Genomic DNA, 57671 nt, shown 5'->3' on the forward strand with positions numbered 1-57671 from the left:
ACGACAGCGTGGGCGGCTCGCCCGCCCCGCGCAGCCCGTACGGCGCGTGCGGGTCGGGGTTCTCCAGGATCGACAGCCGCATCGGCGGCATGTCGAGGATGGTGGGGATCAGGTAGTCGGTGAACGAGGGGTTGAGCACCCTGCCCTCCCTGACCTGGATCTCCTCCATCAGCGCGAGCCCCAGCCCCTGCGCCGAGCCGCCGTGGATCTGCCCTTCGAGGGCGAGCGGGTTGAGGATCTTCCCCACGTCCTGCACGGCGGCCAGTTCGACGACCCTGACCAGGCCGAGATCCACGTCGACGTCGACCACCGCGCGATGCACGCACAGCGCGAGCTGGGTGTGGGAGTTCCCCTGGCCGGTGACCGGGTCCATCGGAAAGGTCGGCCGGTGGCGGAACTCCCGGGTCTCCTCCACCGGCCCGGACCGCTCCAGCACCTCAGGGAGCGACAGCCCGGGATACTCCGCGCGCAGCGCGCCGAGGCGTTCCCGCACCGCCACGCAGGCGGCCCGGACGGCCCCGCCCGTGACGTACGACTGGCGGGAGGCCGAGGACGACCCGGCCGAGCCGACCGCGGTGTCCGCCGGGGCGACGGTGACCCGCTCGATGCCCAGCTCCGTACGGGCGATCTGGGCCTGCACGGTGACGAGGCCCTGCCCCACCTCGGCGGCGGCGGTGTGCACGAGCACGTGCGGCTCGTCACCGGCGAGCTCGACCCGCACCCGCGCCGTCGAGTAGTCGTCGAAGCCCTCGGAGAAGCAGATGTTCTTGATGCCGACGCCGTAGCCCACGCCCCGCCGCACGCCCTCGCCGCGCGTCGCCTGGGCCACGCCGCCCGGCAGCAGGCGCAGGTCGGGCCCGGCGCCGTCGGACCCCGCGCCGTCCGGACCGGCGGGCGGCGGCTCGGCGGGTAGCGGCATCGCGGCCAGTTCGGCGAGCATCTCCGCGAGCGGCGCGGGGCTGTCGATCAGCTGCCCGGTGGCCAGCCGCGATCCCTGCGACACCGAGTTGCGGACCCGGATCTCCACCGGGGACAGCCCGCAGGCCGCCGCGAGCCGGTCCATCTGCGACTCGTACGCGTAACAGGCCTGCACCGCCCCGAACCCGCGCATCGCGCCGCAGGGCGGGTTGTTCGTGTAGACGCCGTACGCGTCGATCCAGACGTTGTCCACCTCGTACGGCCCGACGCCGAGGGAGGCGGCGTTGCCGACCACGGCGGGCGTGGACGAGCAGTAGGCCCCGCCGTCGAGCAGGATCTCGGCCCGCACGTAGACGAGCCGCCCGTCGGCGGTCGCGCCGTGCTCGTACCGCATCCGGGCGGGATGCCGGTGGACGTGGCCGAAGAACGACTCCTCGCGGCCGTACACCATCTTGACGGGGCGGCCGGTCCGCAGCGCCAGCATCGAGGCGTGGACCTGCATCGACAGGTCCTCTCTCGCGCCGAACGCGCCGCCGACCCCGGCGAGCGTCAGGCGCACCCTCTCCGCCGGCAGGCCCAGGCACGGAGCCACCTGACCCTGGTCGACGTGCAGCCACTGCGTGGCGACGAACAGGTCCACCCCGCCGTCCTCGGCGGGCACGGCCAGTCCCGACTCCGGGCCGAGGAAGGCCTGGTCCTGCATGCCGACCTCGTACTCGCCGGTGACGACCACCTCGGCCTCGAAGGTGCTCCCCACCCTGACCGGCTGGTGCCGTACGACGTTGCCCCCGGGGTGGACGGCCGGGCAGGACGGGTCGAAGGCGGCGCGGCGGGGGTCGACGACGGACGGCCGCACCTCGTAGTCCACGACGATCGCGGCGGCGGCCCGGCGCGCGGTCTCCGGATGGTCGGCGGCCACGATCGCCACGGGCTCGCCCTGGTAGCGGACCTGGTCGATCGCCAGCACCGGCTGGTCCCGGTGCTCCAGCCCGTAGAACCTCTCGCCGGGGACGTCCTCGTGGGTCAGCACGGCGAACACGCCGGGCATCGCGAGGGCGGGGCCGACGTCGACCGAGCGGATCCACGCCGACGGGTGCGGGCTGCGCAGGGTGGCGCCCCAGAGCATGCCCTCCAGCCACAGATCCGAGGAGTATGCGAACTCCCCGCTCACCTTCAGCCTGCCGTCCGGGCGCGGCACGCTCTCGCCGAGCCCCGAACCCGGCCCCGAGGGGCGCTGGGTGTCCGTCGTCATCGGCCGCGTCATGCTCGTAGTACAGCAACCGGACCGGGCCCCGGCCTATCGGCGTGGTCATGGGAATCGGGACGGCGGACGGGGTCGATGCTTGTACATACCTCCAAATAGGCTGTCGGTCGTGCTGCTTCGTGATCTGCTCTCCGCTCCGGAGCTGCGGCTCGTCCTGCTGACGGGCGACGAGACGCCCGAGCGCGAGATCAGCGGGGTGCTCATCACCGACCTGCCCGACCCCCGGCGCTACCTGTCGGGAGGCGAGCTGGTGCTGACCGGGCTCATGTGGCGGCGGTCTCCCGGCGACTCCGCGCGGTTCGTGGCCGCCCTCGCGGAGGCGGGGGTGGCCGCCATCGGCGCGGGCGACGCGCGGCTCGGCATGGTGCCCGACGACCTGGTGGCGGCCTGCCGCGAACACAACCTGCCGCTGCTGGAGGTGCCCGTCGAGGTGTCGTTCGGCGCCGTCACCGACTTCGTGGGCCGGCGCGTCGCCGCCGTGCAGGCGGGTGACCTGCGCGGCGCTCTCGGGCGGCACCGCAGGGTCGTGGCGGCGGTGGCCGAGGGAGCGGGGCTGGGGGAGCTGTTCGCGCTCGTGGAGACCGAGCTCGGCGTCACGGCCGCCGTGGTGTCCGCCTGCGGCTCCGTCGTCGCGGGCGCCCTGCCCGAGGACCAGGCCGTACGGCTGGCCCGCGACTACCTCGCCGCCGTCCGCCTGCCCGTGGTGGTGGACCGCGGCGGGCGGTTCACGCTGTTCGCCGTGGACCGCGCGCACCGGGCCGCCGGCTGGGCCCTCGTGTGCCGGGGGGAGGTCGACGCGGAGATCGGCTTCGAACTGGCGGCCTGCGTCGCGCTGGAGCGCACCCGGGCCGAGGCGGGCCGGCGGGTGGAACGGCGGCTGGCCGAACAGCTGATCGCCCTGGCCTGTTCGGGAGGGGAGCCGACGGAGCTGTCGGCGCGGCTGCGGACCTGCGGCGTCGACCCGGCGGAGCCGTACGCGCTGGTCGCCGCGGCGGCGAGCCGGCGCGGGGCGACCGACGGTCCCGATCCCGCCCTGCTGGGCGGCCAGGTCGTGGAGGAGCTGCTGGACCGGCGGGTGGTGGCGGTGGCCGGGGCGGACGCGTCGGTGACGCTGGTCCCGCTGCGCGGCGACGCGTACGGCGACGACCGCGACGCCCTCGCGGAGCGGCTGCGCGACCGGGCGGCGGTGATCGCGGCCGGGCTGCCGGCGCTCACCGTGTCGGTGGGGGTGAGCGGGGCGCTGACCGGCCCGCAGGCCATCCGGGGCGGGGTGGAGGAGGCGGGCCACGCCCGGCGGCTGGCCGCGGCGCGCGGCGGGGGAGTCGTCACCGGCGACGAGATCTACACGCACGCGCTGCTGCTGGCGACCACGCCGGGCGAGGTGCGGTCGTCCTTCGCCGAGCGGCTGCTCGGGCCGCTGTTCGACTACGACCGGCGGCACGGCGCCGAGCTGGTGCGCACGCTCGGCGCCTTCCTCGACTGCACCGGTTCGTGGAACGCCTGCGCCGAGCGCCTGCACGTCCACGTCAACACGGTGCGTTACCGGATCAGGCGGGTCGAGGAGCTGACCGGCAGGGACCTGTCGTCGATGGCCGACCGCGTCGACCTCTTCCTCGCCCTGCGCGCCGGGTAGCCCCGCCGCGGTCAGCGGCTCAGCGCCTCCTCCGCGGAGCGCGGCGGCGTGACCTCCACCCCGGGGAACGCCTCCCCGATCTCGCGAAGCTCGTCCTCCGCCTGACGGCGTAGCTGCTCGTCCCCGGACCGCTGCCCGATGGCCAGCGACCTCAGGGCACAGTGCAGTGCGAGCTCGGGCTCGCCGAGCAGGCGATGCGCTCGTGCCAGCATGATGAGCGCTTCGCACTCCTTCGTCACATGGCGCAGCTCGCGGGCGTGGGACAGGCCGCGATCGAGGCGCGGCTGCGCGGTGAGCGGGTCACCGTGGTCCAGGTAGATCCTGGCCAGCGTCAGGAGGCCGTCGCACTCGTGGTAGCGATCTCCCGCCGCCTCCGCGAGCGCGACGGCCTCACCGAGAAGCGCGATGGCCGCGGGCATCTCGCCCAGGCCCAGACAGGCGCTTCCGCCTGTGAGCAGTGAATGACGCTCCCCGACCTGGGACCCGATCTCCCTGGCGATCACGCGCTGGGCCTCGGTGCACTCACGTGCCTCGGCGTACCGTTCCAGATGGAGGTGGACGAGGCCCAGATTGCCCAGCGCGCGCATCTCGCCGAACCGGTCTCCCTGTGCACGTCTCAGCCCGAGCTCGGCCTCCTGGTGGGGGAGCGCTTCGACCGGCCGGCCCACTGCGAGTAGGGCGTACATCACCTGTAAATGGGCCGGGGGCAGGATCTCCTGGTCGCCGGTCCGCTCGCCTACCTTCAGTGCCTGCCGGCTCAAGCTGAGGTGCTCGCGAAGGTGCGTGCCCCTCGTCAGCTCCCAGATGAGCGCGAACCCGACATAGGCCCCCCGGCGTGCGATCTCGTCGTCCTCGCTGGCCATCCCCTGTGCTGCGGAGGAGATCACATGTGTCAGCTCCTGGTCGAGCCACGCTCTGGCCTCGGCCGGGGTACTCAGGGACAGCGGGCGCTGCGGCACATCGGGCCAGGGAAGGTGCACACGGTGCGGATCGAGCAGGGTACTGGCGTGACGTGAGGTCGCGCCGTAGAAGCCGAGCGCCCGCATGAGCGCGTCCTTCCGTGACTGCGGCGTGAGGTGGGCGTCCGCGAGTTCGATCGTGAACAGCCTCACGAGGTCGTGCGGCTGGTAGCGGCCGGCTTCACCGGTCTCCAGCAGATGCGCCCGCACGAGGCGGTCAAGGGCGCGCTCGGCGGCGTCGGCGGGCTCGCCGACGAGGGCGGCCACCACGTCGGCGGTCACGCTCGCCACGTGCAGGACGCCGAGATGACACAGCGTCCGCGCGGCCAGCCGATCGAGCGCGCCGCCGCGGGCGAGCCCTTCGTAGCTGAGCTCCAGACTGGACCGCACGGCGATCTGGCCCGACTCCAGCTCGTGCAGCGTGCGCCGCCGGTCCTCCAGCCTCCCCCCGAGGTCCCGCACGCTCCAGTCCGGTCGCTCGCCCAACCGGGCGGCGGCCAGGCGCAGGGCGAGCGGCAGCCCGCCGCACAGTTCGACCAGATGGGCCGCGGCGGCCGGATCCCCCGAGATCCGCTCCGCCCCGACGAGCTTCGACAGGACGGTGACCCCCTCGGACCGCCGCATTCTGCGGAGGATGATTCGCACGCAGTCGTCGGCCACGGCGAAGGACTCCCGGCTCGTGATGAGCACGGCGTTGCCCGACGGCAGGCCCAGCAGGGAGCGGACCTGCTCCGGCCCGGCCGCGTCGTCGAGCAGGATGAGGGTCCTGCGGCCCTCCAGCCGATCGCGCAGCACCGCCGCGGCCTCTTCCTCCTCGGACGGCACGGCCTTGCCCTCCAGGCCGAGCGCACGCAGGAGCCTGCCGAGCACGCCGATCGGCTCCAGACGCTCTACACCTGGCGTCGCTCCCAGGAGGTTCACGTAGAGCTGGCCGTCGGGGAACGCGTGGGCCGCGGTGTGCGCGGCATGGACGGCCAAGGCGGATTTGCCTGTTCCGGGGGCGCCGGTGATCGCGACCACGGCCTGTGGGACGCCGCCGTCCCAGGGGGTGAGCAGCGATCGCAGGCGGACCAGCTCCTCGACCCGGCCCACGAAGCCGGTGACCGCGCGCGGAAGCTGACGTGGCGGCCGAGCCCCGGGACCGGCGTCGGTCGTCACGCTCCGCTCCGGGTCCAGGGAGGGATCGGCCCGCAGGATCAGTTCGTACCGCTCGCGCAGGGCCTCGCCGGGGTCCAGACCGAGCCGCTCGGCGAGTAACCGCTTGACGTCCAGGTAGGTGTCGAGCGCGTCGGCCTGCCTGCCCGATCGATAGAGCGCCAGCATGAGCAGGTCACGGGTCCGCTCCCGCAGGGGAGCCTCCGTGACCAGTTCGGTGAGGGCCGTCACGGCCTCCTGGTGCAGTTCCAGATCGAGCATCGCGCCGGCCCGGTCCTCCAGAGCCGTCAGTCGCAACTCCTCCAGCCGGACCCGCTCGGCCGCGGCGAAGGGGCCGGGCACGCCGCAGAGGGCGGGACCCGACCAGCAGTCCGAGGCGGCGTCCAGTATGCGCAGGACGCCACGCGGGTCTTCCGCCGCCTGGAGCCGGCGGGCCTCGGCCAGATGGCGTTCGAAGTCACCGACGTCGGCCTCCACCGCCCCGCTTTCAAGCACATAGCCCCGCGACCGGGAGATCAGGGTGCTGTAGGGGCCGCGCCGGCCCGGCGCCCTCTCCAGCACCCGCCGCAGACCGGCGATGTAGGTGTAGACGCTCTGTTCGGCGGTGTTCGGCGGACGATCCCCCCAGAGCCCGCCGATCAGCGTGTCCTTGGTGACGACCCGTCCCGCGCGGGCGGCGAGGACACACAGGGCCGCACGCTGCAGGGGTGGCCCGAGGTCGACGGTCCGGCCTTCGCGCCACGCCGCCACGGGCCCAAGCAGTTGCAGGCGATACGGTGAGCCTTGCGACGTTCCGTGCTCTTCCGCGTTATCCATACGTCGTCGGACTCCATAGGGTAACGACACAGACGCGTTCTGTGGAAGTCTGTCAGGGGCGGTTGAAGGCACCGGCTTGGCAGTTCGTGGCCGCACCCCACCGCATCCCCGACGTTCTTCACTACTACCGCATTACGAGGTCATCGGACTTCGCTTCCCCACTCTGACAGAACCTCAAATATGCCACTACATATCTAGATTCCGTCTAGATATGAGGATGACGTGGGCCCCCTCCGAGGACGGCGCGGAACAGGGTGGTTCTCGTGTGCACGAGGCAACGCCCGGCGGAAGCGTGGGGTCTGCCGAGGCGGCGGTTGGTGGGCTTCCGTGCCCCTGTGGGGGCTAAGGTCCGAGTAGGGCGCTTCGCGGGGCCATGACGCGACGGGTCGAGTCGCGGAGGAGGCGGCCGGGAGGCGCGTGCGACAGTCGTCGCGACAGCCGAACGGAAAGGGCTTTCATTCGGATCTGCCGAATAGGTGAAAGCCGGCCTTGTGAATATATCGCCGAATATGATGTCGGAGATGGGGAGAGCCGGTGGTCGATGATTCTCGTTGAGAATATTTCCGATGAGGGGGGTTGGTGAAGCGATTCTCCCTGCCGGCTTATTCGGCCAAATTGGTTGTGAAGATAGTTACGAAGCGACGGTGCCGATGCGGCCGTAATTTTCGATTGGGGCGCCGGGGCGTCGGAGAGGGTGGTGGTGCCGGGCAATATCTGATCTTGGTCTCCGGCACCCCGGCACGCCACCGGACGTCTGTTGTGATCAGCAGCACGCGTTCGAGGCGGGCAAATTCATCTGGTCAGAAGACGCGGGGGCACTTACTAGCGTAACATCGCCTCCAACGGCCAGTGTGGCCGAAATGATGAGGGTAAGAACGGGTAGGGCAAGGCGGCGCACGGTGGATCTCCCATCAGCTCAGACTGCCGGGCCTACAATATTGCAGGAGTTGCCAATGGCCGCGCAAGATCTGGTCGGACAGCGCATCAAGGCGATTCGCCGTCAGCGGGGTCTCTCACAAGCACAGCTGGCGCATCCCGAACTTTCTGACAGTTATGTATCACTGATCGAAAGCGGCAAGCGTACTCCCACCCCCGCGGTCCTGGAACTGCTCGCGCAGAAGCTGGACTGCTCGCTCACCTACCTCGTCAACGGCGTCACCGCCGAGCAGATGGAGGACCTCGAAGTCGGCCTCAGCTTCGCCCGCATGGCGCTGGAGAACGGCGAAGTCGCCGAGGCCCGCCGCCGGTACGCCGAACTGCTCGCCGACGGCAACCTCCTGGGTCTCCCCGCCCTTCGAGTGGAGGCCCGCTACGGCTACGCGCTGGCCTCCGAGGCGTGCGGCGAGGTTGCCGAGGCCATCTCCGTGCTGGAAGAGCTCGGCGGGTCCGAGGCGGAGGCGATGACGCAGGAGCGCAAGGTCGCCGTGGCTCTGGCGCTGTGCCGGTGTCATCGGGAGCGCGGTGACTACTCCGCCGCCGTTCAGGTGGGCGAGCATGCGCTGGAGACGATGGCCAGATCCGGATGGAACGACGGTCTGGTCGAACTCGGCGCCACACTGCTGAGCGTCTATCTGTGGCGCGGCGATCTGCTCCGGGCGGGGCACTTCGCGACCGAACTGCTGGCGGCCGCCGAAGCCCTGGGCACCCCCCGATCCGCTGTCGCCTCGTCCTGGAACGCCGCCCTCGTCGCCGAGCAGGTGGGACGCGGGGAGGAGGCGATCAACCTGATCGAGCGTGCGCTGGCGATCCAGTCCGAGACCGGTGAGCCGCGCAACCTGGCGCGCCTTCGGCAGGCGTACGCGAACATGCTCCTCAGATTGCACCCCGAGGAGTCGGAGAAGGCACGCGACCTCCTGCTCAGGGCGCAGCGGGAGATGGAGGCAGCGGCCACAAGCACCTTCGACAGGGCTCATGGCGCACTCGCCCTCGCGTGGGCGGAGATCGTTCTCCAGTATCCCGAACAGGCCGTGGAGTACGCGCAGACCGCCATCGATCTGGTACGAGGCACCTCAGGGTGGCTGGAGACACGAGCCGCCCTCCTCCTCAGCCAGGCGCGTTTCCTGCTGCATCAGGATGACAAGGCGGCGGGCGAACTGGACATTGTGAGCGACTGGCTGGAGGACGCGCTGCCCACACGGAAGACGGCCGAGGACTGGATGACCATCGGCGAGATGCGCCGGCGGATCGGTGACGATCGGCAGAGCGTGGCCGCCTACCAGCGGGCCCTCGCCTGCGCCGGGCTGTGACAGGCGTCCCCGCACACCGCTCGTCCACGGGGCCTCATATATAGGCCCCATACAGACCTGACCCACCGGGCCGGAGCGTCGCGCTCCGGCCCGGATCCGTCTGTGCGGCCGGGCCCCTGAGCAGGGGACATGACAGGTCGTCCCCGTCTTCCGGTGCGGGGGTGTGGACCGGGCACACGCGTCGGTAGCCTGGGACTGTCATGAAGAGACCCATCCTCGCCGCCTTCGCCGGCCTCGCCGCGTTCCTGGTGTCGCTCCTGCTGTGCGCGGCCCAGGTCCTGCCGGCCCAGGCGCACACCTCGCTCAAGAGCAGCGACCCGCAGAAGAACGCCCAGGTCAAGACCTTGACCAAGGTCACCCTGGAGTTCGCGGACTCCGTGCGCTTCCCGGTCGTGGTCGTCCGCGGCGAGGACGGCAAGCGCTACGAGAAGGGCGCTCCGGCCGTCAACGGCCCCAAGGTCACCGAGGCGGTGGCCGACGCGGTTCCGCCGGGCCGGTACACGATCGCCTGGCGGGTGGTCTCTCCCGACGGTCACCCCCTGGAGGGGGAGATCCCCTTCACCGTGGTGGGTGACCAGGCGCTGGGCAGCGCGACCTCCGTGGCCGAGCCGGAGGACACGGCCTCCGCGCCCCCCGTCGCGTCGTCCGGTACGTCGGCCGATGCCGCGTCCGGCATGGGAGAGGCGTCCCACACCGCCGAGGGCGAGGGCGGCGGCGTGCCCGGCTGGTTCTGGGCCGTGGTCTTCGGCATCGCCGGGATCGGCATCGGCATGTTCCTGAGCCTGCGGAAGAAGCCGTGAGCAGGGTCGTGCGCCTGACCGTCGCGGCGCTGTGCGCGACGGCGGGCGCTCTCGTGGTCGCGATGGTGCTCGGCGGCGCCGCGACCCCCCGGATCATCCCCGGCCTGCCCGACGAGGGCACGCTGACGCGCTGGATGCTTCCGTTGTCGAAGCTCGCGATGGACGTCTCCGGCGTCCTGACCGTGGGACTGCTGGCCGTGGCCGCGGCCTTCCTGCCCAGCGACAAGGGGTTGCTCGGCAGGCCGGCCCAGAGCTACGTGAAGGGCGCCTCGTGGTCCGCCCTGGCCTGGGCGGTCGCCGCGGCGGTGGCGCTGGTCTTCAGCCTGTCGGAGACCCTCGGCGCGCCGGTGGGGGAGATCCTCGCCGGCAACGAGCTCACCAGCTACGCCAGCCAGGTGCCGCAGGGCATCGCGCTGACCCTGGTCGTGCTGTTCGCCGTCGCCATCGCGTTGTTCGCCCGGGGTGCGATCACGGCGGGCGCCGCCGCGGGACTGCTGGTCTTCGCGCTGGTGACGCTCCTGCCGCCCGCCCTGACCGGGCACTCCTCCTCCGCGCCCAACCACGGGCTGGCCACCACCTCCGTCGGCATGCACCTGCTCTTCCTGGCGCTGTGGGTCGGGGGGCTCGCCGCGATCTGCGTCCACGCGCTCCGCGGGCAGGCGCAGATCGACGTCGCCGCCGCGCGCTTCTCGCGGATGGCGCTGTGGTGCTTCATCGGGGTCGGCCTCTCCGGCGTCGCCGCCGGCGCCTCGCGCCTGGCCACGATCGGCGACCTGTTCACCTCCGCCTACGGCCTGCTCCTGATCGCCAAGGTCGCGGCGTTCGCCGTGCTGGGGTACCTGGGATGGCGCCACCGGGGCCGTACGCTGCCGAGGCTGTCGGCGGGAGAGCCGCACGCGTTCCTGCGCCTGGCCCTCGGCGAGGTCATGCTCATGGGCGCGACGATGGGGGTCGGCGTGGCGCTCTCCCGGACCGCCCCGCCGCCCGTCAACACGCCGGTCGACCGCGCGTTCGAGCTCCTCGGCTACCTGCTCCCGCCTCCGCTGTCCCTGGGGAACCTGTTCACGCTGTGGTGGTTCGACCTGTTCTTCGCCGTGCTCGCCGCGGCCCTGGCCGGGTTGTACGGCGCGGGGGTCGTGCGGCTGGCCCGGCGGGGTGACAAGTGGCCGGTGGGCCGCACGGTGAGCTGGGGTCTCGGCGTCGTCATCCTGGTGCTCAGCACCCAGAGCGGCATCGCGCGTTACGCGCCCGTGCTGTTCAGCGTGCACATGACCGAACACATGATCCTGTCGATGCTGGTCCCGATCTTCTTCGTGCTGGGCGCGCCGGTGACGCTGGCGCTGCGCGCGCTCAGGCCCGCCGTACGGCGCGGCGACCGCGGACCCCGCGAGTGGATCACGGTGATCCTGCACAGCAGGGTGATGAGGTTCGTCAGCCACCCCGCGATCGCGACGGCGATCTTCGTGGTGTCGACGTTCGCGCTGTACTTCACCCCGCTGTTCGCCGCCGCGATGGAGGAGCACCTCGGGCACATCGCGATGACGACGCACTTCCTGCTGAGCGGCACCCTGTTCTTCTGGGTGATCATCGGCGTGGACCCGGCGCCGCACAAGCTGCCCCACGCCGGGCGGCTGCTGCTCCTCATGGTGACCATGCCGTTCCACGCGTTCTTCGGCATCGCCCTGATGAGCATGGGCACGGTGCTGGCCGGCGCGTACTACGACCAGCTCGGGCGCACCTGGGGCGCCTCGTCCCTGTCCGACCAGCAGACCGGGGGCGGCATCGCCTGGGGTTTCGGCGAGATCCCCACCCTGATCGTGCTGCTCGCGCTGGGCTTCCAGTGGTGGCGCGACGACGAGCGGGTCGCCCGCCGGGCCGACCGCCGGGCCGACGCCGCCGCGGCGAAGCCGGGCGGCGGCACCGGAGACGCCGAGCTGGACGCCTACAACGACTACCTGGCCAAGCTGAACCGGCGCGACCGGTCCCGCTGACCGGGCGGGACCCACGCGCCCGCACGCGGGGCGGGCCTCAGGGCAGGGTCAGGATCTCGTGGCCGGTCTCCGTCACCACGATCGTGTGCTCGAACTGCGCGGTGCGCTTGCGGTCCTTGGTGACGGCGGTCCAGCGGTCGGGCCAGATCTCGTAGTCGATCGTGCCCAGTGTGAGCATCGGCTCGATCGTGAACGTCATTCCGGGCACCAGCGTCACCGACAGCGACGTGTCCTCGTAGTGGGGGACGATGAGCCCCGAGTGGAACGACGCCGCGATGCCGTGGCCGGTGAAGTCGCGGACGACCCCGTAGCCGAAGCGCTTGGCGTACGCCTCGATGACCCGGCCGACGATGTTGAGCTGCCGGCCCGGCGCGACCGCCTTGATCGCGCGCATCGTCGCCTCGCGGGTCCGCTCGACCAGCAGGCGCGACTCCTCGTCGACCTCCCCGACGAGGAAGGTGGCGTCGGTGTCGCCGTGCACCCCGCCGATGAAGGCCGTGATGTCCACGTTGACGATGTCGCCGTCGCGCAGGACGGTGTCGTCGGGGATCCCGTGGCAGATCACCTCGTTGATCGACGTGCACAGCGACTTCGGGTAGCCGCGGTAGCCGAGCGTCGAGGGGTACGCGTCGTGGTCGCAGAGGAACTCGTGGCCGATGCGGTCGAGCTCGTCGGTCGTCACGCCGGGAGCGACGTGCCTGCCGACCTCCTCCAGGGCCTGCGCGGCGATCCGGCCCGCGATCCGCATCTTCTCGATGGTCTCGGGGGTCTGGACGTCGCTGTCGCCCTTCCTCGGCTCGGCCCTGCCCACGTACTCGGGGCGGGGGATGTGGGCGGGGACCTTGCGGGTGGGCGAGATACGCCCGGGGCGCAGCAGCGTGGACATGCCGCCAAGTCTAGTTGCGCTTCCGCTGGGCACGATTAGTGCCGTGAGCGATCAATGGTGGTTCTGCCTGAAGCACATGACCGTCGAGCCCGAGAAGGGCTGCCCCAACAAGGACCGGCTCGGGCCCTACGACTCCCAGGACGCCGCCTCCCACGCCCTGCAGACGGCGGCCGAGCGCAACAAGAAGTGGAAGGAACAGGACAAGGAGTGGGACGAGTGACCCCCTGACGTACGCGGGTTCAGCCGGCCGGGGTGTCGGCGGCCTGGACGTGGACCGCACCTGCCTGCACCCCGCCTGCCTGGACCTCACCTGTCTGAACCGCGGCGGCCGGGGGCGCGGCGCCCGCGGACCCGGCCGCCCGGCGCCGCGCCGCGCGGCGGGCCACGAGCCGGCCGAGCGTCCACACGCCGATCCCACTCCACACCAGGTTGAGGATCGCCGAGGGCCAGGCCGAGTGGTAGGCGCTGTTGACCATCAGCGCCGCCGCCCCGCCCAGGTTGAGGAGCTGGTAGGGCAGCCCGTCCCCGGACATCCGGCCCGACGACACCATGGCGTACGCGGCCAGCAGGACGACGGCCCCCACCGTGCCGATGATCGTGATGAAGGTGGACATCAGGACTGCCCTCCGTCCGGAGAAGTGCTCATGCCCAATGATCCCGCCGCTCGCGTCAGTCGCTCACGCGCGGGCCGGTGATGCGGTCGGCCAGCAGGGCCAGGCGTTCCCGCAGGCCGGCCCTCCGGCGTACCTCACCGGCCGCGCTGCTCACGAGATGCTGGGCGGCGTCGAAGCTGAGCACGCCCCCCTCGGGCGGCACGGCGATCGCGTCGTGGGCGAGCGACTCCAGCTCCGGGTCTCCTCCGTCGACGGCGAGGATCGTGGCGCCGGTGCGGCGGGCGTCGTCCACGCGCTCCAGCAGCGGCACGGGCGCCCGCTCCTCGGCGACCACGAAGAGCGTCTCGCCCCGCCCCGCGCTCCGCAGCCGGTCCATCCCGACGCGCAGATGAGGGGGAGCGCCGGGCGGCGGCGCCCAGCGGACGAGCGTGGGGGAGAGCTGGGCGAGGCCCGACAGCCGGGCCTCGTCGGCGAGATGGGCGGTGACGTGCCACGGCTCGTCATCGGGGGTGCCGACGACCAGGAGCCCTCCGGGCGACCTGGTGGCCCGGAGGGCGAGGCCGAGCTCACGAGTGCGTTCCAGCCAGCCGGTGGAGGCGAGCACCTCCCGCAGCAGATTCACCGATGCGGCGTCCATGACCGTCATGGTGCCTGACAGACACGAGTGAAGTCCCGCCGATCCGGTTCTTGACACACCGTTACCGGAGGATGACGATCAGCCCACGGCGCTGAGATCGTCCTGTGCACACCCCACCGGAAGGCGGCTCGATGAACCTGCGCGTGCGCGCCCTCGTGTCGATGATCGGGGTCTTCCTCCTGCTGCCCGCGCTGGGCGGCACCGCTCGCGCGACCTCCGCCGGGGACGTCGTCGAGGCCCGCGCGACCACCGTCTACCTCGCCCCGGGCAGGCTGCTGGAGGTGCCGGTGAAGGCGTGGCACCTCCGGTACCGATCCACCTCCGCGACGGGTGAGCCGAACGTCGTCTCGGGCACCCTCCTCGTGCCGGCCGCCCCCTATCCGCTGGGCCGGCGGCCCGTCGTGGGCTACGCCGTCGGGACGCACGGCCTGGGCGACCGGTGCGCCCCGTCCGCCGCGATGGCGGGCGGCACCGAGGCCGAGCTCGCGATCATGAGCCTGATGCTGCTCAAGGGCTGGGCCGTCGCGGTGACCGACTACGAGGGCCTCGGCACGCCGGGCGACCACACGTTCATGGCGGGCCTCTCCCAGGGGCACGCCGTGCTCGACGTGATCAGGGCCGCGGTCCGGGTGCCGGACGCGAACCTGTCCGCCGCCGCGCCGGTCGTGGTGATGGGCTACTCGCAGGGCGGCTCGTCGGCGGCGTGGGCGGCCCAGCTCCAGCCGTCGTACGCGCCCGAACTGCGGCTCAGGGGAGTCGCCGCGGGCGGGGTCCCGGCCGACCTGCGGGCGGTGGCCGATCACCTGGACGGCACGGGAGACTTCGGGCTGGCCGCCGCGGCGGGCCTCGGGCTGGACGCCGCCTACCCGGAGCTGCGCCTGGAGAGTCGTCTCACCCCCGAGGGCGCCGCGCTGTTCGGCGACGCGCGGGACGACTGCGTGGGCGACCTGCGGGCGAAGCTCGGCGGACGGCGCCTGTCGGAGCTGACCACGACCGACGTGCTGGACCTGCCCGAGTGGCGGGCCCGCCTCGCCGAGAACCGCCTCGGCGCGTCCGCGCCGAAGGCGCCGCTGTTCCTGTACCACGCGAAGGGCGACGAGATCATCCCGTACGAGCTGGGCCGGACGCTGCGGCGGGAGTACTGCGCGCGTGGGGCGAACGTCCTGTGGACCGGCCTGCCGGCCGGCAGTCACGTGCTCGGCGCGGTGGAGGGCGCCCCGCTGGCGGTGGCCTGGCTGGCGACCCGGGTGGCCGGGCTGCCCGCCATCGGCGACTGCTGAGCAGGTCCACGTCCCCGGACGCGCTCCGCCCGGGCGGTTCCCGGCACCGGCATGCTGGCATGATCTGACTCATGGCAGAGCAGACCACAGATGTTCCCGACGTGTCCGGGCTGACCATCGGCATCCTGGGCGGCACCGGAGACCAGGGCAAGGGGCTGGCCCGCCGGTTCTCCCTCGCCGGTCACACCGTGCTGATCGGCTCGCGCAGCGCCGAGCGCGCGGGGGAGGCGGCCCGGGAGATCGGCGTGCGGGGGGCCGCGAACGCCGACGTGGCGGCCGAGGCCGACGTCGTGATCGTCGCGGTGCCCTGGGAGGGGCACCGGGCCCTGCTGGAGTCGCTGCGCGAGCCGCTCACCGGCAAGATCGTGGTCGACTGCGTGAACCCGCTCGGCTTCGACAAGCAGGGGGCGTACGCGCTGCCCGTGGAGGAGGGGAGCGCGGCCCAGCAGGCGGCGGCCGTGCTGACCGGCAGCCGCGTGGTCGCGGCGTTCCACCACGTGTCGGCGGTGCTGCTGCTCGACCCCTCGGTGGAGGAGATCGACCTCGACGTCCTCGTGCTCGGCGACGACCGGGAGGCCACCGACGTCGTGCGGGCGCTCGCCGCCCGCATCCCCGGCGCACGCGGGGTCTACGCGGGACGGCTGCGGAACGCCCACCAGATCGAGGCGCTGACCGCGAATCTCATCTCGGTCAACCGCAGGTACAAGGCCCACGCCGGCATCCGGGTCACCGACGTATAGCCATCCGGGCGTCATCTGATCTTCACGGCGGAGACGTCGTCGTTCACTACCTTCGGGCGCTGTCATCGCTGTCTGAAAGGTCTCCAGTGCCACGTCACCTCTTCGCCGGTCTGGCCGTCGCCGCCGCGCTCACCCTCACCGCCACCGGTACGGTCGCCGCCACCCCGGCCAGGGGCCCCGTGGTCGTCACCGACGTCACGCTGCCCGCTCCCGCGCTGAAGCGGGTGCAGCCGTCCATCGCGGACGACCACGGCGTGCGGTTCGGCGGGGCCGGCAGCGGCCTGTTCCCGGCCGGCCGGGCCGGTGAGTTCTGGCTCGTCACGGACCGCGGGCCGAACGGCCAGCCGACCGTGGACGGAGAGAAGCGCCGCACCTTCCCGGTGCCCGAGTTCACGCCGGCGATCGTCCGGGTCGCCCTCGCGCGCGGCACGGCCACGATCAAGCAGTACATCCCGATCGTCGGCGCCTCGGGCAGGCCCGTGACCGGCCTGTCGAACCAGGCGGGGCACGACGAGACGCCGTACACCTGGGACGGCCGCACGGCCCTGCCGTACAACCCGAGCGGCCTGGACGTCGAGGACCTGGTGCGCACCCGGGACGGCGACTTCTGGCTGGTCGACGAGTACGGCCCGTCGCTGGTGCGGGTGTCGCGCGACGGCCGGGTGCTGGAGCGCCACGTTCCGGCGGGGCTCGGACTGACCGGCGCGGACTATCCGGTGAAGGAGACGCTGCCCGCGATCCTGGCGAGCCGGCAGCAGAACCGCGGCTTCGAGGGTCTCGCGATCTCGTCCGACGAGCGCACGCTCTACCTGGCCGTGCAGAGCCCGCTGGCCAACCCCGACAAGAAGGCCGCCAAGAAGTCGCGGATCGGGCGCATCCTCACCTTCGACCTGCGCCACCGAAAGGTGACCGGGGAGTATCCGTACCGGTTCGAGGACGTCACGACCTTCGACCCGAAGGTGAACGGCGACCAGAGCGAGATGAAGATCTCCGGCCTGGCGTACGCCGGCCGGGGCCGCCTGCTCGTGGACGAGCGCACCGACAACGTGGCGCGGGTGTACTCGATCGACCTGGCCAGGGCCGCGAACCTGCTCGGCGGGCCCTACGACGACCCGAAGACCAGCCCGTCGCTGGAGGAGGGGGCGGGCGCGCCCGATCTCAGGCTGCCCGCCAAGTCGCTCGTGCTGGAGCCGAACGCGCTGGTGCCGTCGCTGCCCGGCAAGATCGAGGGGCTGGCCGTGCTCGACCCCCACACGATCGCCCTGGCCAACGACAACGACTTCGGCCTCGGCGACTTCGGCCCCGACGGCAGGCTGGTGGACAGCGGCGTGCCGAACCGCCTCGTCGTCATCCGGCTCCCTCGCGCGCTCGGCGCCCGCTGAGGGCGCCCGCTGGAGGCGCCCGCCCGTCAAACGGCGGTGGCGACGAGCCAGTCGGCCACCGCCTCGGGGGCGACGAGCTGGTGCAGGTGCTCGCCGGGGATGCGCGCGACCGGCCAGCCGCGCTCGCCGGCCTCCCCGGCCAGGGCGGCGTATGCGTCCCCGAACCACAGGTAACCACTCCTGACGTGGTCCCAGCGGGCGGGCACGGGGATCTCCTCCTGGTAGTACGCGAGCGGCAGGCGCGGCTGCTCGGCCACGACCACCTGGCGCGTCACGGGGTCGGGCAGGAGGGCGGCGACGTCCTCCTCGGGCCACCAGTCGGTCCACTGCGGCAGGACGCCCGCGTCGTCGGCGAGGGAGCGCAGGAAGCCGAGGTGCTCCGGCTCCGCCGCACGGCACGTGCCGTCGCGCGGCGGCAGGGCGGCGTCCACGAACAGGCACGCGGCGACCTGCCCGGCGAGCGCCTGGGCGATCAGCGGCACGAACAGCCCGGCGTTGCTGTGCGCCACGACCGCCAGCGGCCCGCGCGGCGCGCTCGCCGTCACCTGCCGCACCAGGCCCGGCCAGTACGGCGGCGGGCCGGCCGTCACGTCCGTCAGCGGCGGCACGACCGCGAGGTGGCCCCGCGCCCGGAGGGCCTCGGCGACCGGTGCCCAGGTCGAGGGACCGACGGAGGGGCTGTGCACCAGGAGGAAGCTGATGTCCATTCCCTCATCCTCGCCGAGGGCGGCGGCGACGGGATCGGACTCCGCTCGCCGCTTAACCGGTCGTCAGCGGGCCAAACTGACAAGAGTGGCTTTTGTGGGTCATTCTGGACGACATGAGCTCCCTGCATCCGGAAACGCGTGTCGTCCACCTGCCCCGGCCCGTGCCCGAGGGCAGCACTCCGATCTCCATGCCGATCTACCAGACCTCGGGGTTCGTCTTCGACGACCCGGCCGTCTTCGCCGACGGCATGGGGCGGCCCGACGGGGCGTACGTCTACGGCAGGCTCTCCAACCCCACCGTGCGGGCCCTGGAGGAGGCGGTGGCCGGTCTGGAGGGCGGCGTCGCCGCCGTGGCCACCGGCTCCGGCATGGGCGCCATCAACGCCGTGCTGCTCGGCCTGCTGAAGTCGGGCGACCACGTGATCGCCCAGTCGGCGCTCTACGGGGCCACCGCCCAGGCGCTGGCCGACCTCGCGCGGCGCTTCGGCGTGGAGGTGACCCACGTGCCGCAGGACGACCCCGCCGCCGTGCGCGCCGCCGTACGGCCGACGACGCGGCTGCTGTACCTGGAGACCATCGCCAACCCGATGACGCAGGTGGCCGACCTGCCGGGCATGTGCGCGGCGGCGCGCGAGGCCGGGATCCTGACCGTCGTCGACAACACCTTCGCCTCGCCGATCCTGTGCCGGCCCATCGAGCACGGCGCGGACGTCGTCGTGCACTCCGTTACGAAGTACCTGTCCGGGCACACCGACGTCCTCGGCGGGATCGCCGTCTTCGCCGACCACGACCTGCACCGCGGGGTGTGGTCGTACGCCGTGGAACTCGGCGCGACGGCCGACCCGTTCGCCGCGTGGCTCACCCTACGGGGGATCCAGACGTTGCCGCTGCGCATGGAGCGGCACTGCGCCAACGCCCGCGTGCTCGCGACGCGGCTCGCCGGCCACCCGGCCGTGGCCGCGGTCCACTGGCCGGGCCTGCCGTCGCATCCGTCGTACGACCTCGCGGCCAAGCTCCTGCCCGACTTCGGCGGGGTGTTCTCCTTCGACCTCGCCGGAGGACGCGCCGCCGGCGAGGCGTTCATGCGGAACGTACGGCTCGCGCTGCTCGCGCCGTCGCTCGGCGGCGTCGAGACGCTGATCCTCCACCCGGCCACCACCTCGCACCGCACCGTGGACGCCGCGGGACTGGCCGCGGCCGGCATCGGCGAGGGTACGGTGCGGGTGGCCGTCGGCATCGAGCACCCGGAGGACCTGTGGGCCGACTTCGCCCAGGCGCTCGACGCCGTCTGACCGGCTCGTGAAACGGCTCGCGAGGCGCCCCGTGAGGCGGCTCGCGGGGGATTACCGGTAGCTGTGCTCCGGCGTGGGGAACACGCCGGAGACGACCTCGTCGGCGTAGGCGCGTACGGCGCGGTCCATCTCGCCCGCGAGGTCGAAGTACTTCTTCACGAACTTGGCCGGCTGGGGGGTGAGGCCCATCAGGTCCTGCCAGACGAGCACCTGCGCGTCCGTGCAGGGCCCGGCGCCGATGCCGACCGTGGGAATGCTCAGCGAGGTGGTGACCCGCGCGGCGAGGTCGCTCGGCACGCACTCCAGCACGACGGCGAAGGCGCCCGCGTGCTCCAGCGCCTTGGCGTCGGCCATCAGCTCGTCACCCGCCTGGCCGCGGCCCTGCACGCGATAGCCGCCGAAGGCGTTGACCGACTGCGGGGTCAGGCCGAGGTGGGCCATGACCGGGATGCCGGCCGACACGAGCATCTCCACCTGCGGGAGCACGCGGTGGCCGCCCTCCAGCTTGACGGCGTGGGCGCCGGCCTCCTTCATGAAGCGGGCGGCGGTCTCCAGCGCCTGCTGCGGCGAGGCCTGGTAGGAGCCGAACGGAAGGTCGGCCACGACCATCGCGCGTGAGGAGCCGCGCACCACGGCCGCAGTGAGGGGGATCAGGTCGTCGACGGTGACCGGCAGCGTCGAGTCGTAGCCGTACACGACCATCGCGGCGGAGTCGCCGACGAGCAGCACCGGGATCCCGGCCTCGTCGAACACCCTCGCCGTCATGGCGTCGTACGCCGTGACCATCGGCCACTTCTCGTGCCGCTCCTTGGCGGCCGCGATGTCGCGGACGGTGACCCTGCGACCCGCGGCGCCGCCGTACAAGGCGGAAGTGGACACAGCGGAAACAGAGGACATGGCTACCTCCTGGCCTCGTGGCGCCCCTGTGGCGTCCCCGGACAGTCCGATCATTGCATGTCGACATGGCATGGAACACCCCGGATCGGCGGCGTAATCCAGGGGTGCGACCAGTGGGGCGCCTGGGGCCCCGGCGGCGAATTTGTCGGACCCACCAGGCACAATGCCTGCGGAGGTAAGCAACCACAATGGCTTTTGATCGTTACCGGCGGGTGCTCGCCCTGCCGGGCGTGCGGGCACTGCTGCTGGTCGGCATGATCGCGAGAATCCCCCTGACCGGCACCGGAATGACCCTCACCCTGCACGTGGTGAACCACCAGAAGCTGGGTTTCCTCCAGGCCGGCCTCATCGGCGCGGCGTCCATGGCGGGCGCCGCGATCGGCTCGCCGCTCGTCGGAAGGTTCGTCGACCGGCGCGGGCTGCGCCCCGTGATGGCGGTCACGACGGTGGTGCAGCTGTGCCTGTGGTGCGCCGCGCCGGCGATGCCGTACGCCGTGCTGCTGCCGGGCGCGCTCGTCGGCGGGCTGTTCAGCCAGCCCGTCTTCGGGGCGGTGCGGCAGTGCATCGCCGCGATGGTGCCCAAGGAGAACCACCAGACCGGCTTCGCCCTCGACTCTATGGGCGTGGAGCTGTCGTACATGGTCGGGCCGGCTCTCGCGGTCACGTGCGTGACGGCGTTCGGCAGCACCGCGACGATGTACGGCGTGGCGGCCGGCCTCGTCGGCGCGGGAGTGGCGTTCTACCTGCTCGACCCGCCCACACGATCCGCAGAGGAGGCCGCGGGGCACGAGGAGGCCGTCCCCCGGCGGCAGTGGCTGCGGCCCGCGTTGTTCGCCCTGTTCGGGATGGTGACGGGGCTCACCTTCGTGCTCACGACGACCGAGCTGGCCGTCGTCGCGATGCTGAAGGCCGGTGACGCGACCGCCTGGACCGGGCTGGTCGTCGCGCTGTGGTGCGCCTACTCGCTGGTCGGCGGCTTCGTGTACGGCGGGCTGCCGCGAGGGCTGTCGCCCGTGCTGCTCGCGGGCGGCCTGTGCGCGCTGACCGTGCCCGTCGGCCTGGTCGGCGGCGGCTGGTGGTGGCTGTGCCTGGCGCTGCTGCCGTCCGGGCTGCTGTGCGCCCCGGCGCTGTCGTCCACGGTGGACGCGGTCAACCGGCGCGTCCCGGCGGCGGCCAGGGGAGAGGCGATGGGCCTGCACGGCACCTCGCTGACGATCGGCGGGGCCCTGGCCGGGCCGATCGCCGGCGGGATCCTCGACGCCTACGGCCCCGCCTGGGCGTTCGCCGCGTCCGGAGTGGCCGGTCTCGTGCCGGCCGTGATCGCCGTGCTGGTCTGGCGCAGGGCGCCGGTCTCCGCCACCGGCGCGACGGTTCCGGGCGCGACGGTTCCGGGCGCGGCCGTTCCGGAGGCGGCGGTTCCGGAAGCGGGAGCCGCCCTGGAGGTCCCCGGCGCCGGCGGCGCCGTCGCGGGGGCGGAGGCCGCCGCCTCCCTGCGCGCGTCCGACGGGGAATAGAACCCGCCCCCGGGTGCTTGGTACGGAGGCATCGGGCGATTACGAAACGGTGCCGTTGCGTATCGGAACCGCCTAGCGCTACGCTAGCGTTGCGAAACTCAATCGTATCGAAATCATGCGTACCGCAGTCATGGGGGATTCCTTGGAAGCGCATACCGGTCATCCACGCCGATGGCAGATCCTCGGCGTGATGGTGTTCAGCCTGCTGGCCGTCGTCCTCGACAACACCATCCTCAACGTGGCGATCAAGACGATCGCCGATCCCGTCCACGGCCTGGGCGCGACCCAGAGCGAGCTCGAATGGGCGATGAACTCCTACACGCTGGTGTTCGCCGGCCTGTTGTTCACCTTCGGGGTCCTGGGCGACCGCTACGGGCGTAAGCGCATGCTCCTCGTCGGCATGGTCCTGTTCGGCCTGGCCTCCCTGGCCAGCGCGTACGCCCAGGACCCGATGCAGCTCATCGCGGCGAGGGCGCTGATGGGCCTCGGGGGCGCGGCCATCATGCCGGCCACGCTGGCGGTCATCTCGAACGTCTTCCCGATCCACGAGCGGGGCAAGGCGATCGGGATCTGGGCGGGCGGCGTCGGCATCGCCGTCGCGATCGGCCCGATCACCGGGGGCGTGCTGCTGGAGCACTTCTGGTGGGGCTCGGTCTTCCTCGTCAACGTGCCGATCGTCATCCTCGGCCTCGTGCTGATCGCCGCGCTCGTCCCCGACTCCAGGGACCCGAGCAAGAACAGCCTCGACCCGGTCGGCGTGCTGCTGTCCATCGCCGGTCTGATCAGCCTCGTCTACGGCATCGTCCGGATCAGCGACCTCGGCACCGTCGCGGACGTCTCGGTCATCGCGCCGTCGCTGCTGGGGCTCGCGATCCTCGCCGCGTTCGTGTGGTACGAGAGCCGCATCGAGCACCCGGCGTTCGATGTGCGGAACTTCCGCAACGCGGGGTTCTCCACCGCGATCGCGAGCGTCGGCCTCGTGTTCTTCTCGGCCATGGGCGTCATGTTCTTCCTGGCCTTCTACTGGCAGATCGTGCGCGGATACTCCCCGCTGCAGTCCGGCGCGCTCGTGCTCCCGTTCGCCGCGGCCCAGCTGATCTTCGCGCCGCAGAGCGCGCGCATGGTCCAGAGGTACGGCGCGCGGGCCGTCGGGACGGTCGCGATGCTGGTCATCACGCTCGCCCTCGCCGCCTACGCCTTCGTGCAGGTGGACACCCCGGTCTGGCTGCTGCTCGTCATCATGTTCGTCCAGGGCGTGGCGATGGCCAACATCATGCCCCCGGCGACCACGGCCATCATGAACGCGCTGCCGCGGGAGAAGGCCGGTGTGGGCTCCTCGATGAGCAACGTCGTCCGGCAGGTCGGCGGCACGCTCGGCATCGCCATCCTGGGCGCGGTCCTGTCCGCGAGCTACCGCAACGACATGCAGGACAAGGTCACCGCGCTGCCGGAAGAGCTCCGGCACGTCGTCACCGAGTCCATCTCGGGCGCGGCGGGGGTCGCCGGACACCTGGGCGTGCGGGGCGCGGGCCTGCTCGACACGGCCAACGCCGCGTTCGTCACCGGCATCCACTGGGCGGCTCTCGGCTCGGCCCTCGTCGCCCTCCTCGGCACCCTCGTGGTGGCCCGCTGGATGCCGGGTAAGACCCGGGTCGACGTCGCGGCCGACAAGGCCGGGACCGAAAAGGAAGCGGCGGTAGTCTGAACAGGCCATGAATACGCAGCAGACGGCTGAGGGGGCGGCCCGCCCGGCGGGCCGCCCGCGCAGCGAGAAGGCGGAACGGTCGATCATCGAGGCCACCCTCGACCTGCTCGGCGAGGGCATCGGCGTGTCGGAGCTGTCCATCGAGTCGATCGCGAGCCGCGCCGGTGTCGGGAAGACCACGATCTACCGCAGGTGGTCCAACAAGGAAGACCTCGTGGTGGACGCCCTGGCGACGCTCAAGCCGCCGATCCCGCTGCCCCAGGGCGGGACGGTCCGGGACGACCTGGTGACCTACCTCCGGGTGATCCAGGAGGAGACCCGCCACCTCCGCACCCGCTGCATCATGAACATCGCCATGAGCGACTCCGAGCGGCATCCCCGGCTGGCGGAGCGGTTCCGCGAGCTGGCCGTGGAGCCGCGCAGAGCGGTGGTGGCGGCCGTCCTGCGCCGTGGCATGGACACCGGTGAGCTGCGGGCCGACCTCGACGTCGACATGGCGCTGGCGCTCCTCAGCGGCGCCATGGTGTGGCTCACGAAGTGGTCCGACGGGCACTCCCCGGCCGACCTGCCCGAGCGGATCGTCGACGAGGCGCTGAAGGGCTTCCGCCCCCGCCCCGCCGAGTGATCCGCCGGACGACCCGCTGAGTGAACCCCCGCGCGGCCGGCCGCGCGGAACGGCGGCCGGGCACCATTCGGCCGCCTCCGTCCGACATCGGCGGCGACGACACCCTGTCCGGCATCGCCGGGAGGACCATCGCCCCCGGAGGCCGCCGCGGCTCGTACGCCTTCGGCAGCCGCATGCCGCGGTCGGCCATGATCTGCCGCACGCGGTTCGGGTAGTTCGTGATGACGCCGTCGATGCCCATATCCATCAGGGCCTCGATGGTGGCCGGGTCGTCGCAGGTCCAGGGGACGACCTTCAGGCCGAGGGCATGCGCCTCCGACACCATGTCCTCGGTCACGTAGAAGCGGAACGCCGGGTCGCTGATCTTTCCGTCCTGGGGGAAGCCGTAGACGGGCGACAGTGCGGCGACACCGGGGATGGTGGCGGCGGCCCTGACGAAGTCGCCACCGAAGTCGTCGGCGTCGAGGCCGCCGAGCCAGGGGGAGGCCCCGGGCTTGCCGACCTGGAGGAAGTCGTAGTTCGTCAGCGCCACAAGCGGCCAGGCGGGCGCGAGCCGGTGCATCTCCTTCAGCGCGCGCCCGGCGTGATCGGCCCGGTGTCGCGGCACTTCTGGGCGCTGATCTGCCGGTCGTGGTTGACGACGACCTTCTCGTCCCTGGTGACGTGGGTGTCCAGCTCCAGCGTGCTGACTCCAAGGCGCATCGCCTTGGCGAAGCCCTCCAGTGACTCCTCGGTCGTCATGCCGATGCCACCCCGGTGGGCCTGCAGGTCGAAATGGGTCTTCTGCGGCAGCGCGACACCGGGATCGCCGGTCGTTGACGCGGAAGCGGCATCGGGCGCGAACGCGATGAGCGCGGGCAGCACGGTCAGGGTCGCCAGGACATGACGTACGAACATGAAGAGACCTCGGCTCCGGACGGTTCACGGTGACGGCGCGACGCTATTCCGGGAGCCGGCCTGGTGCGTGATCCTGGCGTGATGGACGGCTGAACGTTCACGGAACGCGTGCATGCCGGCCTGCCGCCGCGGACCCGCGAGGCGCGCGGCGGGTGACTAGAGGCGCTCGCGCCAGCGGTTGGTGATGGGCAGGCGGCGGTCGCGGCCGAAGTTCTTGGGCGTGATCTTCGGCCCCGGCGGGTACTGGCGGCGCTTGTACTCGGCCAGGTCCACCATGCGGATCACCTTGGTCACCAGCTCGGGATCGTGCCCGGCCGCGATCAGTTCGTCCCGCCCCATGTCCCGCTCCACGTAGTCGCGCAGCAGGCTGTCGAGCACCTCGTACTGCGGCAGCGAGTCGGTGTCGCGCTGGTCGGGCCGCAGCTCCGCGCTCGGCTCCTTGGTGATGGAGTTCTCCGGGATCGGCGGCACCCCCGGCTGGGCGTTGCGCCACTCCGCGAGCTTCCAGACGACGCTCTTCAGCACGTCCTTGATCGGCGCGTAGCCGCCCGCCGAGTCGCCGTACAGGGTGGAGTAGCCGGTGGCGAGCTCGCTCTTGTTGCCGGTGGTCAGCACGAGGTGGCCGTGCTCGTTCGACAGGCTCATCAGCAGCATGCCGCGCACCCGGGCCTGCAGGTTCTCCGCGGCAAGGCCGGTCAGAGCGATCTCCTTCTCGAACGCCGAGACGATGTCGGCGATCGGCACGACCTGCGCGTTCACCCCCTGGCGGCGCACCAGCTCCTCGGCGTCGGTGATCGAGTGGTCCGAGGAGTACCGCGACGGCATCAGCACCGTGTGGACCCGCTCGGGCCCGATGGCGTCGGCCGCGATCGTGGCGGTCAGGGCCGAGTCGATGCCGCCGGAGAGGCCGAGGATGACGGACTTGAAGCCGTTCTTCCGCACGTAGTCGCGCACTCCGGTCACCAGCGCGTGGTAGATCTCCGCGAGGTCGTCCAGCCGCTCGGCGACGACCGGGGGCTCGGGCTCGTACGGCTCTACCGGGTCGGCCGACAGCAGCACCCGCTCGACCGTGATGACCGTCCCGTCGTGGGCGTCGTAGGAGTCATGGCTCGGCTCGCCGAGCTCGACCGCGGCCTCCGGGAGCTCCAGGTCGGTGACGAACAGCTCCTCGCGGAACTGGGACGCGCGGGCGACGAGCGCGCCGGAGGCGTCCACGACGAGGGAGTCGCCGTCGAAGACCAGCTCGTCCTGGCCGCCGACCATGTTCACGTACGCGAGGGCGCAGCCCGCCTCGCGGGCCCGCCGCGCGCACAGTTCCAGCCGCACGTCGTCCTTGTTGGTCTCGTACGGCGAGCCGTTGGGCACGACGAGCAGCCCGGCGCCCGCCTCGGCGACCACCGAGACCGGCCCGCCCTCCTGCCACAGGTCCTCGCACAGGGCCACCGCGACGTCCACGCCGTGCAGCCGGAAGATCGGCAGCCGGTCGCCGCGGACGAAGTAGCGGTACTCGTCGAACACCCCGTAGTTGGGCAGGTGGTGCTTGGCCGACTTCGCCACGACCCGGCCCCGGTGCAGCACGGCGGCGGCGTCGAGCGGGGCGCCCTTCGGCTGCCCGACGCGGGGAGCGAGGTCGGCGCGGTCGAGGTATCCCACTACGACGGGGAGGTCTCCGAGCCCTTCGTCGGCGAGCCGCGCCGCCACCTCGGACAGCGTCGCGATCGACGCCTCGGCGAACGAGGAGCGGAGCACCAGGTCCTCGGCCGGGTAGCCGGTCAGGAACATCTCGGGGAAGACGACGAGGTGCGCGCCGCGCCCGGCGGCCCGGCGGGTCCACTCGACGAGGGTCTCCGCGTTGCCGGCGATGTTTCCGACGACGGGATTGGTCTGGGCGAGAGCGATACGCAGTTGAGCCACGCCCCCACCCTAAGGTGTCCGGTTTTTTGTCGTCAAACTGACGATAAGTAGTTCAGGCGCCGGGCGTTCCCGGGCTGACCAGACCCCTCTCGTACGCGAGGACCACCAGCTGGGCGCGGTCGACCAGCCCCAGCGCGCGCAGCAGTGCCGTCACGTCGCCGGCGACCTCGCCTTCCGGCACGTCGAGGGTCATCGCGATCTGCCGGTTGGTGAATCCCCGGGCGACGAGTTTGATGAGGTCGACGTCGGCGTCGGACAGGCCCTCCGGCGCCGACGGGTCGCGCCGCCCGGCGAAGGCGGAGATGAGATGGGTCGTGACCGCCGGGTCCAGCAGGGCGTCCCCCGCGACGGCCGCCCGGACCGCCGCGATGAGCTGCTCGGGCGCCGAGGTCTTCAGCACGAAACCGCTCACCCCGGCCCGCAGCGCCGCGTACAGGTTCTCGTCGGTGCCGAAGGTGGTCATCATGATCACCTTCGGCGGGGCCTCCGCCGCGAGGATCCGCCGGGCCGCCGCCAGGCCGTCCAGGCGCGGCATCTGGATGTCCATGAGCACCACGTCGGGCCGCGCGTCGCGGACGAGTGCGATGGCCTGCTCGCCGTTCTCCGCCTCCCCGACGAGGTCGAGCCCCGGCTCGCTGTCGAGGATCACCTTGAGGCCGGTGCGCACCAGCGCCTGGTCGTCGGCGATCAGCACGCGCAGGGCACGCGCGCCGGCCCGCGCCGGCTCGGTTCCGCGCGGCGTGTCGGGCGCGGGAGGAGCGACCCGCGCTCCGGGCGACGCGCCGGAGGCCGGGCCCGCCTCGGGGGCGTCGAGGTGCCCCGCCTGCGCGAGGATGTCCTGCTCCAGACGCTGCAGGGTGGGGCCGAGGTCGAGGCCGAGCTCGTCGCGCAGCGCCTCCCTGGCCCGCCGCAGCGCGCCGAGCGCGTCGCCCTGCCGCCCGGCGCGGTAGAGCGCGAGCGCGAGCAGCCGCCAGGCCTCCTCCCGCAGCGGGTGCGCGGAGGCGTGCGCCTCCAGGTCCGGGATCAGGGCGCCGGTGCGACCGAGCCGCAGGGCGGCGTCCGCGCGGCGCTCCACGGCGAGAAGACGCAGCTCGTCCAGCCGCATCGCCTCGGCCTGCGCCCACATCAGCTCCTGGAACCCGGCGAGCGCGGGCCCCCGCCAGAGGCCGAGGGCCGTCTCCATCCGCTCCAGTGTCGCGGCCGGTCCGTCGTGGTCGCTCTTGACCAGGTGCTCGAAGTGCCAGGAGTCCACGTCCTGGACACCGGCGCGCAGCGCGTAGCCCGGGGGAGCCGAGACCAGGATGCCCGCCTCCTCGCGCGGCGCGCGGCCGGGTTCGAGCGCCCGCCGCAGCCGCGAGACGTACCCCTGGATGGTGGACAGCGCCTGGGCGGGCGGCTCGCCGGGCCACAGCTCGTCGATGAGCGCGCTCACCGGCACCGCGCGCCCTCCGGCCACGAGTAGCCGGGCGAGCACGGCCTGCTGCCGTTGCCCGCCCAGATCGAGCGTCTCGCCATCGGAAATAGCCTCGAACGGCCCCAGAGCACGAAAAATCACCATCGCACGGGTAAGCGTAAGGGCAGCGACCCCCGAAGACGCGCCGCGCGCCTTTCGGTTGTGTCACGAGGTCATGACATGCCTGCTCACACCCCCCGGAACGCCGGATGCAGGCACTGGAGGCGGAGGGCACCCGGGGGACTTCCGTCGCCGGGCATGAGGTTCAGGCGGTGCGGCGGGAGCGGACGTGCACGAGAGCCCGGCAGTGCGGGGCAGGCGATGCGGGCAACGCGGGGAATCAGGCGGTTCGGGGGGTCAGGAGGTGAGGGGGAAGCGGGCCTCGACGACCGTGCCGCCGATGTCCGGGGCGGTGACGGTGCAGCTTCCGCCGAGTTCCGCCGCGCGTTCGCGCATCGAGGACATGCCCACTCCCGCGCGCAGGTGGGCGGGCAGGCCGATGCCGTCGTCGGTGATCCGCACCCGCAGCTCGCCGCCGCCGTCCTCCGCCCTCGCTTCTGCCTCCGCTCCAGGCCCCGCCCCCGCTCCTACCTCCACCTCTGCCGCCGCGGCTCCAGGTCCCGCCCCCGTCCCCGTCCCCGCTCCTGCCTTCGCCTCTGCTCCAGGTCCCGTCTCCGCCACCGCTCCGGTCCGGGTGATCTCGACCTGGACCCGGGTGGCGCGCGCGTGGCGGCGCACGTTGTTCAGCGCCTCCTGCACGATGCGGTAGACCGCGACCTCCACGGCGGCCGGCAGCCCGGCGAGGTCGCCCTCGGCCCGCACCGCGACGCCCACCGGCGCCGGAGCGTCCTCCTCGTCCCCGGAGCCGCCGGCGGGCAGCGTCTCCGCCGCGAGGGCGCGTACGGCACCCGCCAGCCCGAGGTCGTCGAGGGCGGGGGGACGCAGACCGTACACGAGCTCGCGGATGTCGCCGGCCACGGCGTCCATGCCCACCCGCAGGTCCCGCAGCAGGCCGTCGGCGGCGGAGGGCGACCGGGTGAGGCTCATCCGCGCGATGTTGATCGTCATCGCCATGGCCCCGAGGGTCTGGCCGAGCCCGTCGTGCAGGTCGCGGCGCAGCCGCCGGCGCTCCTCCTCGCGGGCGGCCAGGATGCGCTCCCGCGACCGCTGCAGGTCGGCGGCCATGCGTACGGCGTGGGCCACGTCGGCCACGTAGGGGAGCAGGGTGGCGAGCACCCGCTCGTCGTGCGCGGCGGCGAACCTCCGGGCGCCCGGCGGGCCGACCAGCAGCCGGCCCACCGGTTCGCCGTGCCAGACCAGCGGGACCTCGCGGGGCTCGGGCCCCACGTGGCCGCTCTCGACGTACCTCGGACTGCCGTCGGCGATCTCGACGGCGACCCCTTCCACGGCGAGGCCGTCCCGCACGACCGCCACCACCGAGGCGAGCGCGTCGGCGGGGTCGGCCCGCCGCACCTCCTGAGTCAGCCGCTCGGCGAGCAGCGCCGGGTCGCCCACCGGCCCGTACAGCGCGCGGTCCACGACGCCTTGCAGGGCGCGGCGCAGCGGCTGGAAGAACGCGCCCGCGAACAGCGCCGCCGCGAGCCCGGCCACCTGGTGGTATCCGGAGACGAACAGGCTGGAGGCGGCTCCGACGCCGAAGTACACCGCGCCGACCACGACGAGCAGCCCGACGCTGACGAACGTCCGGCTGATGAGGGTGTCGATGCCGTACAGCCGGTAGCGCAGGACCGCGAAGAGGATCGACGGCGGGATCAGCGCCGTCCACAGGGTGGCCACGACCGAGGCCGACGCTCCCAGCAGGTACAACAGGACGTACACGGCGAAGAACAGGAGCGGCCAGGCGATCTGCCGCCGCGTCGCCGGGTCGGCCCGCCGCATCCGCAGCGCGAGCGAGGCGAGCGCCGCGACCACGCAGACCTGGACGAGCACCTGCGGCGCTAACCAGAGCGACTGGTAGTAGGGGGCGAGAGCCCTGATCTCCAGCGGATTGTGGATCACTTCCGGCCAGGGGTAGTCCGCGGGATCCGGATCGGGCCGCACCAGGCCCATGACGATCAGGAAGACGGTGGTGAGGACGCCCACCACGACGACGGCCCGCCACCCGCGTGAGGGGAGCCGGCCGTCGGGGGAGTAGAGCGGAAGCAGGACCGCGAGCATCAGGCCCGCCACCGCCCAGCCCACGAGGTACACCGCGCGGGCGGCGATGGCCGCGCCCATCTCACCTTGCGAGGCCCAGTAGAACGAGAACGCGGTGAAGGCGACGTTCACCGACCCCAGCAGGCCGCCGGCGCACATCAGCCAGGCCATGATGAGCCGGGGCCGCCGGGACACCAGGAACGCCCCCGTGGCCGGGAACGTGAGGGCGATGCCGGCGTCGGGCGGGATCGCCGGATGCGGCTGCCATTCGGCGGGGAGCCGGAGCTGGACCACGACCCCCAGGAGAGTCAGTCCGAGCGCGGCGGCCGCCATCGCGTACGCCATCGTGCGCGCGGGGAAGGCAGGGGGGTTCTCGTCCATTCTGGACCGAATTATGACCTGTCCCGTTCCGCCCTGGAACAGAAAACCGGGACGCCGCCGGCCGGGACGCGGGCCCTTTCGTCAGGCGGCGGAGCGGCGGCGGACCGCGCGGCCGAGGAGAAGCTGGGCTCCCGCCGCGAGCAGGCCGAGGCCGCCCAGCACCGGCCAGACCAGGCCCGGCGCCTCCGCCAGCAGCCGGGTGCCGACGAGGGGCGCGAGCAGCGCGCCGGCCGACCACGACAGTCCGTACAGGCCGGAGTAACGTCCCCGCAGATGGGCGGGGGCGAGCGTCGCGACGATGGCTCCCGGGATCCCGGCGGTCAGCGCCTCGCCGAGCGTCCAGACGGCCACGGTCGCCGCGTGCCCGGCTCCCGACGACACCAGGGAGGTCAGCGCGAACCCGAGCCCGACGAGCGCGAACCCGGCCGCCAGCACCCTGGACGGGTCGAACCGGGCCAGCCAGGTGGTCGTCACCGGCTGCACGACCACGATCAGCAGGCCGTTCACGGCCATCGCCATGCCGTACGCGCTGGTCGGCAGGCCCTGCCCGGTCATCGCGAGCGGCAGTGTGCTGTAGGCCTGCAGGTAGACCAGCGCGTACGCCAGGTTGGCCAGCACGAAGGCCAGCATGACCCGGTCGCGCAGCACGTCGGCGAACCGGCCGGGCGGCGCGTCTTCACGGGCCGGGCGGGTCTCGGGGATCGCTCGCCACACGAGGACGCCGAAGACCAGGCAGGTGACGGCGTCCACCCAGAACAACACCGTGAAGCCCGAGCGGGCGAGCCAGCCGCCCGCCACCATCGCCACCGCGAACCCGAGGTTGACGGCCCAGAACAGCAGCCCGAAGGCCCGGGGCCGGTCCTCCGGCGGCACCAGGTCGGCGACGATCGCCTGCGACGCCGGGCGGTAGGCGTCGACCACGATCCCCAGCACGAGCATCCCCGCGACGAGCCCCGGCACGCTCGTGGTGTAGCCGAGCGCGAGCATGGTGACGGCCGTCGCGACCATCCCGCCCGTCAGGGTGACCCGGCGCCCGAAGCGGTCGCTCAGCCACCCGGCGACCGGCTGCGCCAGCAGCGACCCCACGCCGAACATGGTCATCACCAGTCCGGCGGTGGCCAGCGGCACGCCGCGCGCCTGCGTGAGGTAGACGCCGATGAACGGCTCCACCATCGTGCCGAGACGGTTCACGAACGAGCCGCCGAACAGCACCCAGAACGGCCGGGGCAGGCCGCCGGCCCTCGACCGGAGGAACCCCGTCCCGCCTGTCCTGTCCGCCCTGCCGGAAACGGTTGTCACGCCGATCACTGTTGGACATCCGGAGTCCGCCGTGCGAATGTTTTAGGCCTGGCTGAAACATGGGGGCGCGGTGCCGGTGGAGTGGCGGTTCACGCCGGACGACGTGGCGCGGCTGCGGTTCGCCTTCTCCCCGATGTGGGAGCTCGTGGCGAGCCTCCGGGTGTTGCGGGCCCCCGCCCGCCACTCGCCGCACCTGCCGTGGCTGCGGGCCGTACAGCCGCGCCTTTGGGGGCTCGACCTCACCGACCTGTTCGCGCTGGTGCCGTTGAGCGGCTATCTGCCCGATTTCCTCACGCCGCCGCCGGACACGCCGCTGCCCGACTTCCTCGGCGAGCTGGAGCGGGTCCGCGCCACGCCTCCCGGCACGGCGTACGAGGAGGCGGCGTGGGTGCAGACGCCCGACCCCGCGGCCCTCTCGCGGTTCACGGCCGACCCCGCCGCGGGCGTACGGCGGGTGGCGAACCTGCTCGGGCGGTACTGGACGGTCGCCCTGGAGGAGTTCTGGCCGGCGGTCCGCGCGCTGCTGGAGGCGGACGTGATGTGGCGCGCCCGCAGGCTCGCGGCCGGGGGAGTGCGTGAGCTGTTCGCGGACCTGCACCCCGACGTCGCCTGGCACGGCGACCGTCTGGTAACGGCCAGGAGATGCGCCTACGACGGCGACCTCGGCGGTGACGGCCTCGTCCTGGTGCCGAGCGCCTTCTCCTCGCCGGGCGTCGCCGTCATGTACGAGCCGTACCGGCCCATGCTGTGCTACCCGGCGCGCGGGGTGGGCACGCTGTGGTCGGCCGGCGTGCCCTGCGCCCCGGAACTGGCCGCGCTCATCGGCCGCACCCGGGCCCAGGTGCTGACCGCGCTGGCCGAGCCCGGTACCACCACCGCGCTCGCCCGGCGGCTCGGCCTCACGCCCGGCGCGGTCAGTCAGCACCTCACCGTGCTGTCGGGCGGCGGGCTCGTGACGCGACAGCGGCTCGGCCGCGAGGTGCTCTACCGGCGGACGCCGGTCGGGGACGCGCTGACCGCCGCCCGCTGATCCGGCTCCGCTGACCCGGCTCCGCCGGTCTGTGCCCGCCGGTCTGTGTCCGCCAGTCTGGGGCCGCTCTGGTGCCGCCGGTTCGGCGCGGCCGTCAGGACCACGCGCCGCCGAGGGACGGCCCGGGTACGGCCGGCAGGCGGGCCGTGACGGTCGTACCGTGGCCGGGCTCGGAGGCGACGGCACAGGTGCCGCCCAGCTCGGCCGCCCGCTCCGCCATCGAGCACAGGCCGACGCCCGCCCTGCGGTTCGCCGGGAGCCCCACGCCGTCGTCGGCCACCGTCACCCGCAGCTCGCCGTTCCGATGCAGGACCACCCGCACGCGCCGCGCCCGCGCGTGCTTGCGCACGTTGGTCAGCGCCTCCTGCACGATCCGGTAGGCCGCCACCTCCACGGCGGCGGGCAGCCCGGCCAGGTCGCCGGTCACCTCGACCTCGGCGGCCGACTCCGCCCCGGCCGCCAGGCCCGGCCGGGCCTCCTCGACCAGGGCCCGTACGGCTCCCGCCAGCCCGAGGTCGTCGAGCGCGGGGGGACGCAGGCCGTACACGAGCTGGCGGACGTCGGCGGTGACGGTGTCCATGCCCTCGCGCAGGTCGCGGAGCAGCGTGTCGGCGGCGTCGGGGGAGCGTTCCAGGCTGAGCCGCGCCGCGTTGACCGTCATCGCCATCGACGCCAGCGTCTGCCCGAGCCCGTCGTGCAGGTCGCGGCGCAGCCGCCGCCGCTCCTCCTCCCCGGCGGTCAGGATGCGCTCGCGGGAGCGCTGCAGCGCGGTGGTCAGCAGGACCGTGTGCGCCGCGTCCGCGACGTACGGCGCCAGCACCGCGATCACCCGCTCGTCGTGGGCGGCGGGGAACCGGCGGCGGCCCGGCGGCCCGATCAGCATGCGGCCCACGGGCTCGCCGTGCCACACCAGCGGCATCTCGCGGGCCACCGGGCCCACCCGGCCGCTGGTCGTGGTCTTCCCGTCGATCTCCACCGCGATGCCGGTGACCGACAGGCCGTCGCGGAGCACCTCCAGGGCGGCGAGCAGGGCGTGCGCGGGGTCGGTGTGCGGCAGCCGCCGCCGCAGCCCGGCGGCCAGCGCGTGCGGGTCGCCGCCCCTGCCGTACAACGCGTGGTCGGCCAGGCGCTGGAGCCCGCGGCGGATCGGATGGAAGAACGCCCCGGCGAACAGGGCCGCGGCCAGCCCGGCGAACCGGTCGACGCCGGACAGGACCAGGCTGGAGCCCGCGCCCACGAGCACGTAGACGGCGGCGACCACGCCGACCAGGCCGGCGCCGACGAGGGCGCGGCTGATCAGCGTGTCGATGCCGTAGAGCCGGTAGCGCAGCACGGCGACCGCGATCGCGGCCGGCACCAGGGGCAGCGTCAGCGTGGCCGTCCACCAGACCGGATATCCGATCACCCACGGGACGACCAGGCCGGCCATGGCGACCAGCGGCCAGAGGATCTGCCGGCGCTCTATCCCGTCGGCCCGGTGGAACCGCACGACGAGCGAGGAGAACGCCAGCGCCATGCCCACCGCGACGACCATGTGCAGGCCCTGCCGGGTCTGCGCGTAGTACGGCGCGAAGGCCGCCACCTCCAGCGCGTTGCCGCCGGTGCGGACGCTCGACGGGGCGATCCACGAGCACAGCCAGTCGAGGCCGAGGGCCGTCGCGGTGATCGCCCCGGGCACGCACCAGCGCTTGGACAGGATCCGCCCGGTCGGATACAGCAACGGCAGCAGCACGCCCAGCGCGTACGTCGTGAGGTTCCACACCCCGTCGGCGAACACCCAGAGCGGGTGGACCAGCGGATGCCCCCCGTTCAGGACGAGCAGGGCCGCCGTGTTGGCCGCCAGGATGTTGGCGGCCGAGCCCAGGCCGCCGAGGCACAGCAGCCAGCCGAGCAGCAGCCGGGGCCGGGAGATCACCAGCAGCGCCCCGAAGATCGGGAACGTGGTGCCGGCCACGTCCTCCGGAGCGAACGGCAGCGGGTTGTAGGGGGACGGCGGCAGTTGCGCGGTCACCCAGATGTCGCCGATCTCCAGGGCGATCGCCGCGCACGCGATGGCCACCGCGACGGCCGGGCCGTACGCCCGCACCCGGCCGGACCAGTCGCGGGCGCGCGTGTCGAGCGGCGGTCGTGCCACGGGCGGGAACTCCTTCTGGTCGTGCACCGGCATGCGGGGACCGTAGAACGCGCGGGTCGATGCTCACTGGACGACGGATCAACGCCGGATCAATGAGCAACGACTACGCGCGGGGGCGGTTGGTTCGCTCTCACACCCCCTCGTAACCCCTGTGAAACACGAACGAGGCAAACTGGTAGACACGCCGTTCTGTAACTCCGAGAGGTACGCCTTGGACCGCCAGCAGGAATTCGTCCTCCGCACGCTCGAAGAGCGAGACATCCGGTTCATCCGGCTGTGGTTCACCGACGTGCTCGGTTTCCTGAAGTCGGTGGCGATCGCGCCGGCCGAGCTGGAGGGCGCCTTCGCCGAGGGCATCGGGTTCGACGGCTCGGCGATCGAGGGCTTCTCGCGGGTCTACGAGTCGGACATGCTGGCCAAGCCCGACCCCTCGACGTTCCAGATCCTGCCGTGGCGCAGCGAGACACCGGGCGCCGCCCGCATGTTCTGCGACATCCTGATGCCGGACGGCTCGCCGTCGCACGCCGACCCGCGTTTCGTGCTGAAGCGGACGCTGGCCAAGGCGGCCGACATGGGGTTCACCTTCTACACCCACCCCGAGGTCGAGTTCTTCCTGCTGCGCAACCGGCCGGAGAAGGGCAGCAGGCCCGAGCCGATAGACGAGGGCGGCTACTTCGACCACACCCCGCACAGCGCGGGCCACGACTTCCGCCGCAACGCGATCATGATGCTGGAGTCGATGGGCATCTCGGTGGAGTACAGCCACCACGAGGGCGCGCCGGGCCAGCAGGAGATCGACCTGCGGTACGCCGACGCGCTCACCACCGCCGACAACATCATGACGTTCCGGCTGGTGATGAAGGAGGTGGCGCTGGAGCAGGGCGTGTGGGCCTCGTTCATGCCCAAGCCGTTCACCGACTTCCCCGGCTCCGGCATGCACACGCACATGTCGCTGTTCGAGGGCGACCGCAACGCCTTCTACGAGCCCGGATCCGACTACCAGCTCTCCAAGATTGGCCGGTCGTTCATCGGCGGCCTGCTCCGGCACGCCGCGGAGATCACCGCCGTGTGCAACCAGTGGGTGAACTCCTACAAGCGGCTGTGGGGCGGCGCCGAGGCGATCGCCGGAGCCGGCGGCGAGGCCCCCGCGTACATCTGCTGGGGCCACAACAACCGCTCGGCGCTCGTGCGGGTGCCGATGTACAAGCCGCACAAGGGCGGCTCCACCCGCATCGAGTTCCGGTCGCTCGACTCCTCCTGCAACCCCTACCTCGCCTTCGCCGTCATCCTGGCGGCCGGGCTCAAGGGCATCGAGGAGGGGTACGAGATGCCGCCGGGGGCCGAGGACGACGTGTGGGCGCTCACCAGCTCGGAGCGGCGGGCGCTCGGCATCCAGCCGCTGCCCCAGTCGCTCGACGAGGCGATCGCGGCGATGGAGCACAGCGAGCTCGTCGCCGAGACCCTCGGTGAGCACGTCTTCGACTACTTCCTGCGCAACAAGCGCTCGGAGTGGCAGGAGTACCGCCGCCAGGTGACCGAGTACGAGCTCGGCCGCTACCTGCCGGTGCTGTAGCCGCCGCGCCGTCCCGGCGTCACGGCGACGTTACAGGTTGCAAATCTTCCTGACACTCCCGTCCGTTTAACTGTTTCGTATGCCGGAACAGTAAAATCGGCGCACTTGTTGCGACCCTTACGGGTGAGCCGTATCGACGTGACTCAGGGAGGACGTGGCCATATGACGGCGGCTGCGGGACTGCAGACCGTTCTGACCGTACCGAAGCGCTTCCGGGGGCCCGAGGGCACCGCCAACGGCGGATGGATCGCGGGCACCCTCGCCGGCACGCTGACGGGGGCCGGTCATGAATCTCCGGTGGAGGTCACCCTCCGCAGACCGGTCCCGCTTGAAACCGGGCTGACGCTCGAACAGGTCGGCAACGCCGTCGTCCTGAGCGTCGGCGAGAGCCATCTCGCCGAGGCCATCCCCGTCGCGGAGCCGCTGACGCCGCCGCCGTTCGTGTCGTTCACCGACGCGGCGCGGGCGGAGGCGGGCTTCCCCGGACTGCACGGCCACGCCATCGCCGGCTGCTTCGCCTGCGGGCTGCGCGAGCCTGGCGACGGCCTGCGGATCTTCCCCGGTCCGGTGGACGGCACCGACCTGGTGGCCGCCGGATGGCGGGTGCCGTTCAACGTCACCGACGAGCAGGGCGTGGTCCCCGGCTCGATCGTCTGGGCGGCGCTCGACTGCGCCACCGGGTGGGCGCACCACCGCTCGTTCACCGGCGCCGAGCCCGCCCGGCCTCCGCTCCTCGGGCGGCTCACCGGGCAGGTGTTCCGCCGGGTCTATCCGATGGGCAGGTACTCCGTCGTCGCCCGTGCGACCGGCCGCGAGGGCCGCAAGATCTTCGGCACCAGCGCGGTCTACGAGGTGGACGGCACGCTGGTGGCCGCCGCCCAGGCGACCTGGATCATCCCCAAGTGATCAGCCGGCGGTGAGGCGGGCGGCGACGAGCGCGGCGCAGCGGGGATCGAACAGGATCGTGTAGTGGTTGCAGTCGGGGACGACCTCGTCGCGCAGCCCCGGCAGCTCCGCCTTCCACCGCGCGGTGAGATCGTCGGGCTGCAGCCCGATGTCCTGGTTCAGCAGCCCTCTGGGCGCGCGGAGCAGCAGCGGCGCGGGCTCGATCGCCTTGAGCGCCGCGCCGAGCTCCGCGTGTCTCGTCAGGGGCCAGCGGCCGTCCTGCCGTACGGCCTCCTCGCGGACGCGCGACCGTACGGCGCCGTCCGGTCCGGTGGCGTCGTAGCGGACGTACTCCTCGACGACCGGGGACCAGTCGCCGGCCAGCGCGGGGTGGGCGCGGAACAGGTCGAGATACGCCTCCACGTCCGGGAAGGTCCGGGAGAGCCGGGCGATGGCGGGGCCGAGCGTCGCCGCCATCACCTCGTCGGGGTCCGCGCCCGGCGGCAGCGGCAGCGGCAGGCCGCCGTCCACCAGCACGACCCGGGCATAGCGCCACCCTCCATCCCGCGCGGCCCCGGTTCGAGCGGCGGCGTGCAGGGCGGCGACGTAGGCGCCCATCGAATGCCCGGTGAGCACGCTGGTGCCGTCCGCGCCGACGTGCCGGGCCACCAGTTCCAGGTCCTCCGCGTGCCGGTCCAGGCCGTACGGGCCGGGCAGGCCGGCGCTGTGGCCGCGGCCGCGCAGGTCGGCGGCGACCAGCGACCAGCCGGGCGGCAGCGCGTCGCCCACCGCCCGCCAGGCCATGAGGGAGGCGCTGATGCCGTGCGCCGCGATGATCAGGCGCGGGCCGTCGCCGAACCGGGCGATCCGCAGCCGCCCGCCGGGGACGGCGACTTCGTCGAACTTCATGGAACGGACTGTACGGAACCGCGCATGCCGCGCCTGACCCGGGCGCCTGAGGCCGGGGGCGTGCCCCGGCAGGTTCGCCTCCTCGCTCGGTGGCGGACCCGGCCGGGCACAGAGCCGGTAGGGGCACCGGTCAGAGGTAGTCCCGGTACAGGTTGACGGAGGGCCACGACGTCACGGCGTTGGCCGCCTGGCGCAGGGCGTTGTCGATGGACGCGTCGAAGTCGAGCTCGGTGTCGTCGTCACGCCTCCGGTTGAACAGGGCGGCCCAGTTGAGGCCGTCGTGGCGGCGTACGAGCAGGGTGGTCGTGCCGGGCAGGCTGCCGTTGTGGGCGGCGTCGATGCCGCCTCCGGCGTTGCGGACGACCCAGCCGCACCCGTACCACCACCCGCCCGGCTGGACCCCGATCTCCGGCTGGGCGAACGCCTGGTCGATCGAGTCGCCTTCCAGCGTCGGGAAGGTGATTTTGTCCAGGACGGGGTCGTACCTGATCCCGCGCTGGTCGAACAGGTCGCCGAACCGAACGACGTCGACCGCGCTGCCCAGCCAGCCGCCGTGGGCGTCCATGTTCTCCAGGTTGAAGCCGCCGTCGGGGGACGGCACCAGACTGCCGGAGGAGTCGAAGACGTAGACCGCCTCCCGCTTCGATTCGTAGGAGACCTCACCGGGGGCGGCGTATTCGGGCAGGGAGCGGCCCTGGCGCATCCTGGTGATGCCCCGGGGATTGAGGATCTTCTCCTGGACATAGGTGGCGTACGGCATCCCCCCGGCCTTCTCGATGATCCGGCCGAGCAGCATGTAGCCGTAGTTGCTGTAGGCGTACCTGGCCCCGGGGTCGAAGTCCAGCCGTACGCCGGTCGTGCGCCGCATGATGTTGGACCGGCTGATCGGGAGCGGCACGCCGAGCTCGCTCGCGATGACGGAATCGAGGAACATAGGGTCCGGCGTGAGGGCTCTGTCCCAGCCGCCCAGGTGCTGGAGGAGCCTGCGCACGGTCACGTTCCCCAGCCGGGCGTCGGCGGTCTTGCCCGGCGGCGGTGTCAGCGTGAGCCGGTCGGTCAGCTTGTCGTCGAGGCTGAGCTTTCCGGCCTGCACCAGCTTGAGCACGGCCGCCGCGGTGATCGGCTTGCTGACGCTGGCGAGCCGGAACAGCGCGGTCGGTTCGACCGTGAAATGCAGGTTGCGCGAGAAGCTGTATCCGCGGGCCAGCACCAGCTTGCCGTTGCGGCTGACGGCCAGGGAACCGGCGGAGATGTTCCGGTCCTGCATGAACCTGCTCATGGCCTGGTTGAAGGCGTCCAGCCCGGGATCGGTCGAGCCGGTCACCTTGAAGACGGGCCTGGGGAACTCGGGCTCGAAGGTGTCGGCGCGTGCCGTCCCCCGAGCCCCGGGCAGGAGGACGCCTCCGGCCACTCCGAGCCCGGCCAGCCCCGCCACCCGGCCGAAGTCGCGCCGGGTCAGTCTCTTCCGCTTCATCGGATCTCCGTCACCGGAGGGTCCGATCGCTCCTCCGCGGCGGATCACGCCTCGATCGCGATCTCGTTGTGGTTCGCGCCGATGGGCACGACCGGCGGAAAGGGCGCCTGGTTCTGTCCCGGCTGAGGGACCTTGACATCGTCGTTCTCGGACACTTCTGCCTCATCTCGGACGGCTCGGGGTCTGCACGCATCAGCGTCGGGGCCCTCCGGCACGTACGGATAGAGCAGTCACTACTCATCTTGGGACCGGCCGTTACTCCCCGCGCCCGCGGTCGTGCGGCCGGGCGACGACCCCGCCGTGGCCATCTGGGTACGGCGGCTGTGCGCGCGCGACCCAGGTATCGCATGTCCTGATATGTGTCTTTAAGCTGCGCGCATGGATGAACGTCTGCTCGTCATCGAGCACGAGGCCGAGGCCGGTCTGGGCTACTTCGCCGGCTGGCTGGAGGCCGCCGGCGTCGCCGTCGAGGTCGTCCGGCCGTACAAGGGAGAGGCGGTGCCCGCGACCGCGGGCGGCGGGCTGCTCGTCCTCGGCGGCGCCGCCGCCGCGTGGGACGACGAGGGGTATCCGTGGCTGCCCGCCACCAGGGACCTGCTCGCGCGCGCGGTGGACGGCGGTGTCCCGGTTCTCGGCATCTGCCTCGGCGCCCAGCTCATGACCCTGGCCTGCGGCGGGACCGTCGAGCGCGGCGACGCTGGCCCGGAGATCGGCCTCTGCGAGATCGAACCGCTGCCCGAGGCGGCGGACGACCCGCTCCTGTCCGCGCCGCCCGGCGGGACGGTACCCCTGCGATCTGAGCCCTTGCGATCGGTGCCTCTGCGGACGGTGCAGTACCACTACGACGCGATGACCACCCTGCCGCCCGGCGCGGTGCGCCTCGCGACCGGCGCGCGGTACGCCAACCAGGCCTACCGGCTCGGTGACCACGCCTGGGCGGTGCAGTTCCACCCCGAGGCCACGCCCGAGATCTTCGCCTCCTGGGCCGGGAGCGGCGAGCTCGCGCCCGAGGCGGCGGCGGAGCTGACCACGCAGGTCACGGCCGCAGGGCGGGAGCTCGAACAGACCTGGAGGCCGCTGGCCGAGGCGTTCGCGGCCCAGGTGACACGGCTCTGACCTGCCGTCCCGCCGTGCGGGAGGCATGGGAAAGGGGCGCGGGCAAACCGCGTGATGCGCCGATTACGCAGAGAAACCGCTAAGGACGCCGCACAACCCACCGGGTTACCGTGTGCGCGAGCCCGGCACGCGCCGAGCTGCGACATCAGTGGACGCCGGGAGGCGTCCGTTCGGGAATCGGGTCCCGAGGGGGGACCGATCTCTGCGAGGAGGCGTCCATCCCTGTGTACGGTTACTGGGAAGGCATGTCTCGGGGGACCGACGTGATCGACGTCGGGGTGGAGGAAGGAACGGTGAACGCGGCGCCGCGGATACAGACGACGGCTGGGCGCCTGGCCGCACTGGGATTCGCCGACGGCGCGCGGGCCGAACGGTTGCTGGACGACCTCGGCCCCGAGGCGGTCGGCGACTTCGCGCTGCTCGACGACCTGGTCAGGGCGGCCGACCCCGATCTCGCGCTCACCACGTTGAGCCGCCTGGTCGAGCGGGATCCGAGCGTGCTCGGCACGTTCCGCGCCGATCCAGCGCTGCGCCGCAGGCTGCTCGGTGTGTTCGGGATCAGCGCGGCGCTCGGCGAGCACGTCGTACGGCACCCGGACTGCCTGACGGTGGCCGGGTCGCCGCAGTGGCCCGTCGCCCGTGAGCTGTGCGAGGAGTTGCTGCTGGCGGTCGGGGCGGACCCGGACGCCGCCGAGCCGGTGGCCGGCGGGGCCACGGCGGGCGCGGCCGAACCGGGCGTGGCCGCCCAGGCGATGGACGCGCTGCGCGTCGCCCACCGGACCAGGCTGCTCGACCTGGCCGCGCGGGACGTGACCGGCGAGTGCACGCTCGCGGAGACCGCCGCCGCGCTGGCCGACCTGGCCGCCGCGGCGCTCGACGCGGCCCTCGCCATCGCCAGGGCGGAGGTGGTGGACGCCGGCGACGTGCGGCTCGCCGTCATCGGCATGGGCAAGTGCGGGGCGCGCGAGCTGAACTACATCTCCGACGTCGACGTCGTCTTCGTGGCCGAGCCGAAGGAGGGCGTCGACGAGACCAAGGCGCTGCAGATCGCGACGCGGCTCGCGCAGGGCATGATGCGGGCCTGCTCGGCGAGCACCCGCGAGGGCGCGCTGTGGGAGGTGGACGCCAACCTGCGTCCCGAGGGCAAGATGGGCCCGCTCGTCCGCAGCATGGAAAGCCACCTGGCCTACTATCGCCGCTGGGCCAAGACCTGGGAGTTCCAGGCGCTGCTGAAGTCCCGGCCGGTCGCCGGCGACCTGGACCTCGGCCAGGAGTACGTCGCCGCGGTCAACGACCTGGTGTGGCAGGCCGCGGCGCGGCCCAACTTCGTCGAGGACGTGCAGTCCATGCGCCGCCGGGTCGAGGCGCACGTGCCGGTGAGCGAGGCCGACCGGCAGATCAAGCTGGGGCCCGGCGGGCTGCGGGACATCGAGTTCGCCGTCCAGCTCCTGCAACTCGTGCACGGCCGCTCCGACCCGCTGCTGCGCCGCAGGGCGACGCTGTCGGCCCTCGCCGCCCTGTCGCGGGGCGGCTACGTCGGACGGGACGACGCCAAGGCCCTCGCCGAGGCGTACACCTTCCTGCGGCAGGTCGAGCACATGCTCCAGCTGCACCGGCTGCGCCGCACGCACGTGGTGCCGTCGGACACCGCCGACCTGCGGCGGATCGGCCGCGGGCTCGGCATGATCACCGACCCGGTGGGAGAGTTCACCACCACCTGGAAGCGGCACGCGCTGGAGGTGCGGAGGCTGCACGAGAAGCTGTTCTACCGGCCGCTGCTGCAGGCCGTCGCCCGCCTGCCGGAGACCGAGACCCGTCTGTCCGCGGCCGCCGCCACCGCGCGGCTCCAGGCGCTCGGGTACGCCGACCCCGAGGGCGCTTTACGGCACATCGCCGCTCTCACCAGCGGCGTCTCCCGCCGCGCGGCCATCCAGCGCACGCTGCTGCCGGTCATGCTCGGCTGGTTCGCCAATGCCCCCGACCCGGACGCCGGACTGCTCGGGTTCCGCCAGGTGAGCGACAAGCTCGGCAGCACGCCGTGGTATCTGCGCCTGCTGCGGGACGAGACCGCCGTGGCCGAGCGCCTCGCCCACCTGCTCGGCACCAGCAAGTACGTGACCGGCCTGCTGCTGCACGCCCCGGACGCGGTCGGCATGCTGGGCTCGCCCGCCGAGCTCGCCGTACGGCCGGCCGCGACGCTGGCCGGCGAGGCCGCCGCGGCGGTGGGCCGCTACGCGGAGGACGCCGAGACCGCCGTCGCCGCCGCCCGCGCGCTGCGCCGCCGGGAGCTGCTCCGTACGGCCTGCGCCGACCTGTCCGGCCTGATCGACATCGAGGAGGTCGGCCAGGCGCTCTCGTCGCTCAACGACGTGACGATCCAGGCGGCGCTGACCGCGGCGATCAACAAGGTCACGCTGGAGCGGCGCGAGCCGTTCCCGACCCGCGTCGCCGTGATCGCCATGGGCCGCCTCGGCGGCCTGGAGAGCTCCTACGCCAGCGACGCCGACGTGATGTTCGTGCACGCGCCGCTGCCCGGCGTGGCCGAGCGGGACGCCACCGACGCGGCCCACGCGGTGGCCGAGGAGACGCGCAGGCTGCTCGCGCGGCCCGCCCCCGACCCGCCGCTGCAGATCGACGCCGGGCTGCGGCCGGAGGGACGGCAGGGGCCGCTCGTCCGCACGATCGCCTCCTACAAGGCCTACTACGACCGCTGGGCCTCGCACTGGGAGGCGCAGGCGCTGCTGCGCGCCCGGTTCTGCGCGGGTGACGCCGACCTCGGCCGGGAGTTCACGGCCCTCGTCGATCCGATGCGCTACCCGGAGGGCGGCATATCGGTCGACGCCGTACGGGAGATCCGCAAGCTCAAGGCCAGGATGGAGGCCGAACGCCTGCCCCGCGGCGCCGATCCCGCCCTGCACACCAAGCTCGGCAGGGGCGGGCTGACCGACGTGGAGTGGGTGGCCCAGCTCATCCAGTTGCGGCACGCGGGCGCCGTACCGGCGCTGCGCACCACCCGCACGCTGGACGCGCTGCGCGCCGCTGCGGCGGAGCACCTGCTCGACCCGGCCGACGAGGCGGTGCTCGCGGAGGCGTGGCTGTTCGCCTCGCGCATCCGCGACGCGCTGATGCTGGTGCGCGGCCGGGCCGCCGACAGCATCCCCACCCTGGTCAAGGAGCGGCTGCTGCTCGCGCGGGCCCTCGGCTACCCGCCGGAGGGCACCGAGGACTTCGTGGAGGACTACCGGCGCGCCACCCGGCGGGCCAGGACCGTCGTGGAGCGCGTCTTCTACGAGGGCTGACCCCTCGCTGCTGACTGACCCCCCGCCGCCCGGCTGGTCCCCCGTCTCCCGGGACCCGCCGGGCGCGGTCGCGCTTGTCCAGATTCCTGGCGACTCTCCGGGTCCTTCTCGGCCCGCTCTCCCGCCGGGCCGGCGTGCGCGGCCCGGCTTCGGCGGTCCGGCATGCCGTGGCACCGCACGACTGCGGCTTCGTTTCAGGTTTCTTTCATACCGGAATCCCCGGCTGGGAGCCTCGGTGAGTACGACTCATCGTCTGCCAGTGGCGAACCGGGGGGACGAACGCTGAGGTGGATCGCGATATCGGTGGAGGTAGAGCGCGTCCGAGCCGCACGCCTCGCGTGCGGTGCCGAGAATAGGCATGCACAAGCGCCTTGACTGACTTCGCTGATCACACGGTAATTAGTACTCAAGCCACTGGGCCCCCCGTGGCCCGGCCAGGACGGCGACCGCGGGCGGAAGCTTCGCGCGTACTCGCCTGGCCGGCCTGTCCGGCGTCCTCGGCCCATCACGAGACGCGTCGAGCACTCCCTGGAGAACACGTGAACCATCGTGACAAGCCGCGCCGACATGGCTTCTCCCCTCGGGCAGCGGTGCTGAGACCGCTCGTGACGGGGATCGCCGCCACGACGACCCTGTACGTGTCGCCCTCCGGAACCGGCAGCGCCTGCTCCTCCGCCGAGCCGTGCTCCCTGGACGCGGCGCAGACGGCGGTCCGGTCGCAGAACGGCTCCATGTCCGGCGACGTCGTCGTGCAGCTCGCCGACGGCGTGTACCGGCGCACCTCGCCGCTCAGGTTCACCGCCGCCGACTCCGGAAGCAACGGCTACCGGGTCGTCTGGCAGGCGGAGCCGGGGGGGCGCCCGGTCATCAGCGGCGCCAGGCAGGTCACCGGATGGACCGTCGCCGACTCCGGGAAGAACATCTGGAAGGCGAGCGTCGGCACCGGGATCGACACCCGGCAGCTGTACGTCGACGGCCGGATGGCCACCCGGGCCCGTACCACGGTGAACCGGGCCGACTTCACCGCCACCGGCACCGGCCTGCGATTCAGCAACAGCGCGCTGAGCTACCTGAACAACCTGGCCGGCCAGAGCCGGATCGAGCTGCAGGGCATCGGCTCGTTCACCGACCGGTACGTGCCCGTGCAGAGCATCTCCGGCAACTTCATCACGATGAAGCAGCCGGCCTGGAACAACAACACCTTCGGGTACGACACCATCGTCAACCCCTACCGCAAGGGACCGATGTACCTGGAGAACGCGTACGAGTTCCTGGACTCGCCCGGCGAGTGGTACCTGAACACCGGCACGGGGGTGCTGTACTACATCCCGCCGTCCGGGAAGAACATGAGCACCGCGGACGTGGAGCTTCCCCTCCTGCAGTCGCTGGTGCAGCTCGGCGGCACCTACGCCGCGCCCGCGCACCACATCACCTTCTCCGGCATCACGTTCGCGGGGACGAGCTGGTTGGGGCCCAGCAGCAACCAGGGGTACGCCGACCAGCAGACGGGGGCGTACATCTCGGGCGACTGGAACTGGCCGAGCAACGCGCTGTCGTCCTGTCAGTATGGGTGCACCCAGTTCGAGTCGGTGCGTCCGCACTGGAACCAGATGCCCGCGGCCGTCCAGGTGTCGGCGGCCAACACGATCAGCTTCGTCCGCGACCGGTTCCTGAACCTGGGCCAGACCGCGCTGGGCATCGGCAACGACGCCAACGCCCACGCGTCCGGCGTGGGCCTGGGGGCAAGCTCGATCACGGTGACGGGCAACGTGTTCGCGTACAGCGCGGCGGGTGCGGTGGTCGCGGGCGGGGTGCAGGCCGACGCGCACCATCCGAGCGACTCCCGGATGGTCAACCGCGACCTCAGCTTCACCAACAACCTGGTGCACGACATCGGCGTGGACTACCGGGGCATCACCTCGTTCCTGCCCACCTATGTCACCAACGCCACGATCTCGCACAACGAGATCTACAACATGCCGTACCTGGGGGTCGCCTTCGGGTACGGATGGGGCTCCAACGATGCGGGCGGCAGCTCCGACTACACCAACCGGGGCCTGTACAACTACCAGCCGCGGTACTCGACGGCGACCACCGCGTCGAACAACAAGATCACGCAGAACTACGTGCACGACGTCATGCAGCAGATGAACGACGGGGCGTGCGTCTACACACTGTCGGCCAACCCCGGCGGTCAGATCGGCGGCAACTACTGCCTGAGGGCGGGCACGGGCCAGTTCGGCCTGTACTTCGACGAGGGATCCCGCTCCATCACGGCGACGAACAACGTCTTCGACGGCAGCTGGTGGATGTTCGCCCATGGCAACTACCAGGGCGGCAACAACACCGGAGCCCTGACGGTCACCAACAACTGGGCGTCCAGCAGCTCCACCGACGTGACGAACGGCGACCGCGGCAACACCGTCTACGGCAACACAACGGTCACCAACGGCAACTGGCCGACCGGCGCGCGGTCCGTCATGTCCGCCGCCGGGCTTGAGGCGGCCTACCAGGACATCAAGAACGAGACCGTTCCGTCGCCGTCGCCGTCGCCGTCGCCGTCGCCGTCGGCCTCTCCCTCGTCCTCGCCGAGTCAGTCTCCGAGTCCGTCTCCAAGTCCGTCTCCGAGTGAGTCGCCGAGCCAGTCTCCCAGCCAGTCTCCGAGCCAGTCGCCTGGCGGCAGGGGGTGCGCCGCCGCCTACCGGGTCGTCAACGAGTGGCCCGGCGGATTCCAGGCCGAGGTGACGGTGCGGAACACCGGCGCCGCCGCCACCACCTCGTGGTCGGTGAGCTGGACGTTCCCCAGCGGCCAGACCATCACCCAGGTCTGGAACGGCACCCTGTCCCAGAGCGGGTCCTCGGTCTCGGTGAGCAACGTCTCCTACAACGGCGCCCTCGGGGCCGGAGCCTCGACCACGTTCGGCTTCACCGGCTCCTCCAGCGGGAGCAACGGCGCTCCGGCATCCCTGACCTGCACCGCCTCCTGATCTCACAATCCGCGCCGGCGCCTGGGCAATCCGCTCCTCGGCGCCGGCGCGGCCGTCTCCGGGGGCGCGTATCCGCGCGTACGGCCGCAGGCGTGCGACCTGACGGCCGGATCACGGCGGGCGTGTGCGGTCCGCGGGGATCACAGGGAGATCACAGGGGGCGGGGGTACCGCCACGGCTATGGGGCACCTCGGCGGCTACGCGCCCGCAGTAGGGGATTACCGCCCTCAGGCGATGCTTGCGGCGATATGACCCATATGTGTGCGCATCGGAGCGTTGCCATCGCAGCCCGTGACGGTGTATCAACGGGGACGGGTGATCTCTTTGATCTCGTATTACGCCGATCTCGCCATCGGGTTGATCCTGGCCTTCCTGCTGCTGTCGCTTCTCGTCAGCGGCATCAACGAGGGCATCGTCAGGCTGCTCGGCATCCGCAGCAAGTTCCTGTGGGCCTACCTCCGCGACACGCTCGACGGCGCGGAGACGGCCGACGGGACCTCCCGGCTCGACCGGATCGTGGACCTCCTGAAGAGGCTCGTGCGCCGGATCAGCACGCCGCTCACGGCGGCGCCGTCGCCGGGGGAGGGGCGCTCGCGCCTGCCGGCGACCGTGCTGGGGGTGTTCGCGCGGCTGCCGTTCGGCCGCGACCCGCGCCCCGCCTTCAGCCAGGAGCCGCCGCCCGCGCAGAGCCCGCCGCTCGCCCCCGCGACCGGGACGGTCGCCGCCGAGCAGATGATGGCCGCGGAGCAGGCGGCCGCCGACCAGACGGTCGTACAGCAGGCCACCACCGCGCCGTCGGACGGCGGCCCGGCGGCGGGCACGGTCGCTGGCACGGTGGGCGGCACTGCAGGTGGCGCTGCGGGTTCTGCGGGTGCGACGGTGGACCCCGCGCACTCCGCCGAGCAGGCCGATCCCCTGGAGCGGGCCGTACTCACCCTGGACGCGAGTGAGATGGCCGCGGGCGTGGCGGACGGGGCCGCCGTCGGCGGGATGGCCGATGCGGTGGCGGGTGACGCGGCGGTGGGCGGAGTGGCGTTGCCCGGCGAGGGCAAGTCGATGGCCGAACTGCTCCACGAGCGCCTGCAGGAGATCGATCACGCCAAGCGCGGCCGGACGAGCATCGCCGACATCCCTCCGGCGCGCTTCGCCGTCGCCGTCCTGGAGATCGCCACCGAGCACGGCGGCGTCGAGGCCCTCATGCGCGACCTCGACGCGCTCAACAGCCCGCTCTCCCGGCCGCTGAAGGCGGTGTGGAACAGGGCCAGCCACGACCTGGAGGCGTTCCGGCGCGGGGTGGAGGACTGGTTCGACGGGGAGATGGAGCGGCTCACCCTGCTCTACCGCCGCTACGTGCGCTGGGTCATCGCCGCGCTCGGCCTCCTCGTCACGCTGCTGTTCGGCCTGGACTCCCTGGAGTACGGCAAGACGCTGCTGCAGGACAACGCCTACCGCAGCGAGGTGACCGCCTTCGCCCAGTCGGGCCCGGAGGCGCTGGAGCCGCTGCGTGAGAGGTGCGCGCCCGCCCAGGACACCTACGCGTGCGTGACCGACGTGCTGAGCACCCCGGCGTTCGTCAAGATCTTCACGCACGCCCCGGTCAGCGTCAGCATGGACGCCGGCGGCCCGGTCTGGGAGTGGCACGGCGAGGACTGGTGGCGGCGTCTCACGACCCCGGGCCACTGGCCGGGCCTGCTGCTCACCCTCGTCGCCGTGCTGTTCGGCGCGCCGTTCTGGTGGGACATCCTGCGCCGCGTCAGCGGCATGCGCAGCCGATCCCAGGGCTCGTCCGGCTGATCTTCCCCGACTCGAAGGAGGACGAATCGCCGATGGGCGCCGACGTCACCCGCTCTGCCCGATGGCTCGTGACGCGCTACTTCGAGATGTGGAACACGGGGGACGCGTCGGCGGCCGACGAGATCCTGAGCCCTGCCTGGGTCGACCACGCTCACCCCGAAGTGGCCGGGCCCGACGGTGTCCGGCAGGCCGTCGGGCGGATCCGCCAGGCGCGGCCCGATCTCCGGTTCACGATCGACGCCGTGCTCGGAGACGGCGATCTGGTGGCCGTCGCCGGAACCGCCGGTCAGGAGGCGGCGAGCACCCGGCTCGTCTGGCTCGTCCGCGTTCAGGACGGCCTGCTCGCCGAGATGTGGACCTACCGCGACACGAGCGTCCTTTCGTGAGGAGTTGACCTGGAGCGGGCTCCAGGTTATGGAATGCCGGATCGGGCGCGAACACGCTCGCGACGCATCGATCACCATGGGGGCACGGATGACGGACTCTCCTGTCGCTTTCATCACCGGGGGCGGTAGCGGCATCGGGGCGGCGACCGCCCGGCGCCTGCTCGACCGGGGGCACCGAGTGAGCGTCACCGGCCGTGACGAGGGCCGTCTGAGGCGTTTCGCCGAGTCGATCGGCGACCCCGGCCGCCTGCTGACGATCCCGGCCGACGCGGCCGACCACGACGCGGTCCTGTCCGCCGTCGAGACGACGGTGAAGGAGTTCGGGCGGCTGGACACCGCCATCGCCAACGCGGGCTTCGCCACCCACGACACCCTGGCCGACGGCGACCCGGCCGGGTGGCGGGAGATGGTGCTGACCAACGTGCTCGGGCCCGCCCTGCTGATCAGGGCCGCGCTACCCGAACTGAAGCGGTCGAAGGGCCGGATCGTCCTCGTCGGCAGCGTCGCGGGGTTCGTCAACACCCCGGGCAACATCTACGGCGCGACCAAGTGGGCGGTGACGGGCCTGGCCGAGAACACCCGGCGCATGGTGACCGCCGACGGTGTGGGCGTCACCCTGATCGCTCCAGGCCGCGTGGAGACCCCGTTCTGGGATGGGCTGGGCGCTCTGCCCGAGGGGAACCTCCTCACCGCCGACCAGATCGCCGACGCCATCGTGTGGGCCGTCGCGCAGCCGGGCGGCGTCGACGTCAACACGGTCGTCGTGCGGCCCATCGGCCAGCCCACCTGACCGCCCGCGGCGGCGCCGGGTCAGTCGAAGTCGGTGCACACGGCGTACCACCTGTCGGTCAGGCGGTCGACGCTGGAGAAGTCGGAAAGCCTGGCGCCTCGCTGTGGGACATAGGCGAATCCGCATTCCTCCAGAAAGCCGCCGGAATCGGCCGTCACCAGCTCGGTCACGCCGTCCTGCCGCAGGAATCGGCTCACGGTGAACAGCCCGACGTGATCGCGCCTGCTCTCCCAGCGCTTCTCGCCGGGCACGGACTCGACGTATCTCGTGAGGGCGGGTTCGGAGACCAGGAAGGCCGCCTTCATCGGTACGTCGAGGGCCACCAGCGCGTACGGTCGCCGCCCGTTTCCGTGTCCTGCCGCACCGTCGCCCGCACGTCGTCCTTTCTCAGCGGCCCGGAAAATCAGTGGACGGTACGAATATCCCAGGACGATGGTGGAGCGCATGCGTCAAGAGCAGATCTGGGATGCCGAGGCCGCCGGACGCTACGACACGCCGGGCCGGGGGATGTTCGCGCCCGAGGTCCTGGGGCCGGCGGTGGACCGTCTCGCCGAGCTCGCGGGAGACGGACGGGCCCTTGAGTTCGCGATCGGGACCGGGCGCGTGGCCGTCCCGCTCGCCGGGCGGGGAGTGCCCGTCACCGGCATCGAACTGTCCCCTCCGATGATCGGGCAACTGCGGACGAAGGCGGACGAGGCAGCCATCCCGGTGATCGTCGGCGACATGGCGACGGCCGTCGCGCCGGGGGAGTACTCGCTCGTCTACCTCGTCTACAACACCATCTCGAACCTGCTCACCCAGGCCGAGCAGGTCGCGTGCTTCCGCAACGCCGCCCGTCACCTCGTGCCCGGCGGGCGGTTCGTGATCGAGCTCGGGGTGCCCGAGCTACGCGCGCTCCCACCGGGGCGGCAGGCCGTGGTGTGGCATTCGGAGCCCGGCTACATCGGGCTGGACACCTACGACCTACTGCGCCAGCACCTCGTGTCGCATCACTTCACCTTCGACGAGAGCAGGCAGGCCACCCTGTTCCGCAGCCCGCACCGCTACATCTGGCCGGCCGAGCTCGACCTCATGGCCCAACTGGCCGGCTTCGAGCTGGAGTCCAGGCACGCGGACTGGGCCGGCGCCGAGTTCACCGCCGAGTCGCCCTCCCACGTGTCCGTCTACCGCCTCCCGGACCAGGCGGCCTGACCGCGCTCTCTTCCGCCGTTCGCTTCGGCATCCACCATCGGCGGGTGGCGAGGGCCGCGAGCACGGCTCCGGCCGTGTTCAGGATGACGTCGTCCACGGAGCTCACCCGCCCGAGCCGCAGGGCGTGCTGGAGGATCTCGACGGTGAGCGAGGCGGTGGCCGTGACGGCGGCGACCGCGGTGAGCGAGGCGAAGCGCGCCGAGCGGACGGGAAGCATCGCACCGAGTGCCGCGAACACCAGGAGATTGCCCACGATCTGTACGAACGCCGCCCCGGGTGACATCCGCGTGATCTGGTCCACGAGGTCGAGGAGGGGAACCAACTGCACGCCCTGTCCCGCTCCGGGCGTGAGGATCATCCAGATCCACGGAGCGGTTCCGGCGACGATGGCGACATCCGCGACGGCCGTGCGGCGGGGGAAGGGATGCCCCCTCCGGTCCCGGAGGCGTGCGAGCACGAACGCGAGGAGAGCCGCGGCAGGCAGGGCCACGACAGCCGCCACGACGACGGGCCCCCACGCGTTCCACGCCTGATGCACCCGATCATGATGGCACCGGCGGGCATGAGAACGGCCATCGGCCGGCGCCGTGGTGGGGCGCCGGCCGATGGCCGTTCCTGCGGACGCGAGTGCGCCGGCCGTGACCCTGGCAGAGGCCGTACGGCCCTTTCCGCCGGGGTCGGCGGCTCAGCGGATCACACGTCGTAGTAGAGCTCGAACTCGTGCGGGTGCGGGCGGAGGCGGATCGGGTCGACCTCGTTCTCGCGCTTGTAGGAGATCCAGGTCTCGATGAGGTCCGGCGTGAAGACGCCGCCCTCCAGCAGGTAGTCGTGGTCGGCCTCGAGCGCGTCGAGCACCTTCTCCAGCGAGCCCGGCACCTGCGGGATGTTGCGGGCCTCCTCGGGCGGAAGCTCGTACAGGTCCTTGTCGACCGGCTCCGGCGGCTCGATCTTGTTGCGGATGCCGTCGATGCCGGCCATCAGCATGGCGGCGAAGGCGAAGTACGGGTTGCAGGACGGGTCCGGCACCCGGAACTCGATGCGCTTGGCCTTGGGGTTCGACCCGGTGATCGGGATGCGGACGCAGGCCGAGCGGTTGCGCTGGGAGTAGACCAGGTTGACCGGGGCCTCGTAGCCGGGCACCAGGCGGTGGTAGGAGTTCACCGTCGGGTTGGTGAAGGCCAGCAGCGACGGGGCGTGCTTGAGCAGGCCGCCGATGTAGTAGCGCGCGGTGTCCGACAGACCGGCGTAGCCGACCTCGTCGTAGAACAGCGGCTCGCCGTCCTTCCACAGCGACTGGTGGCAGTGCATGCCGGAGCCGTTGTCACCGAAGATCGGCTTGGGCATGAACGTGACCGTGCGGCCCGCCTGGATGGCCGTGCTCTTGATGATGTACTTGTACAGCATCAGCTTGTCGGCCGTCTCGAGCAGCGTGCCGAACCGGAAGTCGATCTCGGCCTGGCCGGCGGTGCCCACCTCGTGGTGCTGCATCTCGGTCTCGATGCCGGCCTCGATGAGGTTGCGGACCATCTCGGAGCGCAGGTCGGTGAAGTGGTCCATCGGCGGGACCGGGAAGTAGCCGCCCTTGTAGCGGGGCTTGTAACCCAGGTTGCCGCCCTCGGAGGCCTTGCCGGTGTTCCAGGCGCCTTCGATGGAGTCGATGTAGTAGTAACCGGCGTTCTGCCGCGTCTCGAAGCGGACGTCGTCGAAGATGTAGAACTCGGCCTCGGGACCGAAGTAGACCGTGTCCGCGATGCCCGTGCCCTTGAGGTACTCCTCGGCCTTGCGGGCGACGTTGCGCGGGTCGCGGCTGTAGGCCTCGCCGGTCAGCGGGTCGTGCACGAAGAAGTTGATGTTCAGCGTCTTGTGCTGACGGAACGGGTCGATCACGGCCGTCGTGGGGTCGGGCAGCAGCAGCATGTCCGACTCGTGGATGGCCTGGAAACCACGGATCGACGATCCGTCGAACATCAGGCCGTCGGTGAAGACATTCGAACCGAAGTTCTCAGACGGGAAGGTGAAGTGGTGCGTCGTGCCCGGCAGGTCCGTGAACCTGACGTCAACGAACTGCACACCCTCGTCCCGGATGAAATTGAGGACGTCATCGGCGGAGTTGAACACTCTCGAACCTCCCAGGGGCACGGGCTAGCGCAACCCGAAAATAGGCCGATGCCGTTTCCGCCCCATGTCTCGATTGTTTCGCGCGTGTTAAGGGAAAGCGCTACCCGGGCGGCCGCCGCGTTAACACCGGCCTCGCTCGTCCCCGGCCTCCATCGTACGGCCTTCTCGCAGGTCAGGTGGCATACGCGGCCGGACATGCCGGTCGCCGTGAGACCGCGGAGGCGCGGTCGTACGGGTTGACGGGCTCGCCGGAGGGCCGCGCCTCGCGCGGGTCGCCGGGGAAGTACGGATGGACGAACCCGTCGCCCGTGTCGCAGCTCGCGCCGAACAGCGCCGACCGGTCGCCGTCCAGCCAGACGACCAGCTTCCCTCCCTCCCGGTAGGCGGCGAACTCGCTCCTGTGGTGCTCGACGACCCTCGTCACGGTCAGGGGGTCGCCGGGCCGGGTGACGGGATGGACGAACAGGTAGTCGGCCTCGATCGTGACGCCTCCGCCGGTCCGTGCGCCGACCGTCGTCGCCCCGGAGACCTTCACGACGTTCCCGGCCGGCTGGGCCGCGCCGGGCGCGAGGCTGAACACCCACGAGCGGGTGCCGGACGGGCCGCTCTCGTCCAGACCGCCCAGGAACGACTCACGTTGCCGGGGGTGCAGCAGCGCGGCGAACCGCTCCGGCCGGCCGCCGCGGACCGTCGCGGAGTCGAGGTGCGCGGCCGACAGCAGCAGCTTCACCCGCAGCAGGGCGCGGCCGACCTCGTCCTCGCTGAGCCCGCCCAGCTTCCGCGCGGGCGGCATGACCAGCCCTTCCTCGCCGTCCGCGAACCCGGCGGCCGGGGTGCCCGTGAACGGACCGGCGGGCGCCGGGTCGAGGTCGGCGAGGCCCTCCTCGCCGTCGGGGATCGGCGTCAGCACGGGACCGGGCCGGGCGACCACCGCGCCGGTGACGAACCGGTCCTCGTCGCCGGACGCCTGGCCGCCGACGCCCAGCCGCTCCAGGGCGTCGGGCCGTACGGTGACGACGAGCCCCGCGACCAGGACGGCGGCGGCGATCGCCACCAGCACGGCCGGCAGGCGGCGCCGCGTCCTCCGGCGGGTGAGGGGGTCCCGCTCCGCCGCCGTGATCATGCTGCGGATCTCGTCCTCGTCGAACTGCGCGACCAGCGCCTCGAAACGCGCGTCGATGTCATCGGGGTCCGCCGGCCGCACGGTTCCCTCCAAACGCCTAAGTCGTAAATGGCCCACCATACAGGGCATTTGATGGGTTCGACCTGCCCCATCATGGACGGCTTCGCGGCCGCACGCCAGACCGGTGACCCTCCCCGATACGCTGGTGAACCATGAGTGACCGGCAGCCGCGTTGGACGCAGACCTGGCTCGGCGGCACCCGCGCCGCCGGGATCGACCTCGGCTACCCCGGCGAGCGGCTCGGCCTGCCCGAGCACGGCCCCGGCGCGGTCGCGGGCTGGGGGCGCAGGCTCGGCGCGGTCGTCGTGGACTGGCTCCTGTGCACCTGGGCCATCGCCGGTGGCCTGCTCCGCGTTCGCGGCGCCGACGTCAGCGCGGTCGGCCTCGGCGTGTTCGCCGCGGAGTACGTACTGCTGCTCGGCACGATCGGCCTGACCCTGGGAATGCGGCTGTTCGGCATCCGGGTGGCCGCGCTGGACGGCGGCCGGCCGCGCTTCCTCGGCGTGCTGGTCCGCACGCTCCTGCTGTGCCTCGCCGTACCCGCCCTGATCTGGGACCGCGACCGGCGCGGCCTGCACGACCGCGCGTCCGGCACGGTGGTCGTCACCCTCTGACGGTCCGTACGAGGGACCCGGCGCGGCTCGTGATCACGGTTCGACGAGGCCGGCCCGGATGGCGTAACGGGTCAGGTCGAGCCGGTCGCGCATGCCGAGCTTCTGCAGGATGTTCGCGCGGTGCCGGTCGACGGTCTTCGCGCTGATGTAGAGTGTCTCCGCGATCTCCTTGGCGGAGTTGCCCTCGGCGATGAGCTTGACGATCTCCTCCTCGCGGGTAGTCAGGATGCTGTCCGGCACCCGCTCGCCCTGCCGGGCGCGCTGGAGGTAGTCGCGGATGAGGGCGGTGACCGCGCCGGGGTAGAGGAAGGGCTCTCCGCGCATCGCCGCCCGGCAGGCCTCCAGCAGGTCCTGGTCGGCGACCGACTTGAGCACGTAGCCCGACGCCCCGGCCTTGAGCGCCTCGAAGAAGTACTGCTCGTTGTCGTACATCGACAGGATCAGGATGCGGATGCCGGGAGCGCGCCGTGAGATCTCACGTGCGGCCTGGATCCCGGTCATGCGGGGCATCGCGATGTCCAGGATGGCGAGGTCGATCGTCTCGGAGCGGGCGGCCTCGACCGCCTCGGCGCCGTCGGAGGCCTCCGCGACCACCATGAGGTCGGGCTCGGCGTCGAGGATCAGCCGCAGTCCGCGGCGGACCAGCGCGTGGTCGTCCGCCAGCAGGATGCGGGTCTTGGCGCTCTCCACGGCTCAGCTCTCCTTCACCGCGTGTGGGGAGGACGACGTGTGGGGGGACGACGAGAGAGGGGGGACGCGTGGGGGGACGACGAGACGCACGTCCGTGCCGCCGCCGGGCGGGGAGTCGACGGTCAGCCGGGCGCCGATGAGCAGGGCGCGCTCGCGCATCCCGCGGATGCCGGCGCCCTCGGTCCGGGCGCCACCGCGCCCGTCGTCGGCGATGCGCAGGGTGAGCCGCCCGTCCTCCTCGGTGAGTGACAGCTCCGCCCGGCGGGCGCGGGAGTGCCTGGCCACGTTCGTCAGTCCTTCCTGCGCGATCCGGTAGAGGACGAGCTCGACCTCCTCGCTGAGCGCGGGCAGCCGGGAATCGATGTCGCGGGTGATCCGGATCCCGCTCGCCTGGGAGAAGTCGCTGCCGAGCGCGCTCAGCGCGCTGTGCAGGCCGAGGTCGTCCAGGACGCCCGGACGCAGCCGCCTGGCGACCTGCCGCACCTCGTCCAGGCTGGCCCGCACCGTCTCCTGCGCGGAGCGCAGTTCCTCCCGGAGATCCTCGGGCGCGCGGTCCACGACGCGCTTGAGCTCCAGCAGCGCCACTGTGAGGCTCTGGCCGATCTCGTCGTGCAGTTCCCGTGCGATCCGCCGCCGTTCCCCCTCCTGCGCGGCCAGCGCGTGCGCGCTGCTCGCGCTGCGCTCGGCTTCGAGCCGTTCGAGCATCTCGTTGAACGTGCCGATGACCTGGGCGAGGTCGCCGTTGCCGCTGTCGGTGAGCCGGTCGCCCGCCCGCAGCAGGTCGACCCGCCGCATGAGCGTGGTGAGCGCGTCGAGCGGGGCCAGGCTCCTGCGGATCAGCAGCGCGTTGGCCGTGATGATCAGGGCCAGCCCCACGGTCAGGACCGGTACCTCGGTGAGCAGGACCGGTGAGGACACCGTGGCGGGGGAGAGCGCGAGCACCAGCGTCCCGGCGGTGAAGACCAGTCCGTTGATCGCGAACAGCCGCCAGAACAGGGCCCGGGCCGGGCGCCGCGACCGCGGCGCCGCCGGCGGCCGGCCGGTCCGCCGGTCGTCGCCCCGGTCATCGCGCCGGTCGGTGCGCCGGTCAGTGGGCTCGTTCACGTCTCACAGCCTGCTCGTTCTCGTGCGTGGGTGTCCATGCGGGGTGCTCCCCATCTCGTGGGGGCCGCTACATGTCATACCTCTCCCGATATGGGTGCTGGACCCGATGGTCCCCGGCCGGGGTGTTCCGAAGACTGGAACAGCAGGCAACGACGGACGGGAGGTATCCGAGATGGACGTGACCAGCGCCACCCTGCCCGGCGTCGCGACCGTGCACCAGTGCGTCACCCGT

46 protein-coding genes (2 of these 46 only partly in view) are annotated in these 57671 nt (G+C 72.1%); 24 read left to right on the plus strand and 22 right to left on the minus strand.

Annotation, left to right across the window (positions count from 1 at the left end; all coding sequences use genetic code 11):
- Positions 1-2182 carry the 5' portion of a molybdopterin cofactor-binding domain-containing protein gene (locus tag HHX33_RS28030; RefSeq protein ID WP_259402929.1) on the minus strand. The gene continues 107 nt to the left of window position 1, outside the view, so only the first 2182 of its 2289 coding nucleotides appear in the window; it begins with the start codon at positions 2180-2182; its stop codon lies off the left edge, out of view.
- A 109-nt stretch (positions 2183-2291) separates the two neighbouring features.
- Here HHX33_RS28030 and HHX33_RS28035 point away from each other — a divergent pair, with 109 nt between their 5' ends.
- Positions 2292-3815, plus strand: coding sequence for a PucR family transcriptional regulator (locus HHX33_RS28035; protein WP_182877215.1), 1524 nt, complete (start codon positions 2292-2294; stop codon positions 3813-3815).
- A gap of 11 nt (positions 3816-3826) precedes the next feature.
- Here HHX33_RS28035 and HHX33_RS28040 read toward each other — a convergent pair whose 3' ends face one another.
- Positions 3827-6679, minus strand: coding sequence for an AfsR/SARP family transcriptional regulator (locus tag HHX33_RS28040; RefSeq protein WP_182877216.1), 2853 nt, complete (start codon positions 6677-6679; stop codon positions 3827-3829).
- A gap of 1019 nt (positions 6680-7698) precedes the next feature.
- Here HHX33_RS28040 and HHX33_RS28045 point away from each other — a divergent pair.
- The 3 genes from HHX33_RS28045 (at position 7699) to HHX33_RS28055 (ending at position 11782) form a co-directional block, all read left to right on the plus strand.
- On the plus strand, positions 7699-8991 hold the full coding sequence (locus tag HHX33_RS28045; RefSeq protein ID WP_138461278.1) for a helix-turn-helix domain-containing protein: 1293 nt from the start codon (positions 7699-7701) through the stop codon (positions 8989-8991).
- Positions 8992-9191: 200 nt separating this feature from the next.
- On the plus strand, positions 9192-9791 hold the full coding sequence (locus HHX33_RS28050) for a copper resistance CopC family protein (protein ID WP_182877217.1): 600 nt from the start codon (positions 9192-9194) through the stop codon (positions 9789-9791).
- Positions 9788-11782 carry a cytochrome c oxidase assembly protein gene (locus HHX33_RS28055; RefSeq protein ID WP_310741562.1) on the plus strand — a complete coding sequence of 665 codons (1995 nt, stop codon included), beginning with the start codon at positions 9788-9790 and terminating at the stop codon, positions 11780-11782. Before HHX33_RS28050 ends, HHX33_RS28055 begins: the two co-directional genes overlap by 4 nt.
- A gap of 37 nt (positions 11783-11819) precedes the next feature.
- On the opposite strand, the gene map is transcribed toward HHX33_RS28055, so the two are convergent.
- Positions 11820-12668: a type I methionyl aminopeptidase gene (gene map / locus HHX33_RS28060; RefSeq protein WP_117410383.1), complete on the minus strand. Its 849-nt coding sequence runs from the start codon at positions 12666-12668 to the stop codon at positions 11820-11822.
- Between the two features lie 43 nt (positions 12669-12711).
- Here map and HHX33_RS28065 point away from each other — a divergent pair, with 43 nt between their 5' ends.
- Positions 12712-12888: a hypothetical protein gene (locus HHX33_RS28065; protein WP_244302012.1), complete on the plus strand. Its 177-nt coding sequence runs from the start codon at positions 12712-12714 to the stop codon at positions 12886-12888.
- Positions 12889-12907: 19 nt separating this feature from the next.
- On the opposite strand, the gene HHX33_RS28070 is transcribed toward HHX33_RS28065, so the two are convergent.
- Together HHX33_RS28070 and HHX33_RS28075 are read right to left on the minus strand one after the other, a co-directional pair.
- Positions 12908-13282: a CBU_0592 family membrane protein gene (locus HHX33_RS28070; protein ID WP_182877218.1), complete on the minus strand. Its 375-nt coding sequence runs from the start codon at positions 13280-13282 to the stop codon at positions 12908-12910.
- A 55-nt stretch (positions 13283-13337) separates the two neighbouring features.
- Positions 13338-13919, minus strand: coding sequence for a hypothetical protein (locus tag HHX33_RS28075; RefSeq protein ID WP_182877219.1), 582 nt, complete (start codon positions 13917-13919; stop codon positions 13338-13340).
- Between the two features lie 131 nt (positions 13920-14050).
- On the opposite strand from HHX33_RS28075, the gene HHX33_RS28080 reads away from it, so the two are divergent.
- The 3 genes from HHX33_RS28080 to HHX33_RS28090 all read left to right on the plus strand — a co-directional run bounded on the left by HHX33_RS28080 (position 14051) and on the right by HHX33_RS28090 (position 17321).
- The gene (locus HHX33_RS28080; protein WP_182877220.1) at positions 14051-15199 is read left to right on the plus strand and encodes a lipase family protein; all 1149 of its coding nucleotides are present in this window, start codon (positions 14051-14053) and stop codon (positions 15197-15199) included.
- 71 nt (positions 15200-15270) lie between these two features.
- Positions 15271-15939 carry an NADPH-dependent F420 reductase gene (gene npdG / locus HHX33_RS28085; protein ID WP_138461274.1) on the plus strand — a complete coding sequence of 223 codons (669 nt, stop codon included), beginning with the start codon at positions 15271-15273 and terminating at the stop codon, positions 15937-15939.
- Between the two features lie 86 nt (positions 15940-16025).
- The gene (locus HHX33_RS28090) at positions 16026-17321 is read left to right on the plus strand and encodes an esterase-like activity of phytase family protein (RefSeq protein ID WP_220502285.1); all 1296 of its coding nucleotides are present in this window, start codon (positions 16026-16028) and stop codon (positions 17319-17321) included.
- Positions 17322-17347: 26 nt separating this feature from the next.
- Here the strand turns inward: HHX33_RS28090 and HHX33_RS28095 are convergent, their stop codons facing one another.
- On the minus strand, positions 17348-18028 hold the full coding sequence (locus tag HHX33_RS28095; RefSeq protein WP_182877221.1) for an alpha/beta hydrolase: 681 nt from the start codon (positions 18026-18028) through the stop codon (positions 17348-17350).
- A gap of 113 nt (positions 18029-18141) precedes the next feature.
- On the opposite strand from HHX33_RS28095, the gene HHX33_RS28100 reads away from it, so the two are divergent.
- A complete protein-coding gene (locus tag HHX33_RS28100; protein WP_182877222.1) occupies positions 18142-19320 on the plus strand; it encodes a trans-sulfuration enzyme family protein in 1179 nt (392 codons plus the stop codon).
- Between the two features lie 51 nt (positions 19321-19371).
- On the opposite strand, the gene panB is transcribed toward HHX33_RS28100, so the two are convergent.
- A complete protein-coding gene (panB, locus tag HHX33_RS28105; RefSeq protein ID WP_396699252.1) occupies positions 19372-20199 on the minus strand; it encodes a 3-methyl-2-oxobutanoate hydroxymethyltransferase in 828 nt (275 codons plus the stop codon).
- Between the two features lie 206 nt (positions 20200-20405).
- Between panB and HHX33_RS28110 the strand changes: the two genes are divergently transcribed.
- The 3 genes from HHX33_RS28110 to HHX33_RS28120 all read left to right on the plus strand — a co-directional run bounded on the left by HHX33_RS28110 (position 20406) and on the right by HHX33_RS28120 (position 24061).
- Positions 20406-21731: an MFS transporter gene (locus HHX33_RS28110; RefSeq protein WP_182877223.1), complete on the plus strand. Its 1326-nt coding sequence runs from the start codon at positions 20406-20408 to the stop codon at positions 21729-21731.
- A 142-nt stretch (positions 21732-21873) separates the two neighbouring features.
- Complete coding sequence (locus tag HHX33_RS28115; protein WP_259402931.1) at positions 21874-23436, plus strand: MFS transporter; 1563 nt, start codon at positions 21874-21876, stop codon at positions 23434-23436.
- Between the two features lie 7 nt (positions 23437-23443).
- A complete protein-coding gene (locus HHX33_RS28120) occupies positions 23444-24061 on the plus strand; it encodes a TetR/AcrR family transcriptional regulator (RefSeq protein ID WP_117408544.1) in 618 nt (205 codons plus the stop codon).
- On the opposite strand, the gene HHX33_RS35200 is transcribed toward HHX33_RS28120, so the two are convergent.
- From HHX33_RS35200 to HHX33_RS28145, 6 genes are all read right to left on the minus strand, one after another.
- Positions 23967-24668 carry a glycerophosphodiester phosphodiesterase family protein gene (locus HHX33_RS35200; protein WP_220502286.1) on the minus strand — a complete coding sequence of 234 codons (702 nt, stop codon included), beginning with the start codon at positions 24666-24668 and terminating at the stop codon, positions 23967-23969. The two genes, HHX33_RS28120 and HHX33_RS35200, sit on opposite strands and share 95 nt — an antisense overlap.
- Positions 24629-24958, minus strand: coding sequence for a glycerophosphodiester phosphodiesterase family protein (locus HHX33_RS35205; protein WP_220502287.1), 330 nt, complete (start codon positions 24956-24958; stop codon positions 24629-24631). Before HHX33_RS35205 ends, HHX33_RS35200 begins: the two co-directional genes overlap by 40 nt.
- A gap of 156 nt (positions 24959-25114) precedes the next feature.
- The gene (locus HHX33_RS28130) at positions 25115-26872 is read right to left on the minus strand and encodes an NAD+ synthase (RefSeq protein ID WP_182877224.1); all 1758 of its coding nucleotides are present in this window, start codon (positions 26870-26872) and stop codon (positions 25115-25117) included.
- 52 nt (positions 26873-26924) lie between these two features.
- Positions 26925-28430 carry a BTAD domain-containing putative transcriptional regulator gene (locus HHX33_RS37430; RefSeq protein ID WP_182877225.1) on the minus strand — a complete coding sequence of 502 codons (1506 nt, stop codon included), beginning with the start codon at positions 28428-28430 and terminating at the stop codon, positions 26925-26927.
- A gap of 252 nt (positions 28431-28682) precedes the next feature.
- Entirely contained in the window at positions 28683-30863 is a 2181-nt protein-coding gene (locus tag HHX33_RS28140; protein ID WP_259402932.1) for a sensor histidine kinase, read from the minus strand.
- Positions 30864-30944: 81 nt separating this feature from the next.
- Positions 30945-32162, minus strand: a complete 1218-nt coding sequence (locus tag HHX33_RS28145) for an MDR family MFS transporter (RefSeq protein ID WP_182877226.1) — start codon at positions 32160-32162, stop codon at positions 30945-30947.
- A gap of 70 nt (positions 32163-32232) precedes the next feature.
- Between HHX33_RS28145 and HHX33_RS28150 the strand changes: the two genes are divergently transcribed.
- On the plus strand, positions 32233-33192 hold the full coding sequence (locus HHX33_RS28150) for a DUF5937 family protein (RefSeq protein ID WP_310741563.1): 960 nt from the start codon (positions 32233-32235) through the stop codon (positions 33190-33192).
- 94 nt (positions 33193-33286) lie between these two features.
- Here HHX33_RS28150 and HHX33_RS28155 read toward each other — a convergent pair whose 3' ends face one another.
- Positions 33287-35359, minus strand: coding sequence for a sensor histidine kinase (locus HHX33_RS28155; protein WP_182877227.1), 2073 nt, complete (start codon positions 35357-35359; stop codon positions 33287-33289).
- 178 nt (positions 35360-35537) lie between these two features.
- On the opposite strand from HHX33_RS28155, the gene glnA (HHX33_RS28160) reads away from it, so the two are divergent.
- Together glnA (HHX33_RS28160) and HHX33_RS28165 are read left to right on the plus strand one after the other, a co-directional pair.
- Positions 35538-36899 carry a type I glutamate--ammonia ligase gene (glnA, locus tag HHX33_RS28160; protein ID WP_138461265.1) on the plus strand — a complete coding sequence of 454 codons (1362 nt, stop codon included), beginning with the start codon at positions 35538-35540 and terminating at the stop codon, positions 36897-36899.
- A 162-nt stretch (positions 36900-37061) separates the two neighbouring features.
- Positions 37062-37805 carry a hotdog fold domain-containing protein gene (locus HHX33_RS28165; RefSeq protein ID WP_182877228.1) on the plus strand — a complete coding sequence of 248 codons (744 nt, stop codon included), beginning with the start codon at positions 37062-37064 and terminating at the stop codon, positions 37803-37805.
- On the opposite strand, the gene HHX33_RS28170 is transcribed toward HHX33_RS28165, so the two are convergent.
- Positions 37806-38693: an alpha/beta hydrolase gene (locus HHX33_RS28170; protein WP_182877229.1), complete on the minus strand. Its 888-nt coding sequence runs from the start codon at positions 38691-38693 to the stop codon at positions 37806-37808.
- Between the two features lie 130 nt (positions 38694-38823).
- Entirely contained in the window at positions 38824-40167 is a 1344-nt protein-coding gene (locus HHX33_RS28175) for a serine hydrolase domain-containing protein (RefSeq protein ID WP_182877230.1), read from the minus strand.
- A gap of 378 nt (positions 40168-40545) precedes the next feature.
- Here HHX33_RS28175 and HHX33_RS28180 point away from each other — a divergent pair, with 378 nt between their 5' ends.
- From HHX33_RS28180 to HHX33_RS28205, 6 genes are all read left to right on the plus strand, one after another.
- Complete coding sequence (locus tag HHX33_RS28180) at positions 40546-41283, plus strand: type 1 glutamine amidotransferase (RefSeq protein WP_182877231.1); 738 nt, start codon at positions 40546-40548, stop codon at positions 41281-41283.
- Positions 41284-41528: 245 nt separating this feature from the next.
- On the plus strand, positions 41529-44582 hold the full coding sequence (locus HHX33_RS28185) for a bifunctional [glutamine synthetase] adenylyltransferase/[glutamine synthetase]-adenylyl-L-tyrosine phosphorylase (protein ID WP_182877232.1): 3054 nt from the start codon (positions 41529-41531) through the stop codon (positions 44580-44582).
- A 590-nt stretch (positions 44583-45172) separates the two neighbouring features.
- A complete protein-coding gene (locus HHX33_RS36575) occupies positions 45173-47569 on the plus strand; it encodes a cellulose binding domain-containing protein (protein ID WP_182877233.1) in 2397 nt (798 codons plus the stop codon).
- A gap of 324 nt (positions 47570-47893) precedes the next feature.
- Positions 47894-49363 carry a hypothetical protein gene (locus HHX33_RS28195; protein ID WP_182877234.1) on the plus strand — a complete coding sequence of 490 codons (1470 nt, stop codon included), beginning with the start codon at positions 47894-47896 and terminating at the stop codon, positions 49361-49363.
- A 32-nt stretch (positions 49364-49395) separates the two neighbouring features.
- The gene (locus tag HHX33_RS28200) at positions 49396-49749 is read left to right on the plus strand and encodes an ester cyclase (protein ID WP_182877235.1); all 354 of its coding nucleotides are present in this window, start codon (positions 49396-49398) and stop codon (positions 49747-49749) included.
- An 88-nt stretch (positions 49750-49837) separates the two neighbouring features.
- The gene (locus HHX33_RS28205; protein ID WP_182877236.1) at positions 49838-50539 is read left to right on the plus strand and encodes an SDR family oxidoreductase; all 702 of its coding nucleotides are present in this window, start codon (positions 49838-49840) and stop codon (positions 50537-50539) included.
- 20 nt (positions 50540-50559) lie between these two features.
- Here HHX33_RS28205 and HHX33_RS28210 read toward each other — a convergent pair whose 3' ends face one another.
- Positions 50560-50862, minus strand: a complete 303-nt coding sequence (locus HHX33_RS28210) for a hypothetical protein (protein WP_182877237.1) — start codon at positions 50860-50862, stop codon at positions 50560-50562.
- A gap of 121 nt (positions 50863-50983) precedes the next feature.
- On the opposite strand from HHX33_RS28210, the gene HHX33_RS28215 reads away from it, so the two are divergent.
- Positions 50984-51730, plus strand: a complete 747-nt coding sequence (locus HHX33_RS28215; RefSeq protein ID WP_182877238.1) for a class I SAM-dependent methyltransferase — start codon at positions 50984-50986, stop codon at positions 51728-51730.
- Here HHX33_RS28215 and HHX33_RS28220 read toward each other — a convergent pair.
- From HHX33_RS28220 to HHX33_RS28230, 3 genes are all read right to left on the minus strand, one after another.
- Positions 51672-52268: a VanZ family protein gene (locus tag HHX33_RS28220; protein ID WP_182877239.1), complete on the minus strand. Its 597-nt coding sequence runs from the start codon at positions 52266-52268 to the stop codon at positions 51672-51674. The genes HHX33_RS28215 and HHX33_RS28220 overlap by 59 nt on opposite strands.
- Positions 52269-52423: 155 nt before the next feature.
- On the minus strand, positions 52424-53848 hold the full coding sequence (gene glnA, locus HHX33_RS28225) for a type I glutamate--ammonia ligase (RefSeq protein WP_117410564.1): 1425 nt from the start codon (positions 53846-53848) through the stop codon (positions 52424-52426).
- Between the two features lie 172 nt (positions 53849-54020).
- On the minus strand, positions 54021-55052 hold the full coding sequence (locus tag HHX33_RS28230; protein ID WP_182877240.1) for a hypothetical protein: 1032 nt from the start codon (positions 55050-55052) through the stop codon (positions 54021-54023).
- A gap of 131 nt (positions 55053-55183) precedes the next feature.
- Here HHX33_RS28230 and HHX33_RS28235 point away from each other — a divergent pair, with 131 nt between their 5' ends.
- Positions 55184-55645 carry an RDD family protein gene (locus HHX33_RS28235; RefSeq protein ID WP_182877241.1) on the plus strand — a complete coding sequence of 154 codons (462 nt, stop codon included), beginning with the start codon at positions 55184-55186 and terminating at the stop codon, positions 55643-55645.
- Between the two features lie 33 nt (positions 55646-55678).
- On the opposite strand, the gene HHX33_RS28240 is transcribed toward HHX33_RS28235, so the two are convergent.
- Both HHX33_RS28240 and HHX33_RS28245 read right to left on the minus strand, forming a co-directional pair.
- Complete coding sequence (locus HHX33_RS28240; RefSeq protein ID WP_182877242.1) at positions 55679-56335, minus strand: response regulator; 657 nt, start codon at positions 56333-56335, stop codon at positions 55679-55681.
- 3 nt (positions 56336-56338) lie between these two features.
- The gene (locus HHX33_RS28245) at positions 56339-57439 is read right to left on the minus strand and encodes a histidine kinase (protein WP_182877243.1); all 1101 of its coding nucleotides are present in this window, start codon (positions 57437-57439) and stop codon (positions 56339-56341) included.
- Positions 57440-57611: 172 nt separating this feature from the next.
- On the opposite strand from HHX33_RS28245, the gene HHX33_RS28250 reads away from it, so the two are divergent.
- Positions 57612-57671, plus strand: partial view of a hypothetical protein gene (locus HHX33_RS28250; protein WP_182877244.1) — the 5' portion only. 243 nt of this gene lie beyond the right edge of the window; only the first 60 of its 303 coding nucleotides appear in the window; it begins with the start codon at positions 57612-57614; its stop codon lies off the right edge, out of view.

This window comes from Microbispora sp. H10670, from assembly GCF_014161385.1.
In the GTDB taxonomy this organism is placed as follows: domain Bacteria; phylum Actinomycetota; class Actinomycetes; order Streptosporangiales; family Streptosporangiaceae; genus Microbispora; species Microbispora triticiradicis.

What these genes read in the sequence shown, in the direction of transcription:
- HHX33_RS28045 (WP_138461278.1), top strand. Translation starts at nt 7,699, where the DNA reads ATGGCCGCGCAAGATCTGGTCGGACAGCGCATCAAGGCGATTCGCCGT.
- HHX33_RS28050 (WP_182877217.1), top strand. Translation starts at nt 9,192, where the DNA reads ATGAAGAGACCCATCCTCGCCGCCTTCGCCGGCCTCGCCGCGTTCCTG.
- map (WP_117410383.1), bottom strand. Translation starts at nt 12,668, where the DNA reads ATGTCCACGCTGCTGCGCCCCGGGCGTATCTCGCCCACCCGCAAGGTC.
- HHX33_RS28070 (WP_182877218.1), bottom strand. Translation starts at nt 13,282, where the DNA reads ATGTCCACCTTCATCACGATCATCGGCACGGTGGGGGCCGTCGTCCTG.
- HHX33_RS28075 (WP_182877219.1), bottom strand. Translation starts at nt 13,919, where the DNA reads ATGGACGCCGCATCGGTGAATCTGCTGCGGGAGGTGCTCGCCTCCACC.
- HHX33_RS28080 (WP_182877220.1), top strand. Translation starts at nt 14,051, where the DNA reads ATGAACCTGCGCGTGCGCGCCCTCGTGTCGATGATCGGGGTCTTCCTC.
- npdG (WP_138461274.1), top strand. Translation starts at nt 15,271, where the DNA reads ATGGCAGAGCAGACCACAGATGTTCCCGACGTGTCCGGGCTGACCATC.
- HHX33_RS28095 (WP_182877221.1), bottom strand. Translation starts at nt 18,028, where the DNA reads ATGGACATCAGCTTCCTCCTGGTGCACAGCCCCTCCGTCGGTCCCTCG.
- HHX33_RS28100 (WP_182877222.1), top strand. Translation starts at nt 18,142, where the DNA reads ATGAGCTCCCTGCATCCGGAAACGCGTGTCGTCCACCTGCCCCGGCCC.
- HHX33_RS28110 (WP_182877223.1), top strand. Translation starts at nt 20,406, where the DNA reads ATGGCTTTTGATCGTTACCGGCGGGTGCTCGCCCTGCCGGGCGTGCGG.
- HHX33_RS28120 (WP_117408544.1), top strand. Translation starts at nt 23,444, where the DNA reads ATGAATACGCAGCAGACGGCTGAGGGGGCGGCCCGCCCGGCGGGCCGC.
- HHX33_RS35205 (WP_220502287.1), bottom strand. Translation starts at nt 24,958, where the DNA reads ATGTTCGTACGTCATGTCCTGGCGACCCTGACCGTGCTGCCCGCGCTC.
- HHX33_RS37430 (WP_182877225.1), bottom strand. Translation starts at nt 28,430, where the DNA reads ATGGTGATTTTTCGTGCTCTGGGGCCGTTCGAGGCTATTTCCGATGGC.
- HHX33_RS28140 (WP_259402932.1), bottom strand. Translation starts at nt 30,863, where the DNA reads ATGGACGAGAACCCCCCTGCCTTCCCCGCGCGCACGATGGCGTACGCG.
- HHX33_RS28155 (WP_182877227.1), bottom strand. Translation starts at nt 35,359, where the DNA reads ATGCCGGTGCACGACCAGAAGGAGTTCCCGCCCGTGGCACGACCGCCG.
- HHX33_RS28165 (WP_182877228.1), top strand. Translation starts at nt 37,062, where the DNA reads ATGACGGCGGCTGCGGGACTGCAGACCGTTCTGACCGTACCGAAGCGC.
- HHX33_RS28170 (WP_182877229.1), bottom strand. Translation starts at nt 38,693, where the DNA reads ATGAAGTTCGACGAAGTCGCCGTCCCCGGCGGGCGGCTGCGGATCGCC.
- HHX33_RS28175 (WP_182877230.1), bottom strand. Translation starts at nt 40,167, where the DNA reads ATGAAGCGGAAGAGACTGACCCGGCGCGACTTCGGCCGGGTGGCGGGG.
- HHX33_RS28180 (WP_182877231.1), top strand. Translation starts at nt 40,546, where the DNA reads ATGGATGAACGTCTGCTCGTCATCGAGCACGAGGCCGAGGCCGGTCTG.
- HHX33_RS28185 (WP_182877232.1), top strand. Translation starts at nt 41,529, where the DNA reads ATGTCTCGGGGGACCGACGTGATCGACGTCGGGGTGGAGGAAGGAACG.
- HHX33_RS28200 (WP_182877235.1), top strand. Translation starts at nt 49,396, where the DNA reads ATGGGCGCCGACGTCACCCGCTCTGCCCGATGGCTCGTGACGCGCTAC.
- HHX33_RS28205 (WP_182877236.1), top strand. Translation starts at nt 49,838, where the DNA reads ATGACGGACTCTCCTGTCGCTTTCATCACCGGGGGCGGTAGCGGCATC.
- HHX33_RS28215 (WP_182877238.1), top strand. Translation starts at nt 50,984, where the DNA reads ATGCGTCAAGAGCAGATCTGGGATGCCGAGGCCGCCGGACGCTACGAC.
- HHX33_RS28235 (WP_182877241.1), top strand. Translation starts at nt 55,184, where the DNA reads ATGAGTGACCGGCAGCCGCGTTGGACGCAGACCTGGCTCGGCGGCACC.